Below are 57,671 nucleotides of genomic sequence, written 5' to 3'. Positions count from 1 at the left end.
AATCCACAGCAATGATTCATCATTTTATCGAGATTCCACTTTCTGTCCCGTCCTGCCTGCCTGCACCCGACAGAGCGGCAGGCACTCCTGATTTGTATAAAAATTCAACACCCTCGATAAAAAATCTACACTGCACCCGTGGGACCGTCTCTGCGCGCCCATTTCGACGCTTTACCCCTCACAGCCGCGGGGAGAGCGGGAAGCCGGTTTGGCGAAAGTCATCGAGACGGATCGCGGACGCGATTCTCCGGCCGTTTGTTGTCTAGAAATCGTACACATTGCAGTTCCGTGCCCTGCCTCAGGGCCATGACGGGCGGGCTTGGCCAGTCATGGCACGCAGTTTGCTTATGGTCTGGGTGCTGAAGCATAAGTCAACGAGAGAACCCGACGCTGCCGCGATCATCTTCCGGTGTTCAGTCTCAGCCAAGGATCGGTGAATCTCGACATTCATGTAAGTGCTGTCCGCTCCCGGCGCTCCGGCTGATCGGAGCCTCCGGAAGAAGATGGCCCCCAGCAGGAGCGACCGGTGCAATGCAACGAGGATTTGTTGCGCGAAAACACCATGGAACCGGAATTGTCAGAGCCGAGATGAGCAAGAAGCGCATCCCCAGACCGAAAAGCGGCCGTTCGCAGGATTTTCCCTTGGACGGTGAGAAGCTATGCGTATGGATGAAAGCGGGGGTGGTGAACTTCAAGTTGTGCGACGGCGCCTACAACTGCCTCGCGTGTTCGTTCGACAGGGCCATGCGGGAAGCGTGGCCTCAATACAACGGGCGGAAGGAAACGGACGAATGAGGCCGCCTGCGCTTCGAGAAAAGGACTAAAGATGCAGAGAAGAATCGGCTTTTACGTTTGCCATTGCGGAACGAATATCGCCGGCAAAGTGGCCGTCGACGAGGTTGCCGCTTTCGTCCGGACACTCAAGAATGTTGTGGTCGCGAGAAGCTACAAGTTCATGTGTTCGGATCCCGGTCAGGAAATGATCCAGAAGGACATCCGGGAGCTCAACCTCAACCGCGTGGTGGTGGCATCGTGCTCGCCCCGACTCCACGAAAAGACCTTTCAGTCCGCCTGCGAGCGTGCCAAGCTGAACCCGTATTATTTTCAGATGGCATGTATCCGCGAGCACTGTTCCTGGGTGACCGAAGACCCCGCAAAGGCGACCGAAAAAGCCAAGACTCTCGCCGCCGCCGCAGTCAACCGGGTCAACCATCATGAAAAGCTGTGGGCGCGGGAGGTGAGCGTTCATCCCGACGTCCTCGTCATCGGTGCGGGAATTGCGGGCATCCAGGCCTCGCTCGATATTGCCAAGGCGGACCGTCAAGTGTACCTCGTGGAGAAGGAACCGTCCATCGGGGGGCACATGGTGCAATTCGACAAGACCTTCCCGACCCTCGATTGCGCGGCATGCATTTCCACGCCCAAGACGGTGGCGGTGAGTCAAAGCCCGAAAATCAAGCTGTTCTCCTACAGTGAAGTCGTGGAGGTGAGCGGCTTCGTGGGGAACTATTCGGTCAAGGTGCGGCGCAAGCCGCGGTACGTCATCGAGGAACGGTGCACGGGTTGCGGGTTGTGCGCCGAGGCCTGCCCGGTATCGGTACCCAATGCCTTCGACGAGGCGTTGAGCCTGCGCAAGGCGGTTTACCGCAATTTCCCACAGGCCGTGCCGATCACCTTCGTCATCGACAAAAAGGAGCAGGCTCCGTGCCGAATCGCCTGCCCCGCCGGGATCAATGTGCAGGGGTACATCCAACTCATCGGCAAAGGGAAATACCGGGAAGCGGTGCAATTGATCATGGAGCGGCTGCCGCTCCCGGGAGTGCTGGGCCGGGTGTGTCCACACCCCTGCGAATCCATGTGCCGTCGAGCCGCAGTCGATACCCCGCTTGCCATCAGGGATTTGAAACGATACGCCGCGGATCAGGTGAATCTCGAGGATCTGCCCCTTCCCCATATCGAGGAACGGCCCGAGAAGGCGGCGGTGATCGGTTCCGGACCGGCGGGTCTCAGTGCGGCCTATTTTCTCCGTCTGAAGGGCTACCAGGTGACGATATTCGAAGCTCTCCCCTTGCTGGGAGGCATGCTTCGGGTCGGCATCCCGGATTACAGGCTGCCCCAGGACGTTCTGGACAAGGAGATCGGCTACCTTCTTCGCCTCGGCGTCAAAGCGGAAACGGGGAAAAAGCTGGGGCGTGATTTCTCCCTCGACGATCTTCGGAACGATGGCTACCGGGTTATTTTCCTGGGGATCGGGGCGCACCGGAGCTTGAAGCTCAACGTACCGGGGGAGGACTCGTATCAGGGAGTCGTCGATGCCCTGGAGTTCCTGAGAGAGGTCAACCTCGGCGAAAAGTCGCTGCCGGGTCGCCGGATCGTGATCGTCGGCGGGGGCAACGTGGCCATCGATGCGAGCCGGGTTGCCCTGCGCCTCGGATGCGAGGAGGTGACCATCGTATACCGGCGCACCAGGGAGGAGATGCCGGCTTATGCCGAAGAGATCGATGCCGCTCTCGAGGAAGGAGTCAAGATCAACTACCTCACGGCTCCGGTGGGCATCCGCGGCGAGGCAAACAAGGTGACCGGGTTCGAGGTGATCCGGACCGAACTGGGAGAACCCGATCAGAGCGGCAGAAGACGTCCGGTGCCGGTAAAGGGCTCCGAATTCGTCATCCCCTGCGATGCCGTAATCTCCGCAATCGGGCAGGAACCCGAAGCGGAAACCTGTGGCGCGGGCGATTTGAATCTCAGCCGTCGCGGCACCATCGTGGTCGATCGCAGTTCCATGCAGACCTCCATACCGGATGTGTTTGCCGGCGGCGACGCCGTTGTCGGCCCCGCGACGGTCATCGAGGCGGTTGCGGCGGGTCGCCGTGCCGCCGAAGCCATGCACCGGTATGTGACCGAGGGGATCGAAGGTCTTGCGGGGATCGAACCGGAGAAGACGGGAGCCGACGGCGGTGATTGGCGGGAAATTCCCGAGGGGACCCCGCAGGTACCCAGGGCTTCCTTGCACCACAGGAGTTTCGAGCAAAGCCGTCTCGATTTTGAAGAAGCCGCTATCGGTCTGGCGGACGGCGACATCGCCCGCGAGACCGAACGGTGCCTCAACTGCGGGGTCTGTTCGGAATGCATGGAGTGCGTGCGCGCCTGCGAGCGAAGCGCGATAGACCATGGGGCGGTCGAAGAGATTATCGATCTCAAGGTGGGTTCGATCATCGTTGCCACCGGTTTCGACGTGATGGATCCCTCCCCGCTCAAACAATACGGCTATGGGCGCTTCGATGAGGTCTATACCGGGCTGGAGTTCGAACGGCTCAACAACGCGGTGGGGCCGACCGGAGGGCAAATCCTGATGAAAAACGGCGGCAAGCCCGAAAGCGTGGGAATCATCCACTGCGTGGGCAGCCGGGATGTGAATCATCACGAATATTGCTCCAGGGTTTGTTGCATGTACGCCCTCAAGTACGGTCATCTCATCAAGGAAAAGGCCGGACACGACACCAGGGTCTACAATTTCTATATCGACATGCGTTGCTTCGGGAAGGGTTACGAAGAGTTCTATCGGCGGCTCCAGGAAGAGAAGGTCACCTTCATTCGCGGCAGGCCGGCCGAGATAACCGATCAAGCCGAATCGCCTCTCGAACAGGGCAAACTGGTGATCGTTGCCGAAGATACTCTCAGCGGGCGCATGCTGCGGGTTCCCGTTGATATGGTCATCTTGTGCTCCGCGATGGAAGCGCGGGCGGAAGCCCCGGAAGTGGCCCGCGTCTTCGGAATCAACCAGGGCGGGGACGGTTTCTTCCTGGAAGAGCATCCCAAGCTGGGACCGATGACCACGCCCACGGACGGGGTCTTTCTGGCGGGAGCCTGCCAGGGGCCGAAAGATATTCCAGACACCGTGTCTCACGCCTCGGGGGCGGCGGCCCAGGCACTTGCTCTCAGCACGCGGGGCAAAGTCCAGATTTCGCCCACCGTGTCCTTTATCGACCCGGACATCTGCGCGGGTTGCCAGGGTTGCATCAAGCTCTGCCCGTACTCGGCCATCGAATTCGACGAACGTCGGGGGGTTTCCGTGGTGAACGAGGCATTGTGTAAAGGTTGCGGAAGCTGTGCCGGTTTTTGCCCGAGCGGGGCCGCCCGGGTCAGGCACTTTTCGGCCAAGCAGCTGTTCGCGGAAATCGAAGGGTTGCTCGACAGCGCCGTATGAACCCCGATGACGGGGTCGCTGTCGGCTGCGTTGCATATCAAGGAGGAAGAAAATGGGAGACCGTGAACCGACGATCATCGCCTTCGTGTGTAACTGGTGCACTTACACGGCCGCCGACCTGGCGGGCACTTCGAGGCTGGTTCAGCCTCCGAACGTGCGCATGATCAGAATGATGTGCACCGGGATGATCGATACGAAGTACGTCATCAAGGCCCTTCTCGAAGGCGCCGACGCAGTGCTCATCAGCGGTTGCCACCCGGGCGACTGCCATTACATCAACGGGAATCTGAAGGCCCGGCGCAGGGTCAGGCTCCTGAAGGAGATCCTGCCCCGGTTCGGAATAGACGAGCGCAGGCTCAAGATGACCTGGATCGGGGCAAGCGAGGGCATTGATTTCGCCAACACCGTCAAAGAGCTCGTTGCCGAAATCAAACAGCTGGGTCTCAACGATCTGAGACAAAAGATGATTCTGTGAGCGGTTCAACAGAACAGCACAAGTTGGAGAAAAACGATGGCCAGGGCAGCAAAAATATCGGTGAAGGATCGCAATCCGGTTCTCTCCTTCCAGGAATTTCTGAAAGCGTTGTTGGCGACGGGCCAGGTCGGCGCCGTTCTGGTGCCGCAGCATCTCGCCGCGAAAAGCGCGGTGATGCCGACCCTCGTTACCGATCCCGAAAAGCTCGGAGAAGCGGATCCGTTCGCGCCCGCATTCCCCATGAATGCGGCACGACTGCTCGCGAGGCTCACCCGGAAACCGACGGGCGGATTGGTCGCGGCGGTATTGCGACCCTGTGAAATCCGCGCTTTCGTCGAACTGGTGAAACTCAAGCAGGGAAGCCTCGATGAAGTCCTGCTCATCGGCGCCGACTGCTCGGGAGCGTTTGGAAATACCGATTACGCCGGCTATGCCGGGTCCAGGGGGATCGAATCGACCTTGAAGTTCCACGCGGATTTGCCCGGGCAGGCCGAAGCCGACGGCGTCGGCCTCTCCCCTGCCTGCAAGGCGTGCGAATACCCCGTGGCAGAGAACGCCGACCTGATGGTCTGCACCTTCGGCATGGACGTGTTCGACTCGATGGTGGTCAAGGCCAACACACCGCGGGGGGAAGAAGTCCTGGAGAAAATGAAGCTTCCCGAAGCAACCCTGCCGGCTTCCAGGGACGAAGCCGTCGCCGCAGTGATCGCAGCGCGGACGGCCTACCGCGATCGGATGTTCCAGGAAACGAGCGACGCGACGGCCGATATCGAGAAGCTGATGAGCTATCTGAGCAACTGCGTGAACTGTTACAACTGCCGCGTGGCTTGCCCGGTCTGTTACTGCCGTGAGTGCGTATTCCTGACGGATGTTTTTGACCACGAGCCCGAACAATACCTCCGCTGGGCCAAACGCAAGGGTGTCATCAAGATGCCCACGGACACCGTCTTTTTCCACCTGACGCGGCTGGCGCACATGAGCACCGCCTGCATCGGCTGTGGCCAATGCTCCAACGCCTGCCCCAACAACGTGCCGGTCATGGAGCTGTTCCGGACCGTGGCGCATTACACGCAGCGTGCGTTCCAATACAACGCCGGGGCCGGTATTGAAGACGAGCCTCCCCTTTCGGTGTTTCGCGAGCGGGAATTTCCCGAGGTCACCGGGGGCAAGGAATAAAGAATCGACCACGGCTCCCCTGCCCTGCCGCGGCGGCGATGCGGAGGAGAGAGGGGTTTTCGGCGCGTCGTCCCGTTGGGGGGCGGCTCGCGGTGCAAGGAAGAACTGAAGGCCGGCACGACCGTCGGATGTTGCCGGCTCGGTTTCCTGAATCGGAATATCCATACGGGACAACCCATCGGGGGTTTAGACGATGAATCAAAAAGGCGCTTCGGCCCTGGTGATAGGTGCGGGTATCAGCGGCATCCGATCGGCGTTGGATTTAGCGGAAATGGGGCACCATGTTTTGCTGGTCGACAAGGCCCCGAACCTTGGGGGAACCTTGCGGCAACTCGATCACCAGTTCCCTACGGACCATTGCGGGATGTGCAGGATGCTTCCCATGACGGAACGCGACACCTGTTCCCAGTTCTGTCTCCGCAAGGGGCTGTTCCACGATAACATCGAAATCATGCTCTCAACCGAACTGGCGGCGCTCCAGGGAGAACCGGGCAAGTTCGTCGCCACTCTGAGATACAGGCCTTCGCTGATCGATCCCGAACGCTGCAACGGCTGTGGCGAATGCACTCGAGTGTGTCCGGTGGAGGTCCCCGACGAGTTCAACGCGGGGCTCGCGACGCGCAAGGCGGTCTATCTCCCCGTTCCTCACAATCTGCCCAATTCCTACGTCATAGACACCGACGCCTGCAACCATTGCGGCGCATGTCAGAACGCCTGCCCCACCGGAGCGATCGACCTCAATCTGGAAGCCCGCCGCAGTTTCCGCATCCTGGTCGTCGACGATGAACTGGTGGTGCGCGACTCGATCAAGGAATGGCTCGATGAGGCGGGTTTTGCGGTGGATATGGCGGCATCCGGCGCCGAGGCGGTCGAAATGCTTGGCCGGCAGTCTTACGGGCTCCTGTTTCTGGACGTCAAAATGCCCGGAATGGACGGCGTCGAGGTGCTCAAGATCGCCAAGGAAATGCATCCCGAGCTCCCGGCGGTCATGATGACCGCTTACGCCACGATCGAAACGGCCGTCGAGGCCATGAAGGTGGGAGCCAAAGACTACATCATGAAACCGTTCGACATCGAGGCGCTCACGGAAATGGCCGTACAAACCTACCAGGCCACTCTCGAAGTCCCCGAGCGCCGGGTGGAAGTCGGGGCCGTGATACTGGCCACCGGCGCGGTGCCCGCCGATCCGCGGGCGGGAGCCAACACCTACGAATACGGAACCCTGCCGGACGTGGTGACCAGCGTCGAATTCGAACGGCTCATCAGCGGTACGGGTCCCACCGGCGGACAGCTGCTAAGGCCCAGTGACGGGAAACCGATCCGGAGGATCGCGTGGCTCCAGTGCGTGGGGTCCCGCAACCTGGCGGAAGGCGCTCCCCACTGTTCGTCCGTCTGCTGCATGTTCTCCATCAAGGAAGCCGTCCTGGCCAAGCAGAAGACCGACGGGGCCGTTGAGGCGATGATCTTCTACATGGACATGCGCACCTTCGGGAAGGATTTCCAGCAGTACCGCGATAACGCCGAGCGGGAACACGGCATCGGCTTCGTGAGAAGCCGGGTGCATTCGGTGGAGCCGGGCGGCGATGCGGGCGGAATCAGGATCGCTTTCGCGGACGCCGACGGCGCCATGCACGACGAGCCCTTCGACCTGGCGGTCCTTGCGGTGGGTCAGAAGCCCGGGGGCGGGCTCGAAGAGCTCGCCGCAACGGTCGGAATCGAGCTGAACCAGGCGGGATTCTGCCGGGTTCAGGACTACTCGTCCAACCGTACCGCAAGGGATGGGGTGTTTGTGAGCGGCTCCGCCTCCAGCCCGAAAGACATCTCGGAATCCGTGATCCAGGCGAATTCCGCCTCGCTGAGCGCATCGTTGCTGCTCCATTCCAAGGGGAAGAGTCTCGTCGAGATATCCGAACCGGAGGAGATGTTCCGCGATGTCTCCCGGGAGCCCTCGCGTCTTGCCGTGGCCATTTGCAGCTGCGGGGGCGCCATTGCGGAAAAGGTGGACCCGACGTCGCTGATTGCGGACCTCACACAGGACGGGTACGCGGCTCACGGATTCACCATCGACCGGCTCTGTACACGCGCCGGCTGGGCACAACTGGAAGAAGCGCTCGCAAGCACGGGAGCCAACAGAGTTTTGATCGGAGCCTGCATGCCCTATGTCTACCGGAGAAAGCTCCGCGAGTTGGGCAAGTCGCTCAAGCTCGATCCGGCGTTCATGGAGGTGACGGACATTCACACCCCGGTTCACTCGCAGCCGGAGTCCTCGGAACAGGGCCCTCGCTCCGCCGTTTATGCGGTCCTCAGCATGGCGGCCGCCAAGCTCAAAGGAGCGGAGCCGTTTCCGCGGACCAGGGATGAAGCCGTTCCGGCGGCACTGATCGTCGGTGGAGGGATATCCGGAATGACCGCCGCACTGTCGGTTGCCGATCACGGATACAAGGTCCATCTCATCGAGCGGAATCCCGAGCTCGGAGGAAACCTCCGCCTGCTCAAACGATTCCTGCAGGAACCGCAACCCGAAGCGCTCCTCGAGAAAACCCTGTCAGCCGTGGCCAACCATCCCCACATCACCGTCCATACAGGTACGAGGGTGGTTCACTCGCAGGGGCGACTGGGTCATTTCGTCACCACTGTGGAAACTCAAGACGGGTCGGGAGAATCCATCGAACACGGGGTCGCCATCCTGAGCACCGGGGGCGTGGAATTCAACTCGGAAGCCTATCTCCACGGTCGTAACGATGCGGTGGTGACCCAGATGGAATTCGAAGACCAATTCCACTCGGGGAAGCTGGATGCGAGCGGTCTCGGCACCGTGGTCATGATCCAGTGCGTCGAATCGCGCGAAGGCAGCCGCAACTACTGCAGCCGTGTCTGCTGTCTTTCCGCGTTGAAGAACGCTTTCCAGTTGAAGGAGCGCAACCCGGATACGGCCGTCTATATTCTTTATCGGGACATCATGACCTACGGGCTTTTCGAGGAACACTACACCCGTGCCAGGCGGGAGGGCGTGCTGTTCGTCCGTTACGAAACGGACCGGAAGCCCCGGGTCTCCGATGAAAACGGCCGGTTGAAACTTGTGACCTACGATCCGGTTCTGGGCAGGGAACTCGTTCTGGAACCGGACCTTGTGGTTCTCGGCACGGGAATGGTCCCCAACGACAGCCACGGGCTCGCGGACATCTTCGGCCTCGAGACCGATGAACACGGCTTCCTGCGCGAAGCCGAATACAAATGGCGGCCCGTGGACACCATGAAGAGCGGGGTTTTCCTGTGCGGCACCGCCCATTCGCCGAGGACGGTACCGGAATCCGTGGCCATGGCCGAAGCAGCGGCACAGCGCGCCCTGGGCGTCCTCAGAAGGGGCCGGTTGACTTCCGCCTCGGTCACCGCGTCCGTCCGTCACAGCCTCTGCTCGCTCTGCGAAAGATGCGTGGTCGCGTGTCCGTTCCACGCCAGGTGGTATGACGAGGAAGAAGAACGAATCGTTGTGGATGAATTCGTGTGCCAGGGTTGCGGAGCATGCTCCGCGGCGTGCCCCAACGGCGCGGCCATCCTGCACGGCTTCCAGGACAGGCAGGTGCATGCCGTGCTGGATGCCGCCCTGGACTGATTCATCGCGTTTCTTGCCGATAACCGGCGCGGACCGTGCCCGAGCGAAAGGCTTCCATGGGAGGACTTCCGCGCTCGGTCCGGGCACCATTTGGAGCATTTCCCGACAAGGAGATGGTACACATGAACGAACAAAGCTCGGGCGCAACCACGGCTCATGGCGGCTCCGCCGCCGCTGGTCCGCTGGACCCCATCGCGGAAAAGGTCTCCGCCTGCATGCAGTGCGGCACCTGTACCGGTTCCTGCGCCAATGCATTTGCCATGGATTACACTCCGCGACAGTTGTGGAGGCTCGTGCAACTGGGCGAACAGGATGAAATCTTTCGCAGCACAACCTTTTGGATGTGCTCAAGCTGCTATTACTGCACGTTGCGATGCCCGCGCGGACTGCCCCTGACCGAAACCATCCAGGCACTCAAGCGAATCGCCTTCGCCCGCGGAACCTATCGGAGCAAAACGAGTCCGGTCTTTTACAGCACGTTCGTCGACAACATACGCCGTTACGGGAGAGTCAGGGAGATGGACATGATGACGCGGTTCTTTCTGCGCCTGAAGCATCCGGTCGCCCCGCTGCGTTTCGCCTCGCTCGGCGTGAAGCTTCTGCGCAAGGGAAAGATCAGCCCGCAGATGCCGGCTCTCTTTGCCAAGGGCAAGCTTGACGGTCTGTTTCGAAAAGTTCGCGAACTGGAGTCCGAATCATGAAGTACTTATACTACCCCGGCTGTTCACTGGAAGGAACCGCGTCCGAATACGACGCCTCGGTCAGGGCCGTGATGCATTCACTTGGAGCGGAGCTGGCCGAGATCGAAGACTGGACATGCTGCGGCGCGAGCGCCGGGGATGCGATCAGCTATCTGCTGTCGCTGGCCCTGCCGGCGAGGAACCTCGCCATCGCCGGAAAACAATCCCCCCGGTCGGATGTCCTCGTACCCTGCAACGCCTGTTATCTCAACTTGAAAAGAGTTGACGACCACATGAACCGCAGTACGGATATTCGCGAAAAAATCAACGTGGTCCTGGCGGAAGAGAATCTTCGATACGGGGGAGGAATAAAGGTTCGGCACCTCCTCGACGTGCTGGTCAGAGACTTCGGGCCCGAGTCCATCGCGGCCAACGTGAAGAATAAGCTCTCGGGCATGAGAATCGTCCCGTATTACGGTTGCCAGTTCGCACGGCCCTATTCCGACGCCGACGATCCCCAGTTTCCCGTTTCGATGGAACCCCTCATCCGGGCTCTCGGAGCCGAAGTCTACCCTTGGACGATGGGAGCGAAGTGCTGCGGGGCGGGATTGATGACCACCAAGAGCGAGGTGGCTTTGAAACTCGTGGCGAACTTGCTCAATGGAGCAAGTGAAGCCGATTGCATTCTCACCATCTGCCCGATGTGCCAGATGAATCTGGACAGCCAGCAGAACAAGGCGTCACGTCTGCTCGGCAAAGATATGAGCAAGTCGGTCCTGTACGTCACGCAACTCATGGGGATTGCTTTCGGCCTCTCCGATGAGGAGCTGATGTTGAAGAAGAATCTTGCCGTGACGGCGGGATTTCAAACGAAGCTCCGGTCGGCCTCATCCCGGGCATAGCCTGCCTCGACACATCTTATCCGGGACTCGGCCTCGCGCGGAGGCCGGAGGCCGGATTGCCGCTTTCGGAAACCGCCCTTATGTTTGAGAAAGACAACGACGCCGAATCCGGTTTCATTCAACCTCCGGAGTCGGCGTCGTTCTCCGGAGGGGAACGCCCGACGAAGCGGGTGAGGCGCAAAACGTGAATCGGGGTGGGGAGTTCCGGGGCGGAGGCGTCCATGAAGATCGAAAAAATCCTTTGGCCGACCGATTTTTCCAAGGCTGCATCGGTCGCGGAACCTTATGTCGTTTCACTGAGCCGGAAGTATGACGCTGAAGTGCATCTGCTTCACGTCTCCGAAGACCTGTCCAGGTTCGAACATTACTGGGGGAGCGGACTCGATCCGAAACACGTGAAGGAAATACACGAATTCGGGCTTAAGCTGTCGAGGGAACGCCTGGAGGAATTGTGTTCCAGGAAGCTGACCGGTTGTGCCCGGTATTTCATTCACATTATGCAGGGTGATCCGGCGCAGGAAATCCTGACGGCAATCAGGACCATCGGCGCCGATTTGGTGGTCATGGCCACGCACGGCATGAAGGCCATATTTCCATTTGGGAGCGTTGCGGAGCGGGTGGTGAAGAATTCACCCGTGCCGGTGTTCACCGTAAACCCGAACATCTCCCGTCCATGAGGTCCGGGACTGGCGGGCGCGGGCAAGCTCCGATGGGTTCGGGCGGAGGGTTTTCCGGCCCGAGCGCGGCGAGCGGCAACGCGAAGTCACGGTGACGCCGCGCGGGTGGGCGGTAGCGCGCCTCCGTCGGCCCCGGGGACGAAATACTGTGATTGTCGGGCCAAAATACCTGTTTCACCCGATTCCATTTTTTCCGCTCGAGTTGGAGAATAGTTTGCAAGAGAGTTGGTTTCTCATTTTATCCATGGAGAGCCGGAGGCCCCCTTCCGGCTCTCATTTTTTGCCGGCGCCGGCACCATACCGTCACCGGGGGATCCGTTTCGGAACGCAGGCCGCTTCCTCCAGTCGTCCGCCGCGCCGCATTCCACCAGCCGAAGAGCACGGCTGTGCCGGAGCGGCATTGAAACGCCGGCGCGCCGAACGGGGGCAAACCAACCCGGTCGTGAGCCCACGAAGACCGGCGCCCCCGTGTTCCCGCCGTGCCGGGAAGCGCCTCGCGGGATGCCTGTCGGGGTGCCTTGATTTCTCCCGGAAGCTCATGTATACAAAACAGCGCGGCGTACCCCGCGGTCCTGCCGATTCAGCCTTTTCATGAAACACCCGTGCGCTCATCGCCCCCTGCACAGACGATATGCGGTCGGCTCGCGGACCGCCACGATCAATGTGCGTCCCGGCAAAGACGAGGCCGGGGCCTCCTATCCGGGGACAATACGGCTCCATGACGCGGATTGGGTGAAATGATTCGATTCCTGGGCGTTCACAAGTGGTTCGGTCGGCTCCACGTCCTCAACGACGTGAACCTTCACATTGCACAGGGGAAAGTGGTGGTGGTCTGCGGGCCCTCGGGCTCCGGCAAGTCCACCCTGATCCGGACCATCAACCGTCTCGAACCCATTGACCGCGGACGCCTCATTGTCGACGGCATGGACCTATCGGACTCGAAAACGGATATCCACAGGCTCCGTGCTGAAATCGGATTCGTTTTTCAACAGTTCAACCTGTACCCGCACCTCACCGCCTTGCGCAACATCACCCTGGCGCCGATCAAGATTCGCGGACTGGACAAGAAAGAAGCCCACAATCAGGCCATGGCCTTGCTCGAACGGGTCGGCCTGGCGGAAAAGCACAATTCCTACCCGTCTCAACTCTCCGGGGGGCAGCAGCAGCGGGTGGCAATCGCCCGAGCCCTTGCGATGAAACCCAGGATCATGCTTTTTGACGAGCCGACGTCGGCCCTCGACCCGGAGATGATCGGCGAGGTTCTGACGGTCATGCGGGATCTCGCTCAGACAGGAATGACGATGGTCGTCGTCACTCACGAGATGGGTTTTGCCGGGGAGGTTTCGGACCGAATCGTGTTCATCGACAACGGCGCCGTACTGGAAGAAGCCGAGCCTTCGGAGTTCTTCAGAGCTCCAAAGCATGAGCGGTCCCGGCAGTTCCTGAAACAGGTGCTGTCGCCGATGCACTGAACGCGGTCCGGAGTGGAGCGGAACCGCGGGAAGAGAGCCTCATTTTCCGGAGGCGGATGAGGGGCGGGCGAAGATCTTGTGCCTGTCCCGGTATTTCCACAGGCCAAGGTCCCACGAGTCCCTTCCCTTCCTCCAGAGTTCCCAGCCTCGGTAGACGGAGCCGGGGGTCATTCTCCCCTTCTCGGGCGGATTGTCGTAGGCCAGGTCGAAGATGTACCAACCGTAAGGTTTCGGCAATCGGATCTCCGCAATGGAGTGCATTTCCGGATCGCCGTTATGCTTCCTGACCTTCACGAAACGGGTCTCTCGCCCCAGGCTCTTGCACAGTGCCATGAAAAGGATAACGATATCGGTACAGGAGTCTCTCGAATAGATGTAGCCGTCCTCGAGAATCTGATGAGCGGTTCTTCTCCACATGATTTTACGGATTTGGGGCACAATGGATTCCTCGTAGGGAATGGTGTTGAGAACGGAGCGCATCTTGACCTTCAGCGCGATCAGGTCGTCGAGGGTTTCCAGTTTCATGCCCTCCACAAAGCTCTTGATCAGTTTCGTTGCCTTGAGCTGGGTAACGGCGTTCCGACCGGATTTGTTTTTCATTGTCTTTTCCCTTCGAGGCGGCGGTTTCCCTGCCCTACCCGGTGAATCGTTCAATCGTGCTTGATTTTTTGTTCGAGGCGCTGGGTCAGATAGGAAAGCGGATACGTAATGATAAGGTATAGCGCAGCCAGCGGCAAGTAGGCCTCGAAAGTCTTGTAGGTGGTTGCGTTGATGATTTCCGACGCCTTGGTCAGCTCGCGCACGGAAATCACCGAGAGCAGGGACGAATCCTTGATAACGGAGACGAACTGGCCTGCGACGGGGGGAATGATTCGCCGGAAGGCTTGAGGGAAGACGACGTATCGCATGGTTTCCCAGTCGTTCAAGCCGGTGGACATGGCGGCCTCGATCTGACCCCGGTCGATGGATTCAATCCCGGCTCTCACCATCTCCGTGATATAGGCGCCTGAAAACACGGCCAGAGAGAACATGCCGATGATCACCGGATTGTCGTAATGTACGGCCGCCGCCACACAGAAATAGAAGATATAGATCTGAATCAGCAGAGGCGTGCCTCGAAAGAACTCCACGTACAGCATCGCCGTCTCCCTGGCCAGGACCGACCGGGAAGTCCGCGCGATTCCCCCGAAGACGCCGAGGCAGAAGCCCATCGATGTGGCCCCGACGGCGATAATGAACGTGGTGTAGAAGCCGCGAAAGAAAAGCCACCGGTATTCCCATGGAACCCTCCAGTTCCAGGGATACTCGATCCGGCCGAACAGGAAGACCAGGCAGCCTCCCGTTCCCAGGACGATGAGCACGCGGATGATGAGAGAGTATTTCGTCCGCATCAGCGCAGAATATCGCCAAAGTGCTTCTCGTGAAGCTCGCGGTAGCGTCCGTCCGCCTTTATGGTTTCGAGGAACTGGTTCAGCCAGTTCAGAAAATCGGGGTCTCCCTTGCGGATCGCTATGGCAAAAGGTTCGTAGGTGAACGGCGTCAGCACGGCGTGAGTCGTATCGGGATTTTCCTTGTGATGCTTGCCGATGGACAGTTGATCGTAGAGGAACGCGTCGGCCCTTCCCGTCACCACTTCTCGCACGCATGCCGTCTCTTCCTTGTAACGGTTGACCTGTGCCTCGGGAAACATCTTCGCCGTAACCAGGTCCCCGGTGGTGCCGAGCTTGACGGCGATCACCCGGCCCGGGGCGTTCAACTCCTTGACGTCCTTGACGTCAGGGGCCCTCCTGTTGCTCAACAGGGCACACAACCCCGTCTCGAAGTACGCCTGCGTAAAGCTCACCGTTTTGGCCCTCGTCAGCGTCCTCGTCATCCCGGAGATGATCATGTCCACCTTGCCGCCCTGCAAAGCGGGGATGAGACCGCTGAATTCCATGTCCTTGATTTCCAGTTCCACGCCCAGTTCCTTTGCCGCGAGCCCGGCGATTTCCACGTCGAATCCCAATGGCCGGCCTTTTTCGTCAGCGTATTCAAAGGGGAAGAATTTTACTTCCATTCCGACCATCAGCTTGTTGCGCTTGATCACCTGGTTGAGGACGCTCCCGTCGAAGACTTCGAAGGGCGTCACGGCAAAGGCGATTCCGCAGGTCAGCAGAAGCGCCGGAACCCAAAGTGCGGATAGACATTTTCGGAACATTTTCGTGCCTCCACGACGGTTGATCTCGAATTCGGGAAATCCACGGAAACGGGCGGTAACGGTCGGACATGGAGACCGGCCTCGAAAGGAGCGATCCGAGGTTGGACCGGCCGGCCTTGAGCAATCGACTCGAGCTTCATCCACGCGATTTATCGGAAATATACTACATACGGCGTGTCCATGCCTAGCCCTATCGTGCGTTGGCGTTGCGCGGAACATGCGGTGAATCCGTTCAGGCGAAGCGGCGCGGCGACCGATTTTCATTCAATGGATGACGGAAAACGATCGGCGAGCCGTCTTGTCCCGAAAAAGCCGCTGCCCCGGAAAGGGTATGCGCGGCGCGGAAAATCTTGTATGTTGGGAGGCGGCAGGAACCCAACCAACCTGCAAAAGGAGAACCCGCAATGATTTTACAGACCACGCTTGCCAAGATCGACGCCAACCGGCAGCGCTATGTCGAAGAACTCCTGGGCTTCCTCAAGATTCCCAGCGTCAGCACTTATACCCACCACGCGTCCGACGTCCGCAGGGCGGCCGAATGGGTGGGCAACCACCTGCAAAGAATCGGCTTCGAAACGAGGATCTACCGGACGGAACGTCATCCGGTGGTTTTCGCGCAGCACTGCAACGCTCCCGGGGCCCCCACCCTGCTGGTCTACGGGCACTACGACGTTCAGCCGCCTGAGCCTCTCGACGAGTGGCTTACCCCGCCTTTTTCGCCCTCCATTCGCGACGGCTACGTCTACGCCCGCGGAGCGACCGATGACAAGGGACAGTTCTTCACGTACGTGAAGGCTGTCGAAGCCGTTCTTGCCGTTGCCGGGAATCTTCCGGTCAACGTAAAGTTTTTGGTCGAGGGGGAGGAGGAAATCGGCAGCCCGAGCCTCGGCCGTTTCATGCGCGAGCACAGCCATGAGTTGAAGGCCGACGTGATCACCATCTCCGACTTCTCCCAGTTCAGCCGGGGGGTGCCCGCCATAACCTACGGCCTGAGGGGGTTGTCCTACTTTCAACTCGACCTTCAAGGTCCCCGGTTCGACCTCCATTCGGGCAGCTTCGGCGGCCTCATTCACAATCCCGTCCAGGTCCTGGCCGACATCCTCGCCAGGCTGAAGAGCGCCGACGGGAAGGTGGCCATCCCCGGGTTTTACGACGATGTTCTGGACCTGGAAGAATGGGAAAGAAAGGAGATGGATTCGCTTCACCTGGACGAGTCCGCGTTGAAAGAATACCTGGGGGTTGAAGCGTTGACCGGCGAAAAAGGCTACACGCCGATGGAACGCAAGACCGCCCGCCCGACGTTGGATGTGAACGGTATCTGGGGAGGTTTTTCGGGGGAAGGGGCCAAGACCATCATTCCATCGAAGGCAGGGGCCAAGGTGAGCATGCGCCTCGTTCCGGACCAGGACCCGGCCGTCATCAATGCCCGCTTCGAGGAATTCGTTCGCGCCCTGACCCCCCCAGGGGTCAAGATCGACATCACGGAACTGAACGCCGCGGGTCCGTTGCTGGTAACTCGGGACAACCGTGCGGTTCAGGCCGCCGCCCGGGCGATTGACATCGGTTTCGGCAAGCCGCCGGTGTTCATACGGGAGGGAGGTTCGATCCCCATTGTGAATCTCATGAAAGAAGTCCTGACGACCAGGAACATCCTCATGCTGGGCTGGGGCAGTCCCGATGACGGCGCTCATTCCCCCAACGAACGCTTCCACCTGGATGATTTTCACCGGGGCATCCGCTCCGCCGCGGCCTTGCTGTTTGAAATCGCGGAGAGCCGCAGCACGCGCCCGGAATAACGGAATTCCCGTCGCGCGCCGGTCCGGGTCGGGTACTCTCACCGGACGAAGGCGTCCCGGCTGAGGAGAAGACGAACGGCAACCGGCGGAAACAAAAGGCGGCGCCTCCGGTGGGATCGATTCCCCGCAGAATGGTCAGTTCCTGTTCCGTGGGCGGCTCGGTTTCCTTGACGTTCGATGCGACGTTGAGATCGAACGAGCAGTTCGCCCTCACCTTGTCCACCGTCTGGCCGGGGAAGTACTCGGCCAGGTACATTTCCTTGGTTGCATCATCGAACTTGTAGACGCCCATGGTGCTCACCACGACGGTGGGCCCGCCGCCGATCATGCCCAGTTTCTTGCGGGCGCCCGGGCCGTCGAGGTAACCCGGGGTGGTCAGGTAGTCCACCTTCTCCACGAACTTCTTGGGATCCTGCGGCATGATGGCGAGGACCTTCTTGCCGGAGGTGGCCATGTCGTTGGCGCCGCCGCTGCCGGCAAAGTAGGTGAAGGATTCGGGCTTCGACCAGTCACCGACACCGGTGGAATTGATGTTGCCATACTTGTCGATCTGGGCGCCGCCGATGAAGGCGACGTCGACTTCGCCGCGCTGCAGGGCGGCCATGGTGGCAAGCATCCCGAACGTGGCGTCGCCGTTGCAGAACAGTGCCGGGTCGTCGACCGTTATGGCGAGTCCCGGAGGAGCGGTGGCGCGGATCGAACCGCCCTCGGTGAAAAGGATCATATTCTGAGCGTGCGTGACCATGGCGAAGCCGACGACGACCAGAGGCAGACCGACCCCCGCAAACACGACTTCCCCATCGTTGATTTCCTTGGCGCAGCGAACGACCATCAACTCAGTCAACTTGAAATTACTAGCCATCGTTACCTCCTTTATGCTTGATTTTCGGCTGTCCACTAGGCCTTGATGTGTTCGTCGGTGTACTGCGGCACGCCCTTCCAGACGGCGGGATCGTGATAGCCGTAGTCGACCTTCATCTTCGGCTCGAAACCGAGCACCGGTTTGAGGCGGTCGAGCCCTTGCTGGCCAAACTTCGAAACGTACTTCTTGATGTACGCCGCATGGTCCTCGCAGCCGAAAATCCACTCTTTCATGAAGTGGGGAAGAAGCTCCGCGCTCCGTTCGTACTTGCCCTGGTATTGGGAGAAGCGGATGTCCAGGCCGTAGTAGCCGCGGCAGGCCGACGGATGAGCGCCCCACGGGCAGTGTACGACGGCCAGGGTCTTGAAGTACGGAACCAGAGTCCGGTCCGGATCGCTCCTCACCTCTTCGGGCTCGACGATCTCCTCGGCGGTGACGATAACGCCCCGCTTGGTTCCCATCGTGCCGAACTCGTCGGTGACACCGCGGGTGCCCCAGGTCACCACGTTGCCCAGGCGGTCGACCTTCTGCGCGTGGATGATCGCCACGTCCGCCCTCCAACCACGAACCACCGTGATTTTCGAGCCGGTGAAGGGATCCTCGATGACCTTGGCGTCGGTTTGGTTGTACTTGATGATATCGGTGCCGATGTTGCCGCGGACAGGGATGAAAGGAATGCCTAAAAAGCCGGCGATCAATGCGCTCGTGGCACCGAAATTGGACAGGTCGAAGCGCTTGAGCTGCCCGGACTGGAAAGCACGGCGAATCGCGTAGGGAGCCTTCACATACCAGTTCATGGCCCACGCGATGTGCATTTCACTGACGCACCCGCCGGCTACCAACAGGTCCAGGCCGCCCACGTCCGTGGATGCATTGATGATATGAAGGTTCTTCTTTTTCTGTCTGATGATTTCGTGGGTCAGAGCCATGGGGACGTGGATCTGGAAGCCACCGTAGTAAACAGTATCGCCATCGTTTACGTACTTTGATACTGCCTCCTTGAGCGTCATCCTCTTGTCGCGAACTGCTGCCATTTTACCCTCCTGTGTCATGGGATATGAATGCAACCATTACCAAAAAGTCCAAATGTTGTGGCTCACCTCCTTGCTAGGGTTCTACAAACCCTCTCTTAATCCGTTCGTCGTAGCATTCACGGCACAGATAGTAGACACGCACATTTCCGCACCCGGTACCATAGAGCTGCAGCAAAAACGTACACTTGGGACAACTCTGGAGCATGCAGCGGTCTTCGCATAGAGCAAAATGCTCCTCCGGCAAACCGCATTCGTCGCAACAACGGTCGTTAGAATCCATTTTCCCAACCGCAAACAAGGTGCTCGGGTCCCGCCCCCGGAACGAGCCTGGACTCGCTCCGCGCCCTTGCGGGAGCTGTTTCAGGTGAGTCAGCCCGAATGGGCTCTAGCAGTCGAAACGAATCGGGGACACGCGCCGGAAACCTAGGATATCAACTGGGGTGGATGTCTGTGAACGATGCCGCGCGCGATACATGTCGAGAAAGGGAAACTGCGTCAGGATAAGAGATGAGCGTCCGTCGGAAAATGATCACAATGTGCAAGCCAAGTAACTTCTTGTGATTCCCCGCACGCAATTATTGTTCGTTTGGGCTTTCAATGTCAAGGATTAAATGAACCTTACCGTAATTCGAGTTCACCGGTAACATGGCCTCCCCATTGAATCTGTGTTGGCACGGCCATGATCCGGTCCGCCGCTTCAAAAATAACTATTGAATATCATTATTTTTTTGTCTTTCATAACGAGCGCGCGCCATCTTCTCCCGCTCCCCGGCCGCACGCAATGATCTCGGCCAGGGGGTGTGCGGTCGATGCGCCGGGCAGACTCAAGCGTAGCCCGAAAGGACGCAAAACAGCGCCCGACGCCCTGGTGAGCTGTTCAACGGCTTGTCATCCATTGGGAGTCCAGTTATGGCTCCTGCTTCAACTCGTACAAAATAAGTTTAGTCTTGTCAAAAGCGATCACTAATAGTACACATTCGCGCACGCGCATGACCATCAACGACAAGTATTGATCTGCCGTTCCTAAGAATGGCGGATGTCGGTTTGAAGTCGTGGAGGCGTCACATTGTGAAATCTCGCACTAAAGAATGCGTTGGGGTCCAGGTATAACCGGGGCGGCAGGTGGACACTGGAGGGCAACAACGTAGGCTCCAACGGAGAGGATGACGCAATGAGCAGCAAATCCAAGCGAATCACACTCAAGGAAGCCGCGGAGATCATCCGCGACGGAACCCTCTTGACGTTTTCCGGCTTCACGATCTGGCGGCGGCCGTGCGCGCTGGTCCTCGAACTGATTCGCCAGAAGAGGAGGAACCTCCACCTGGTGGAAGTGAATGGCGGGCCTCACTCCGAATTCCTCATCGGCGCGGGGTGCGTCGACGTTTGGGAATCCTGCTGGATCGGGCATGAACTGTACGGCAAGTACGGTGCCAATCTTTCGCGAAAGGTCAAGAACAAGGAAATCATTTGCGAAGATTACAGCCACGCGGAAATGGGATTCCGGTTCCTGGCCGCCGCGTCCGGCATGCCCTTCCTGCCCACCCAGACCTCACTCGGGACGGATATCCACAATCCCGAGTACGACATGCTGGGCAGGGCCGGGTTACGGAACGGAAAGAACCCCAAGATCGCGAGGAAGAAATACGAGACCATGCAGGACCCGTTCTTCGGGGACGGCGAGCACGTGCTCGTGCCCGCGGCTCGAGTCGACGTCGCCGTGCTTTCCGTTCAGCAGGTCGGGGAGGAGGGCACGGTGCGCATCGGTGGACAATTCTTTACCGATCCGGAGATCTGTCGCGCCGCCGACACCACGATCGTTGTCGCCGAGGAAATCGTTCCCGAGGAGACCTTGCGCCGTGAGCCGCGTTTGAACGACATTCCCGGATTCCAGGTCGACCATATCGTTGAATGCGCGTACGGCGCACACCCGACGGGGATGTTCGGCCACTACGACGTGGACGGCGACTTCATTCGAAATTTCTACATGCAGACCCGCACGCAGGAAGGGTTCGATGAATTTGCCAGGGAGTGGATTTTCGGCACGGATCACGATGCCTACCTGTCCAAGCTCGGCGTCGCCCGGTTGCTCAACCTGCAGGCGAACAGGGCTTTGAACTTCAGCACCCGGGTGAAGAGAGGACACAAGTAAATGGAACGACATGCGTACGCCAAGGCGGGTGAATACACTCTGGCCGACCTGATGACCGTTGCGGCCGGTCGGGAGGTGATGGACAACGAGGTGGTGTTTGCCGGGACGGGCATGCCGATGATCGCGATCATGCTTGCCCAGAAAACGCACGCCCCCAACCTGAAGCTGATCTTCGAAGCGGGCACCTTCGACGGTCGCCCGATCGTCACTCCGACCTCGGTGGGCGATCCTCGCTGCGAAGGAGGAGCATCCCGGGCTTCCGGCCTGTGCGAAGCCTTTGCCATCGCCCAGCGCGGCTATGTGGACCTCGGGTTCCTGGGCGGCTCGGAAGTGGACGAATATGGAAATGTCAACACCACGGTCATCGGCGATTACCTCAATCCCGACCTCCGCCTGACCGGGAGCGGCGGCGATCCCGACATCAATTCGTTCGCCAGGCGGACGGTTTTCATCATGGTCCACGAAGCACGCCGCTTCACCAGAAACGTGAGCTACATCACCAGCCCGGGGTGGCGGGTGAAGAAGTGGCCTTCCGGCGAATGGGTTCACCGCAGGGAACTTTATGGGCGTGCTTTTCGCGGTGGTCCTTCCGCCGTGATCAGCACGGCGGGTGTGTTCCGTTTCGACGATGTGACCGGCAGGATGTACCTGGACAGCTATCATCCGGGCAAAACCCCCGAGGAGATCCGAGGGCTTTGCCAGTTCGACCTGGATGTTTCCAGGACTTCCGGAGAAACCGCGCCGCCCACCTATGAGGAGCTGCACATCATCCATGAAGTCCTCGACCGTGAGGAGATCTTCCTGCCGAAACCCAGGAAGGTCTGACGCTATTTTCTTTACTTCGCGTTCCCTGCTGAGGCAAAATATAGCTTCTGGATGAACGCCATGCCCGGAACCACAAGACCTTGCCGACCGGCAGGGTTTTGTGGTTCTTGAGGGTACGGGAACGGCGATTCTTTCCGCCGCGAATCGGGCATCGGGTGCCGTGAAGTTTCACGGTGCCCGGGGAGTGGGCGATGAAACCCCGAAAGAAACGGATTCTGATCGTTATGGACGGCTCCGAACAGGCCTTCGAGGCAGTCAATTACATCAGCAAGGCGGTCACCCTTTGGCAATCCGAACTGGTGCTCCTTCACGTCATGGACATCGTTCCCGATACCTTCTGGGACTGGGAAAAAGAGCCTCTGGGCCCTCAATACGTCGCCTTTCTCCGTGACTGGGAGAGCCGGAAAGAAGAAGAAGTGCGCACATTCATGGACCGGGCGCGCCAGGTTCTGCTCGACGACGGCCTCTCCGAAGACGCGGTGACCGTCAGCGTCGCCAGGCGCACGGAGGGCATCGCCCGCGACATTCTCAACGAAGCGCAGCGGGGATACGATGCCGTGGCTTTCGGCCGCAGGGGCCGCGGGGCGATCGAAGATGCCGTCCTCGGCAGCGTGGCCAACAAGATACTGCTCAACCTCGCCGATGTGCCCGTGTGCCTGGTCGGCGGCAGGCCGAAGCTCGGCAAGGTTCTCGTCGGTCTGGACAGCTCCCCGTGGGGTCTTAAAGTCGCCGATTTCGTCGGCACGATGCTGGCCTCCAAGAATCCTGTCATTACGCTGGCCAATGTGTTGAGGCTCCCCTACGAGGGGATCGAGCGAAGCATCACGGACGAACAGGTCCAGCGGCTCCTGGAGAAATCCCAGAAAGGCATCAAGTCCACATTCCGCAAGGCCGCCAAGTCCCTGACGGCTGCCGGAGCCGACGCCGACCGGATCTTCACAAAGGTGATCAGCGGCGGGAGCCGGGCCATCGCCCTCCTCGACGAAGCCAAGCATGGACGCTACGGGACCATCGTGGTCGGCAGAAGGGGCATGTCCAACGTGGCGGATTTCAAAATGGGCCGTGTGGTCACCAAGCTCATCCAGGTGTCCAGGGAATTTGCCGTCTGGATCGTCAACTGACGGGGGAGGATGGACATGCCCGACCCCGCGGCCACGCCGTGCCCGGCCCCGCAAGCGCCCGGGTTCATGGCCGGCTCGGCGCCCCCCTGCCCTTCCCGAGCCCGGGCTCGACGATGCCGTGTTTCACCGCGGGCGACCCCGCCGGACGGCTCTGTGCTCATGGGAGTTCACTCTTGATGTTTTCCTGAAAACATGGTATCAGGTTTTGTTCGTCAACCTTGTCAAATGGTGGGTGTAGCTCAATGGTTAGAGCACTGGGTTGTGGCCCCAGAGGCTGCCGGTTCGAGTCCGGTCACTCACCCCATTGAAGGGCGATATCAGAAGCCGATCTGCAGAAATTGCGGATCGGCGTTTTCATTTCTTCCTGCCCTGCCGTTCAAGGGTCCGGCCGGGAACCCCCGTACGCACCCATCGCCCGACTCGCCTTCCCTCCCCCGATTCCTTGTTGCCCAATCACGAACGCCAATTCGCCCGCTTTTTGGCCTTCTCGAGGCCGATTGCTCAGTCGTTGATATATTTGTTCCTGATCCTCAGCTTTTTATTGGATTATTAATATTCGGCCAAGAACTCCTGTTCCTTCCTGTTTCCGATCAACCCCTAAGCCCGCACCCCATCAGCCTACGGAAGCTCTCCAGCGTGCCTTCGGGTTGAGCCTTGAAAGGTTATCCGCTCGACTGCCGTTTCTATTTCTGTTGCGCGGCAAAGGTCCGCCGTCGATGCACTGATAAAGGCTGCCGCCGTTATTGATTCTTTCTGCTTGATAAGTTGTTTGGACCAACAGGCATGCCGCGCGGACTCATCTAATCCGGCGAGCCAAGCGTTCATGGAATAGTTATTGTTTTGGATAAGTTACTGTGATACAAAAGAATCCTCGACATGCGGGCCGCTGGGTCCGCCATGGTCACTTCCCAGCACAGGAGGCCGCGTCATGAAGAGATTCTCCGTTTGTCTGAGTTTCTTAATTCCGTTCATCGGGTTGTATCTGAGTCTTGTTCCGGCGGAAGCCGGCAGGTTTGTGGACAGTGGTGACGGTACGGTGTCGGACGTTTATGACGACCTGATGTTCCAGAAGATCCCCGGAAAGGCGGAAGGAGCAACGACATGGGAGGAGTATCGGCAGTACTGCGAAGACCTCGAATTGGGCGGTCACAACGATTGGAGAATCCCCAGAATCGACGAGATTCAAAACATCATGAGGTTCACCGGCCCGGGGAAGGTCCATCCGTTTTTCGGTAACGTTTTTGATTACGGGTATTATTATTACGGGAGCAGCACTCTCTATGCCCCTGCCAGCCCTTACGAATCCATGTGGCTCCTCAGACACATGGGCTATTTCGAACATGACTCCGGCTATGGATGTACCCCCTTGTGCCCCGAGGAGGAGTGTTGTTGGCCCCTCTTCCTCTGTGTGAGAGGAGGTCCCAACTGGTCCCTGGATCCTTCGAGCCGCCTTGTATCCCACTCGGCCAATACGGTGAGGGACACTTACTTCAAATACATCTGGCAACGCTCGGATGACGGCATTGAACGGACTTTGGACGAGGCGCTGCAGTACTGCCGGGACCTGGTGCTGGACGGCTACGACGACTGGCGCCTGCCGGACATGCATGAATTGGTCACCATCGTCGACTACACGTCTCATGACCCGGCGCTGCCGGCTATACTCGAGGGAGGCGCCCACTGCTATTCCTCGTCGTCCGCTCCACATGATACAAAGTACGCGTGGTGTATGTACTTCGGGAATGGCTCTCCACACCAATGCGACAAGACCGCCCATTCGCGGGTGCGTTGCGTCCGATGGGCCCCCAGACCCATTGCGGATTTTTCCGCCGACCCCGCGACCGGGTATTATCCTCTGCGTGTGAACTTCAAGGATGAGACCTCCGGGAACACGACATCGCTCAATTGGGATTTCGGCGACGGTTCCGGCAGCACCGCGACGAACCCTTCACACACCTATCGGGAGCCCGGCGTGTATCCCGTGAAACTGACGGCTGCCCGCGGTGAGTTCACCGACACGAAGACCAAGCATTACACCGTCTTGAATCATGCTCCGTCGGTTTCCATCACGACGCCCGTGAACCAGGCCTTCTTTCTTGCACCCGCCGACATCTCCATAATAGCCGACGCCAATGACGCGGACGATTATGTGAAACATGTGAAATTCTATTCCGGCACGACACTGATCAAGACGGACTACGAAGCCCCTTACAGGGCACTCTACAGAAACGTTCCGTCGGGCAAATACATTCTCACGGCGGTGGCTACGGACAAGTACAATGCCAAAACAACCTCGGCACGGATTACAGTGCACGTCCGGGCCACTTGCGATCTTTCACTGCTGATGACGGGTTACCCCTCTCGCGTCCACCTTGGCGATGTGATCACGTATTCAATGACCGTCCACAACGCAGGCCCCGACGATGCAACGAATGTAACGCTCACGGATACGCTGCCTTCAGGGCTGCGTTTTATCTCCGTCATCCCAAGCCAGGGCACCTGCACCAAGTCCGGGAGAACGATATCCTGTTCGCTTGGAGACCTCCCTCATGACGGGGTCACCACGGTGGAGCTGGTCGTGAAACCCACGGCCGCGGGCAAAGTATCCAACAGGGCGAACGTGAAGGCAACCCAGGCCGATCCGGACATGACGAACAACAGAAAGACCGTTGCCACTTCCGTTGTCCCTTAGCCGAAGGTAAGGCCGGGGTTGTCCCTCGATTGCCCGGTCGTTCGAAGGATTTTTTCGGCAAGACGGCAATCTTGCCCCAAAAAGGAGAACCCCCCGTCCTGCATAGGAGGGAGGGTCCGTTGGCCCTGCGGCATCCACGGCCCTCATGGATGCATCCGGGAATGGACGGCTGCAAGTGCAAGGTGAAGGCTACCTGAGCACGGTCACCGTGCAGGGGGCATTGGCGACGACCTTGGTCGCGGTCGTTCCGATGAGGTATTTCTCGAGACCCGTCTTGCCCGTGCTGCCCAGCAGAATGTGATCGAACCTGCCTTCCCTCGCCACCTCCAGAATGACATTGGCCGGGACAAGCCCCTTTTCCATGACGGTCGTCACCTTGATTCCCTTTTCATCAAAAAGGGCTTTGGCCTTCTCGAGAGCAGTGCGGGAATCGGCATCCAGAGCTTCCTGGACATTGAGAGGCACATCCTCAACCTCACTCCTGAGGAAATACCCGACCGACAGCAAAGTGACGTCGGCGCCTTCCTTTTCGGCCATTTCGAGTGATTTCCGCACGGCCTTCATTGCTCTTTCCGATCCGTCCGTCGCCACCAGCACTTTCATAAGTCCCTCCTTTCGTGTTCGGTCAACGGCGCTGATCCATATTTCCGGAGATACATCGATCGTCTTCGGAGTCAGCTCCGGATTCACGGCGCCTGAGTTTGTGGGGCCGCGAAGAACGCCGAAGCCGGGGCGGAGACCAACCCTTCGAAGACGCTCCCAACAGTATCTCCCGGCATCGATGATGGTCGAGCTTGAGAAGGAGTCGTTGACTGAAGAGGCGAGATTGGAAGTTCGGCGGTCGCATTCTCATCTATACGATAGGTATCCGCGGTCCGCTCTTCAATGACGATGGACCGACCCAGCGGGAACTTCCCGCGATCCTTCGATTCGGGATGCTTCGGATGTTCCCCGGATACTGACCATGCGCAAATGTCGACCGATGCTCCGGCAGTTTGAAAACCAGCTTGCGTTTCTGCATCCTATTATAATTATTAAGATAATTTTCCAGCCTGTCAACCTTGCCTCGAAATTTCCCGTCGGGGTTGACTGTGTTTTTCAAAATTGTTAACTTCTCTGAAATCGTAAAGGGGAGTAGCAACCGGCCGCCCGTCGGCCGGCCCGCATTCCGTCACGACGGTGGCAGTCCCACCCGGGAGCGGATCCAGGCAACACCTCTTGGAATTGCAAGACCTTTACTCACAGCATTGGGGATCATGCCGCGGGTAAAGGTTTTTTTTTCCCCGGCGACAACACGCAAGGAGGCAACATGATCGACATGGGTTGGCTGGGCCAAATCGCGTTTTCCTGGGAATTTCTCGTGGCGGTGATGAGCATCGTTCTCATCGATCTCGTTCTGGCCGGCGACAACGCCGTGGTCATTGCCATGGCGGTGAAGAACCTGCACGGCCGGGAGCGCCGGATGGGAATCATCCTGGGCTCCGGCGGCGCGGTCATCATCCGGGTGATCTGCACCTTTCTGGTGGCACAGCTTCTCAACATGTCTTTCGTCAAGCTGATCGGCGGCGCGGTGATCATCTGGATTGCCGTCAAGCTGCTCACCGAAGGCACAAAGGAAGAATGCCACGACAAGGAGTGCAGCAGTGTCTTGCAGGCACTCTGGATCATCATCGTGGCGGATCTCAGCATGGGCATCGACAACATGCTCGCCGTCGGCGCCGCGAGCCACGGCAACCTGTTCCTGCTGCTCTTCGGGCTGCTCCTTTCCATCCCGATGGTGGTGTTCCTGAGCACCTGGCTTTCCACGCTCATGGACCGCTACCCGGTCATCCTCTGGGTCGGCGCGGCAGTGCTCGGCAAGGTCGGCGGCGAAATGATGATCACCGACCCATGGGTGCACGGGCTGCTCAATCCGCCCAAGTGGACCGAGTATGCGGCCATGGGTTTTTTCGTCGTCTTCGTGTGTGCATTGAGCAAATGGCTGATCGACAGGCGAAAGCGTCAGGCCGATCCGGAGCCCGTCAAAGTTGTTCCAGCGACGATTACCCCTTCGGATCCTGGAGCCGCCTCATCGGGCAGGTGGTGAGAGCAGGGTTGCCCGTCGGCTCATTTTTCCTTTTCATCGTTGCCACACAATGGACGGGGCGTCTATTGCGGTTCCGGCGGAACGTGGCCCCTGCTGCAATGAGGCTGGTCCTCGCAGTGGATGACCGCTCCAACCGGTCGACCTTCTTCGCCTGGTTTGGCCCTGCGGGCGTTGCATGCCGTGGGAGCATCAAACGCACCATGAGAACCACAACACAGGCGAAGCGAACATGGTCCGGAAGACCGTGCTCGCGAGGCCTGGCTCGCCGGTTTTATCAGGACCATTAGAAAACAAGGAGAAGACCATGACAAAGGGAAAGATTCGCCACCGAAGCCTTCGGGCTCCATTTTGGGCCGTTATGGCACTGATCCTCCTGTCGCCCGCGGCGGCGTTTTGCGATGATCAGGTCTGGACTACCGTGGCATCCGCGGGAACCGTGGACGAAAGGGACCTCGGCAGGGTCTCCTTCAACGGCCCACTCGCGACGGTAAAGTCCGCCGCGCCATCCAGCGTGGTCATCCGCTACAATGTGGTCGCCCTGGATGATCTGTCCGACGACGACGACTGTCTCAGAATGTCGATGCGTTTCCGCGACAACGGCGCTGCATCGCGGGTCGTGGTGCGGCTCAAGCGATTCAACCTGAGGTCCGGAATGACTTCGACTTTGTTGACAATGGACAGCGACAGATATAACTCAAACGCCGGTTTCCAGAACCGGACGGTTGGCAGATGCGCATCGACGCTGGATTTCGAGGCCAATGCGTACTTCATCGAAGCCGAATTGACCAGATCGGCAGCCGCCGGCGCCCCGGCCCTCGCCGCAATCAAAATCTATTCCACTGATGATTAGGTCCGCGAAATGTCGTTCAGTGACGGGGCATTCTGATATTGCAGCAGGGCAAACCTCCCGGCACGGATTCCGCGCGCTCGAAAGCATCCGTGTCGGAGGGGCACCCCAAAATGCATGTGACAAGAATGACTTGCACCTACAACTCCGTCGATTCAACCGGCAGAGATCAGCATGGGCACATGGCCCGGAGAGATGAAAACCTCCCCTGCCCCGCTTTGACACTTACACCAGCATTATAGCAAAAGTTGTATAATCTTGAACGCACCTCGGTATTACAGGGACCAATTATCTCGTTTACTTTCAACAATGAGATATAACTATTTGCTCATATTGGATTTTGTATTTTGAATCCATTTGAAAGTCTGAATCAATCCATCCTCAAATGTCGTCGTGGGAACCCATCCTGTTCGATTGCGGATTTTGTCGAATGATAATGTTATGTTTGAAACGTCATGTGTTCGTTTAGCAACAAATTCAATGTTGGGGCGTTTTCCACATATGTTTGAGATATTGTCTATTATACTAAGCAAACTTCTACCAATTCCACTGGATATGTTATATATGGATTTGTCAAACCCGGATTCAATGAGTGAAACGACCGCTCCGGCCAGATCTTCAACATAAAGGTAGTCCTTGGTCCCTTTCCCATCGCCCCAGATTGAAATTGTCTCATCGTCGAGGATCTTCCGAAAAAAAATCGGAATCACGCCTTGTTCACCCATGTAATTCTGGCGCGGACCAAATGGATTGGATGGACGAACGATTATATATTCAAGCCCATACAGATAACTGAACATGTACAGGTACTTCTCCATCATCAACTTGGCCACCCCGTAAGGGGAAATCGGCTTTGCTCTGGCCTCCTCGAACACCGGCAGAGATTCCGGGTTCCCATAGACGGCGCCTCCGGATGAGAAGTATACGATCTTTCCAATGGCCTTGTGCTTGAAGCAGTTGATCATGTTCACAAATGCCCCGACACTGGCCAGGACTTCTTCCTCGGGATGATTCAGCGAAGTGGACGGAACGGTGCTGTGCGCGAGATGGATGAGGATGTCACAGCCCTCGACGGCTTCGCGCAGGGTGAACAGGTCCGCGAAGCTTCCCGTGACATACTCCACTCCGGGAACCGCTTTGCGAAAAATCTCGGGATTTCGATCGAGAACGCGGACGGAATAGCCTTTGCGCAACAGTTCATCGATCAAATGCGATCCGATGAACCCATTCCCCCCCACCAACAGCACGCGTGATGCTTCCTGTCTCATGCTTTGAACACCTTCGTAACGATATGCTCCAAGTCGAAAACCCGAACCTCAACGAATTTTGCGTTCAAGATGAGTGCGTTGGGCGGGAGGGCATACAGCCCTCCCCTTGCTACGTCTGACGCGCACATCGGTCCGCGGCGGCGAGGTTTATCCCCATGAGTCAACCTCCCGACGGGCAGGCGATGTGTCATCTTGAACGCACCTCGGTATCAAACACACTCCGGACTGATCGTCAACGAATTCCTCCACCGACCTCGCGGGAGCATCCCGACTTGAAGTGCGGCCGGGACGCGCCGGAGGTGCATGGAATCATGCCGGGCATCCCGGTGAAAAAAGCACGAGGGGGGACAAGGGGGCCGCATCGGGCAGTTGCAGGACGTCTTCCCGGCGCACGCATCGGAGCGGGAGATGAAACTCATGAGCCGGAGACCCCGAATCCTCCTTACGAATGCGACTCGCTCCAAGACCACGGATCGTTCATTTTCTTTCCGCATGGGGAGGTGACTGGTGCCAGAGGTGATTTCAACGCCGTTGGACCCGGTTGGAATCGCGGTGTAGAAGCTGGGATGAATGGCCTCGTTTTGTCTTCCACCAACTCCCGTAATGCCACTCCTCCTCACTCCCGATCCGTTCAAGCGTAACGTTCGAGAAGTGAGGCGGATGCAACGTGCTTTCGCGCACGGTCGCACACGCTCGGAGCCCGGATGCCGCCCCGGAATCGGCTTCCCCTCGGCCTCCAACGGCGACAGGCAACCGTACGGTGCCGGATCGGGCATGGTTGTCTCCCGATCTATTTCATAATATGCTCACACCCGAAACAAAAACTGTCCTTATATACCGGATTCCTGGCAACTATTCCCGGGTTTATAACGAACCTGCGGATTTCTTGATAGACTTCGTTGTTCCACACTTCGGAGACGCTCGTCTCAAAGACATTGCCGACGACACCCTGGTGCTCCGAGGGAATGTACTGGAGTCCCTTTCGATAGATGCAGCAGGGGATCACGTCGCCGTTATATTTGATGACCATTCCCAGGTAAGGCCAGAAGCAGGATGGGATGCCTTTCTGACGCAGGGGAGTGTAAATTCTTCCATTATCGGGACCGGTTTCGGTCATGCTGTCTTTCCCGATGATCTCCGAAACCTGGTCAACGCCGCACTTGGCGACCACCTCACGGATCTTCGGAATTTCGTGAAGATTGTGCGGAAACTTTACGATTTGAACCTCGATGTTGGGATACCTGAGGTGATTCTCCCGTTTGAACCGGCCAAGGCGTTCCAGGTTATCGAGAACGACCCGCAGTCTGCCGCCGACCCTTGTCAATCCGTATGTCTCCTGGGTAGCCCCGTCCACGCAGACGGTCAAGTGCGTGAGGCCGCTGCGAGCGATGCTCGCGATTCTCTCATCGGAAAAATCGAAGCTGAAGTTCGAAGAGAGATGAACATTGAGACCCGCATCGCGAGCGATGCGGCACATTTGGTCGACATCGGGATGAATAAAGGGTTCGCCGAGATAATACATGGAGACGGCCAGTGTCTGGCCGCTCTTCTGAACTTCCGCGATGATCTTGGAAAACCGGCCCAGGTCCATCCGCTGGTCGGAGGTGAGTCGCAAATCGCTGCCCTTGGAGTGGATACACGCGCTGCAGTGAAGATTGCAGAGCGGTGAGAGATCGATCTTCAACACCATAGGCCATGAGGAAAGACGTTTGTTCCTGAACAAATAATTGAAACCGGCGAGACCCACATTCTTCAGCCTGCGTTTGTCCAGGTTTTCAAACAGCCACCCTCGTCTGCGGACAGTATATTTCGTCCACACCAGGAACTTATTTTCGGTCATGTTCAGGACTCCGACGATGACAGCATGGAGTGCCGTCCTAGAAGAAATGATATTCCGAGAGAATTCATCATGCCTCGGCGCTGGTCAGTCCGGCAGGTCTTCCGCGCAACTCGCGGTTCCATTTGATGATATCCGGCGAGCCGGCAGGAAAAATGCGTGCCTGAAGGTGTCGTCGGGCCAGGGAGCGCATCTTGATCGGTCAGCGTCATTTCGCGAACCGCCCCTCCCTGGACTTCCTCCAGAAGCGGATTCGGCACCCGCCGGCTCCGGGCAACATGTATGTGTGTCGCAGTCTCAAGCTCCCTCTGCCCTCGCAGGAAATAGCTCCATCAAGTCTTGCCCGATTGAGCCTGGAAATAATACACGCGCGCGATAAGGGTGTCAAGGATAGGCTCTTCAAGCGATAAGGGCATATTTCTCCCTCATTTGACCCGCGCCTGAACCACTTCGCACGTATGCGTTCGATCTCTGCATTTTGGCCGGTGCGCAATCCCGCTCATGTTTTATAATGGTATCGAGGGCTCGGTGAATCCCGTTTCACTTGGAGGCGCCCCCCCGTCGGACGGGACCGGTTATCGCTTCCTTTTTCCAGGAAAGGTGGTTTTCGTCGAATATGGTATCCTTTTCTCTGCAAAGCAACTGGCCTCCCACCGGTGACCAACCCGAAGCGATCGACAGGCTCGTGACGGCCATCGAAAAGGGCGTGAGGGAACAGACCCTGCTCGGTGTCACCGGTTCGGGAAAGACCTTTACGATGGCGCACGTCATTCAGAGAGTGCGCAAACCCTCCCTGGTGGTCGCTCCGAACAAGACGCTGGCCGCTCAACTCTACGGGGAATTCAAGGCGTTTTTCCCGGACAACGCCGTCGAGTATTTCGTCTCCTATTATGACTACTACCAGCCGGAAGCCTACGTGCCGCAGACCGACACCTATATTGCCAAGGATTCCTCCATCAACGAGACGATCGACAAAATGCGTCATTCGGCCACGCGGTCTCTGCTGGAACGCAGGGACGTCATCATCGTGGCCAGCGTTTCCTGCATCTACGGCCTGGGATCGCCGGAGACCTACCAGGACATGCAGCTGCAGCTGAAAACCAACCTGCGGATTTCGCGTGAACAGGTGCTGCGCAAGCTCGTTGAGATCCAGTACGAACGCAGCGACGACGACTTTCATCGGGGAACGTTTCGGGCCAGAGGCGACGTGGTCGAAGTTTTCCCCGCCTATGAAGAAGACCGCGCGCTGCGGATCGAGTTTTTCGGCGACGAGGTTGACAGCATCAAGGAAATCGATCCCCTGACCGGCAAAACCGTTCGTTTTCTGCAGCGTGCGGACATCTACCCCGGGACTCACTATGTCACGAGCCGCGACAACCTGGAGAGAGCCGTAAAGGCCATACAGTTCGAACTGTCCGAACGACTCGAGGAGTTTCACAGGGAAGGCAAACTGGTGGAGGCCCAGCGGCTGGAGGAGCGCACGCGGCTCGATCTGGAGATGCTGCTCGAGCTCGGTTACTGCAACGGCATCGAGAACTACTCGAGGCACCTCGACGGACGAAAGGCGGGATCGGCCCCCGCGACGCTTGTCGACTACTTCCCGGACGATTGGCTCCTGTTCATCGATGAAAGCCACATTTCCGTTCCCCAGATTCGAGGCATGTACCGGGGAGATCGCGCCCGAAAGGAGACCCTGGTCCGTTACGGGTTCCGCCTGCCTTCGGCCCTGGACAACCGCCCCCTCTCCTTCCATGAATTCGAAAAGAAGCTGCGACAGGCAGTCTACGTGTCGGCCACTCCGGGTCCCTACGAACTGATGAAGGCCGGTTCTCACGTGGTCGAACAGATCATCCGGCCGACCGGCCTGGTCGACCCCCGCATCGAGGTGCGACCGGCGGATCACCAGGTGGATGACCTGGTCGGGCAGATCCGCAGGCAGGTGGCCGCCGGCCGCCGGGTTCTGGTGACCACCCTGACCAAGCGCATGGCCGAGGATCTCACGGAATACCTCGTGGAGCTCAATATCAGGGTCCGGTACATGCATTCCGACATCAATACCGTGGAACGCATCGAATTGGTGCGGGACCTCAGGCTTGGGGAATACGACGTACTGGTCGGCATCAATCTTCTTCGGGAAGGGCTGGACATTCCCGAGGTTTCCCTGGTGGCGATCCTCGATGCGGACAACGAAGGGTTTCTCCGGTCGGAACGTTCGCTCATTCAGACCTGCGGGAGAGCGGCGCGCAACGTGAACGGCAGCGTGATTCTTTACGCGAACCACGTCACCGACTCCATGCGCAGGGCGATCGAGGAGACCGAAAGGCGACGCAGGATCCAGCTCGAATACAACCTGGCCCACGGAATCACGCCCCGCACGGTCGAAAAGGACATCACCGACATCCTTGCCGACTACAGGGATCGGGACGCCCCCGCCCCGCCGGATTTTGCATCGGAAGCCCGGGCCGAATTCGAAAGTGCTCCCGCGGGCTCCCCCGACGAACGCATCCGCCAACTCGAAAAGGCGATGAAAGAAGCCGCCGCGGAACTGGAATTCGAACGGGCGGCGCACCTGCGCGATCGCATCAAGTTCCTGCGCCGACAGCAATTGCTGGTGCAGTGACGGGTTAATTCGCGGTCATGCATCGTCATGCGGCAGAGGCGTCAACAAAGGATCGGCCCGAAGTTTTCCTCGTATCTCGAACAAAAAGCATTCCAGTCGAGGAGGTGCTCCTGCGTACCGTAGTGCTCCACGGCATGGGATGCGGCCACGACCCCCATCTGACAGCAGACGTCCCAGGGCATCCGCAGGGCATGGCCTTTGAGCAGCCCTCCCCTGAAGGCATCGCCGGCTCCCGTGGGGTCGAGGACGTTCTTGACGGAAACCGCGGGAACGAGGGTCTTTTCCCCTTTCAAATCCAGGACGACGCCCTCAGGCCCCCGGGTGGTGATCACGACCTCGACCTGGTCGTACAGATCGTTCAGGGACCACTTCGCAATCTGTAGAAAAAGCGACAGCTCGTAGTCGTTGGACGTGAAGCACAGCGCTCCCGAAACAGCCTGCCGGATTTCGTCGCGGGTCCAGATGTTCAGGCTCTGGCCGGGATCGAAAAAAAACGCCACGCCGGCCTGCCGGGCTTTGTCGGCGAAAGACATCATGTCCGTCTTGTTGCCGGGGCCGATGAACACCACCGCGTTCGACGACCCCGAGTTCAACGGCGGCAGATCGGCTTCGAAGGCCATCGCACCGGGATTGAACGCAGTGATTTGATTGTCGTCGAGATCGGTCGTGATGTAGGCGCCCGCCGTCAGCACATCGGGGATCCTCTTGATCCAGCCGGTGGGGAGCCTGTTTTGATTCAGCCATTGTTCGTAGCGGTCAAAATCCTTTCCGGAAGTCGCCACGATATATGGACTCTCGCCAAGCGCCGCCAGCGTGTAGGCGATGTTGCCCGCCGTGCCCCCGAATTTCTCCACCAGCCCGTTGATGTTGAAACAGACGTTCAAGACATGGATCTTGTCCGGCAAAATGTGATCGGCAAAGTGGCCCGGAAAATCCATGATCCTGTCGTATGCCAATGAACCGGATATAAAAATATCCATTAACTCTTCCCTCCTAATGTTGTAGGATGATTTTGCCGATTAGTGTTTAACCTCTATACTAAAAATGGCAATCAGGGGTAAAGCTAAAAGAGGAAGGGGACGATGAAGGCTAAAAACGTTAGGTGGTTTTTCCGTGTTTTTGTCGTTTGTGCGCTCGTCCATCTGGGAGTGAGCACTGCGCCGGCATGGGGTGGGATCATGCGGATTACCATGACCGACGGCACGTCCGTGGACGTTCCTTATTATTGGGAATTCAAGAACGAAATCAAATTCGACATTGCCGGCGGCGTTGCTGGAGTCCCCAAGTCACAGGTGGCCTCCATCCAGGAGATTCTGGAAGCAAAGGAGTTCGATCCCGAAGTGCTTTTCATGGCGCCGGAAGACGCATCCAAGACCGACCAGAAAGTTCTGCTGAAGCAACTCCTCGAGACCAGTCTCCCGGCGGCGAAATGCGAGGAGAATCCCCCGGAGGAAAACATGAGGCTCCTCAGGGAGTCGGCCGCCGAATCGAAAAAAGCCTCTCGCCAGGGCAAAGGAGAACTGGTTCACGGACAACGGTACACCGTCGAGAAGAACTTTTCCACGGTGTGCAACGAACCCGGCGGAACCATGCTGGTCGTGCAGAACATCGTGAGCAGCCGGGTGGATTTGAAAGACCGCGCCTTCACCCTCACACTCTTCGACTCCGAGGGGAAAGTCCTGGAGAAGAAGCCCTGCGAGCTGCATGAGCTCAAGGTCGATCGGGACACGCTCAAGCAGCTCAACATGAAGGGACGGCTCTACCTGGTCAAGGCGAGCGTCAAACCCGATACGAAGATCAAGCGTTACGAAATCACCTCGGCGAAGCGCTAGCACCCGTTCCGTTCGGCGGGGCGGAGCGTTGCCAGGGTTGCGCCCCACCCGCCGCCAGGACCGTCGGCTTCCCGGAAAGACAAAACCAGGGGGTGTCTTCGGAGGATGGATTGAACCATCGCCCGAAGCGCCCCCGTTCCTTTTCCGTGAATGATCCTTACTTGTTCGAACCCTTTTTCCCGTGCCGCTTCGAGGTAGTCGTCCAGGAGGTCCCGGATGTCGGCGGGTCTGTAGGTGTGCAAATCAATGGAATCCTCAACGGGAACCACCACCGGGGATTCCAAGTCCGGTTCCATTCCGGCATGCCGCCGCCCGGCTCCATCCCGGCTCCCGACAGTCCCCGCCTTCACGTCTTCGCGCCCGGCAAGGCAGTCCAGTATCAAGCCGACGCAGACGTCTGCGCCGTCCAGACGCATGGAAACCGTGCGCGGCGGCATCCCTTCGATCTGTTCCACGGCGGATTCCCACGCGCCCCGGCAGAAGTCCTCGGAGCTGAGATAAACCGTGTTCAGGTGTCGCTTCATCTCCCGGACAAGAATGTCGTATTCAGGGAACGGGCCCCGGTCGGTGTAGATCATCGGCGTCCCGGTGGCCAGGCAGTCCGATACGACCCCGTACCCGGGTTTGGTGATCACCGCGTCCATTGCCCCCACGACATCGACGTATGAAAGTTCCAGGCCGTCGATGGACCGCCCGTTGGCAAAATCGAAGCGGAGCGGTCGCTTGAAAAAGAAAAGCGCGTTGTTCATTCTTTCCAGACGGCGCAGGGCGGACTCATCCAGGTGCAGCTCGGAAAAGGAAATCAGGTAGGCTTTCCGGTTTTTCTCGCAGCCAAGGATCGCCCTGCTTTCGCGCCTCGTGCGGGAGGGCTTTCGGGCGACCAGGGGCACGTCCGTGATCCGGGGACAGGATGAGCAGTCCCCGTGCATGGGGAGGCGAAGCAGCAGGTCGCACAAGCGGTAGCCGCCCCTGCACCACTCGATCAACGGGTCCCAGCGCTCGTCCGTGTCTCTGTACGATGCGTATATCCAGTCCCAGGTGAAATTCCCCATTCCAATGCCGGGAATGCCGGCATGATCGGCCGCATAAAACGGAATGAACGCAATATCGGAGACCATGACATCGGCTCCGAGCTCCAGAAGAAACCTTTTCTCCTCGTCCACCAGGCGGTCGTGCGACCGCCGCAGCTTCTCGAGCGTCGTTCGAGTGGCGTCCAGATCGAAACGCAGGCTGTCTTTTTGAACCATGCCGATATCGAGTCGTTTTCGCCTCACGGAAGGCAACATCCCGAGATGCTGCTCGATGAGAAAATCGGGAAGATCCGACACGATGGTGAGCCGCACTTCGGGAACCCGCGACATGAAGCGGCGGATCACTTCCAGGGAGCGCACGGCGTGTCCGAACCCATGTGGCGTTATGTACCATGCTATGGTAGGATGATCGTAGTTTTCGCTCATGAGCCGAATTCTCCCGTGTTTGCTGTTCGAGGGTCCTGCCGCTGTCCGGATGTGATGCAAGCTTCATTTCGGCGCATCGAATACTACACGCAATCACCGGCTCCAGGCAATGATCCGATTCGCTCTCAACGGATCGCGCCCAGTCCGAAAGCAACTGTGGCCAACAATCTCAAAATGGTGTAAACCATTAACGACTTTAGAAATTCATGCCGGTTCTCAGGGCGCGATTCCATCGGGAGACACTGCATGAAATCGATGAAGGTCACGTTTCAGCCGGAAGGGACAGCCACTCATGCCGAAATTGGTGAAAGGCTGATCGATGTTGCCTCGTATGCGGGAATAGATGTCAACAATCTGTGCGGCGGTCGGGGCGTCTGCGGGAAATGCCGCGTGAGAGTGCTTCACGGCAGGGTGACGGCGACCGGCAAGTCCATTCATTTCCTGGACCGGAACGAGCTGGAGTCGGGCTTCGTTCTGGCCTGCCAGGCGTCCACGACCGGCGAAGACGTCGAGATATACATTCCTCCGGAATCGCGAATCGAGGAAGGCCAGATCCTCACCGTCGATCACATCGAAGAAATCGTGCGCTACGAAGTGCCCGCCCCCCTGGAACGTGGGCTCGACGGCCTTCCGGCGACTTCCTTTCTTCGGCCGGTTTGTCAGAAATACTACCTGGAGCTTGCGCGACCGTCGCTTTCCGATAACCTCTCCGACCTGGACCGCATCTATCGCGAGCTGCGCAAGAAAATGCCGGACATTTACATCGAGGCGCATTTCGCCTGCCTTTCCGGACTTGCCGCGCTCTTGCGCGAAAGCGACTGGAAGGTGACCGCCACGGTTCATCTGAGGAACGCGCGGTTCGGACAAATCCGAATGATCGAGAAGGGGAACACCGCCGACGTCAACTACGGGATCGCCGTGGACGTCGGGACCACGACCATCGTCGCGCAGTTGGTGGACCTCAACACAGGGGTCCCCGCGGCGGTGGAAGCCAGCTACAATCGTCAGGCGAGTTATGGCGAGGACGTCCTATCGCGGATGATTTTCGCCTGTGATTTCGGTGGACTGCAACCGTTGAACGAAGCCGTGGTTTCGACCATCAACTCCCTGGTGGATGCTCTTGCGGCCATGGTCGGCATCGAGGCGAACGATATCCACTGCCTCATGGCGGCCGGGAACCCCACCATGACTCACCTGCTGCTGGGGTTGTATCCCGGCCATATTCGCGTGGAACCTTACATTCCCACGGCCAACCGTTTCCCCCAGTATCAGACGGCCGAAATCGGCTTGCGTGTCAATCCCGCCGGCCTGCTTCACATCATGCCCGGGGTGAGCGGTTACGTGGGGGGCGACATCACGGCGGGGGTGCTCGCCTGCGGCATGAACGAACGATCGGATATCATTCTCCTTATCGACGTCGGCACCAACGGAGAGATTGTTGTCGGCAACAAGGAATGGCTCGCATGCTGTTCGTCCTCCGCCGGTCCGGCATTCGAGGGCGGGGGTATCAAGTGCGGCATGAGGGCCACCCGGGGAGCCATCGACAAAATCAGCCTGCAAGGGGGAGCAGTGCAGTACCACTGGATCGGCAACGGAAAGCCGCGGGGGGTCTGCGGTTCCGGATTGATCGACGCCGTGGCCGAGCTTCTGCTCGAGGGGATCATCGACCAGAGGGGCAAGTTCGTCGACCTGGATCATGAGCGGATACGCGTGACCGACGAGATACCCGAATTCATCCTCGCACCCGAGGGAGAAACGGAGAATGGCTCCCCCGTGGTTATCACCGAAGCGGACATAGGCAATCTCATCAAGAGCAAGGGTGCGATTCTCGCGGCGGTACGGGTGCTTCTCGAAAATGTGAGCCTGTCCTTCGACGACCTGGCCTACATCTATGTGGCAGGGGGGTTCGGCGCCTATCTCGATGTCAGGAAGGCGATTCTTATCGGTCTCCTGCCCGAAATTCCACGGGAACGGGTCCGATTCATCGGCAACAGCTCCCTCGCGGGAGCACGCCTGGCAATGTTGACCGCGGCGAATTTTCACAAAGCCGAGAGCATCTCGAGCAGAATGACGTACTTTGAGTTGTCGGTACACCCGGCATTCATGAACGAGTTTGTTGCCGCGCTCTTCTTGCCCCATACGCAGATAGAGCTGTTCCCCTCGGTACGCGAAGCACTTGCCGAGCGGCGCACACGCAACGCCGCCCACAGGTCGCGCTGAGTCGATCCGGCATCGTTGATGCCGCGCATTGTCCTGCATTGGAACCGACAGGAGTCACCGGTTGGTGAGTTCACACACCGTATTCTTCGACATCGGCAACACCCTGGCCACCGGCCTTGAAATCTCGGCCCGCCGCTTGCTTGCCGCTCATCTCGGTCTTTCCGAAAAGGAGACGAGGCGGGCCGGACGGCTGCTGATGACCTGCCCGGCAACCGATCCGGCGAGCCTGGCGGCCGCCGTCGGCGAGTGCCTTCCCAACCGCGAAATCGCCGGCATCGAGGCTGCGGTGGCCGCGATCTGGGAAGAACAATTCCATTGTATACGCCCGGTTCCCGGAGCGTCGGCTCTGCTCGAAGCTCTGAAGGCGGAAGGCTGCCGCCTCGGGATCGTTTCCAACACATGGCACCCCGCTTTCATCGGCTTCCGCCGGGCATGCCCCTCGGTTCTCGACCTTTTCGACAGCGTCACGCTCAGCTACCGCGAGGGGTGCAAGAAACCGTCCGCCGACATCTACCGCAAGGCTCTGGAATCCGTCCGGGCCGACCCCCTCGATTGCTGGATGGTCGGCGATTCATACGAACTGGACGTGGAGCCGGCGCAACGGGCGGGAATGAAAACCGTCTGGGTGCTCCGCCGCCCGGAAAGAGAACCGGGCGCGCTGGCGCAAATCATCAACGGCTGTAAGGAAAAACCCGATCTTGTCGTCACCGGCCTGGACGACCTGATGGATTTCCACAGGAAAAAGGTTTTTGCGACATGAAACTGCTGGTATTGCTTATCCTGGTGCTGTTTGTGGCCGTTCCTCTGATGTTTTCTTTTCTGACCTACGCTTTCTTCTGGTACGAGACCGCCAACGGCCCACACCACGCCCGCCTGCGGGAGATTTCGCGCGGAAGAATCGGCCGTTTGCTTCTCAAGGGGATCGCATCGAGTTGCGCCGGCGCTGTTCTCGTTATCCTCTTTTATCCGTTGGGGCATATGCAAAGATTCCGCACCGCGGCGCCCGACCCGGAATGTCCGTTCCCGCCCGTAATACTCGTGCACGGGCTTTATCACAATTCCAGCGCATGGATACTGTACCGGCTGTGGCTGCACAGGGCGGGCTTCAGGAATGTCTTTGTTCTGGACTACAACAGCTTTCGCTGTTCCTTTCACGACATCCTGGAGCGGCTCGACAGGCTGGCGCGGGACTTGGCGAGCCGCTTTGAGGGAAAGCCGATCGTGATGGTCGGACACAGTCTCGGGGGGCTTGTTTGCCGGGCCTATTCCGAGCGTTGCGATGAAGTGTCCATCGGGGCCGTCGTGACCATCGGCACTCCGCATCATGGATCGAAACTGGCCGTCCTGGGAATCGGCCGGCTGGCGCAGAGTCTGGCTTACCGGGGACCGCTGATTGCGGAGCTTGAAAGAGAACCCGGCCGTCGCGCGATACCGGCACTCGCCATCTATTCACCACTCGACAATATGGTTCTTCCCAACGAAGCCCTGCACCCGAGCGGCTCTCACTGGGAAAGCCGGGAGTGCCCCCCGATGAGTCATGTGGCGATGCTTTTTCACTCGGGTTCGGCCCGTGTCGTCATCGATCATTTGATGAGGGCTTGCGTTGAACGGTGAGATGATAATATTGACTGGCGGGAATGAATCAAGCCCCTGCGTCCGACCGGCGCAGGTAACGGCGTGATACGGATTTACATAATAAATAGATTCCCGGGTGAGTCTGTTTTCATGCTTCGCGGGTGTCGCAGGGGGCATGGATAATTGCGTTCAAAATGATACTCTAAAAGCGTGGGGAACGTATCCCCCCCCCCTCGCCGCTTCGCGGCTCCGTGTGGCGCTGCGGCGGCGGCCTTCGGCCAGTCGCCGACAGCGCCGAGCACTCGGCCTCACGCGCTTGCGCGTGTGGCCGAAACTTGGGGGGTGCGGGGGAATCATTCCCCCGCTCATTTGTGCTTGAAAGAACCATCTTGAATACAACTTCGTATGAAACATTCGCCGCCCCCGCGAAGCGTGAAAAGCGGCGTGCTTCCGGGCGATGACATTCAAAATGAGCGCGCCCCGTTGAAGGACCGGGGAGGATATCCACCTACCTGACGGCCGAGCGCAAAACCTCTTCAACCGCTTGGCAAGTCCCTTCCATGTGCTGTTCGTCAAGAGTCGAATGCACCTTGAACATCAGGCTCGTCTCCGCGAGCTGCCTTGCCGCCTCGAACCGTTCGGCGGGGCGCAGGCCGTCGCATTCGAAGGCTTTTTCCAGGTAGATCTCGCCGCAACTGCCGCTCATGCACGGCACCCCTCGAGCATCGACGGCGGCAACGATCCTGTCCCTGCTCCATCCCTCCTTCAAGGCCGCGGGGTCAACGAAGCAGTAATATTTGTAATAGGCGTGGAAGATGTCTTCACCAGGCACCGTGATCCTCAGACCGGGCACTTCCCTGAAGCGTTCGTTCAAAAAGGCCGCATGGCGCCTTCGAATCTCCACCCACCGCGGAACCTTCCTGAGCTGGACGCGGCCGATGGCGGCCTGCATTTCGGTCATGCGCCAGTTGGTGCCGAACGACTCGACTAGCCACCGAAAACCCGGGGGGTGTTCGCGACAGTAGACGGTCTCGTGGTTTTTCCCGTGATCCTTGAAGGCCCAGGCCTTGCCCCAGACCTCGCGATCGTTGGTCGTCAGCATTCCGCCTTCCCCGCCCGTGGTCATTATCTTGTCCTGGCAAAAGGAGAAGGCGGCCGCGTGTCCGAGGCATCCCACCGGGCGTCCCTTGTACCTGGCGCCCACTGCCTGGGCACAATCCTCGACGACAAAAATACCCCTTTCCCGGGCAAGCTCCAGAATGGAATCCATGTCACACGGCCAACCCGCCAGATGAACCACGATAATCGCCCTGGTGGCCGGAGTCAAAGCCCTGCGGATGGTGTCGGCCGTGATGTTCTGGCTGACCGGGCTGACGTCCGCCATGACCGGCCGTGCCCCCCGCATGACCACGCAACTCGCGGAGGCGACGAAGGTCCTGCAGGTCACCACCACATCGTCGCCGGGGCCGATCCCCAACCCGACCAGCGCCGCTTCAAGCGCCACCGTTCCATTTGCCAGGGCTATCGCGTGACGGACGCCGACAAAATCCGCGAATTCCTTTTCGAACTCCCGCCCCTCTTCACCGGTCCAGTAGTTCACCTTGCCCGAACGGAGCACAGCGTCCGCCGCAGCGATTTCGTCCTCTTCAAATGAGGGCCATGGTGTGAAAGGCTTGACAGATGACTTCGTATTCATGCGACGTTTCCCCATGCCGTCCATCGGTTGTTCCATGCACCATCCCCGATTTCGGCCTCAGCCGAAAAGCGTGGCCAGGATGTATCGGATGTCTTGCGTAAAACTGTAATTGCGCACGTACAGCTTGTTCAATCTCACTTTTTCGGGGTAGATCACTTCCCGGTTGTACTCTTCCGGATCGGCCTGTCCGGCGAGCTCCCTTTCCTCGTCTCGGAAACGCAGCGTGGCCGGCCCCGTGATTCCAGGTCGCACGGACAGAATGATCCGGTCATCCCCCTCGAGGCAATCGGCGAAACCGGGCACGTCCGGCCGGGGACCGACGAAGCTCATATGGCCGACCAGTACGTTGAACAGTTGGGGCAGCTCATCGACTTTCATCTTGCGCAACAAGCCGCCTATTCTGGTTATTCTCGGATCGTGGGTCGTCGTCACCACCGTGTCGTGTCCGCAGATCGGGCGCATGGTCCGGATCTTGATCAACGGGAACGGCCTGCCGTGTTTCCCGATGCGGGTCTGAACGAAGAATCCATTCATTCCCGTATCGATTGACGCGATCACGTAGCTCAACAGGATGACCCAGCTGAGCGCGGTAAGTCCGACAGCCGATACCACGACATCGAACGTTCGTTTCAAGAACCTGTCGAAAGCGGATATGCTCAAGTAACGTTGCATCCCCTCGCTGATTGTCCGATTTGCGGATTGCCGCATCCATCAGGAATTCCCTCACGGAGCGTACCGGCACTCGACCCGGAACACGATTCCCGGGCCGATGTTTTCAGAGGTAGCCGAATCGCTCCAGGGTGCCCTGCATCAAATTTTCCACCGAGAGCATCCGGTCACTCTTCATCTCTCGCCTTCCTTTGCCGACGCTGTCGGTCTTCACGGGAGCAACCCATCGTTCAATGGGACCGCTGACTTTTTCAAGGCCGAGAAACGCGATGATCTTCGTCAACTCCGCAGCCGGGTCGGATACAAAGCGCTCATAGCGGACCCTGTGAATCCTTGACGGTTCGATGGAGCCGAGCTCGTCTTCGGCCTTCTCGACACACCTCATCCACTGCAGGGCGCACACCTCTTCCAGGGAATGGTTCTTCAAGGCATCATCCAAGTTCCGAAAACGGGGCCCCCAGAATGCAAGCCGCTTTTCTCCCGAGGAAAGCATGTAGATCCGATTCCACAAGTAGCGGGACGCGTAGTAGGGAACGTCTGAAACCGGCACAAAACGCGCTTTCGCCATCACATACGGCAGGTCCAGGCGCGCCGTCCAGCGTTTCTGGGCGGAACTGACCACATCCCTGCCGTCCCTGAGGATGTGGATGAATTTCGCGTCAGGCAGGACGGCGTTGACGAACGCAACGCGGAGGGAATTGGCGCAGGTCTTTTCCACCACATGCGTGAAGCCCCGGGAAACGGCCAATTTTTGGAATGCTCTCCTGATAAAGGCCTTCACCTCGGGCCTGGCATGTTCGATGGAGAATTCGTCATTTGGCCATCGGACGTTTCCATGTCGCCAGATGTAATTGATTTCGTCACACGGCCAGGTTCCGAGCCCGGGCACCCGCGCGAGCGTGTCGCGCAAAATGTTGGTGCCCGACCTTCCGGCACCGATAATAACAACTGGAACGAAAGGTTCCTTCTTCATGGCGGAATATCCCCGATCACCGATGTCCGGTTCGAACCGAATTCTCCCCGGAACGCAGGATTCTCTGAAATCCCCCCGCGGGAACGACGCACATCCCCGTCCCTTATCCCCCGGCACGGTCCGTTCTTCCATGCACGAACGAGGAACGGGGCGCCCCCGCGACGAGACGGTTTCCCATCGATTGCAGGCCGTTTCGCCCGCTTTTCGAATCATCTCCGGAACAGCCGTCTTCCCGATGCGCCCAATCGAGCTGCAAATCGCCGCGCCTTGAAGGAGCCGGTCGCTTGGAAGCGGCAAACAGCACCTCCCGATACTTCTTCAAGGAATTTTGAAGGCTGTACCGGGTGAGCGACAGTTCCGCGGCCCTTCTCCCCTGTTCATCCACCAGCGACCGATCCTCATAGTACCCCAGGACGGCTTTCTCCATTCCGAGCGGATCATGCGGAGAAACGACCGCGCCTATGCGTTCTTCCGCGATCATCCGGGCGATTTCCCCGTTGCCGCTGCCCTGGTAAATGATCGGCCTTCCGACGGCCAGAGCGCTGTAGGCTTTGGACGGCACCACCAGCCCCTCGAAACCCGGCCTCAGACAGATGAAATGAACGTCTCCCAGGCAGAGGCTGTCCGCAAGTTGCTCCGCGGGCTGCAACGGCAGCAGCAGTACATTGTCGAGGCCGTGCCCGGCAATGCCCTTCTCTATCTCGGCACAACGAGAGCCCTCGCCGATGAATACGAACTTCAGATCGTTCACCGTCTTCAGACGGCGGGCCGCTTCCAGCACGTCGTCGAAGAAGTGGGATACTCCGAGGTTCCCTGAATACAACACAACGAACTGCTTTCCCAGTCCCTCCGAGACCCGCAAGGTGCTCGTCGTCCCGGGCGCCGCGCAGACGCTCTCCGCATTCGTCCAGTTCGGGATCACGTGGATCCGGTCGGCTTCGACACCCGCGTCCTTGACAAGTTCTCTCATGCAGCGACCGATGACCACCACCGCCGCGGCATTTCTCCATGTCAACCGCATCAACCGCCTCAGAATACGGAAAGCCGGGCTGTTCTCTTTCAGTAGGCCGTCCCGCACGTACACATCCGGGTAAACGTCCATCACCACGCAACAATACGGTTGTCGGCGGATGAGTTTCAAAACCAACCCCCAGCAGGAAAACATCGGAGGCTGGCTCAAAAACACGTTCAGGTCGGTCCCGCGGCTCAAAAGCGTATAAACCACGGCACTCAGCGCGTAGCTCAAAATGATCCCGACGCGCGATATCGCGCCCCGCTGAACCTTGAACACGGATGGAAGCCGGGTGATGCGTATTCCGGGATGGTTCAGAGCTTCTTCGAGCCCGCTTCGAGCGGTGCGATTCTCTGCCCCGCTCATGCATATTTCCACCTGTGCTCCCTCGCGGGCCAGGTACGGTCCCAAGTCCCGGTAGTACGACGTTACCGGTTCATGGGTGTTGAAAAATCGAAGCCTCAACTTGCTTCACCCCCTTGTCGCAGGAATGACGTGATTTCAGGAAAGTCAGGCCGGCCGCCGGAATGGCCGTGGGGCACAAGGTGCAGGGGTCCGCGGAGCCGCACCGAAACCGCCGTCATCCGTCCTCGCCGCACACGGCCGCGACGACCTGGTCGAAATGCACTTCCTGAGTGAAGTTCCGCGCGAAATGCGCCAGCGCATTGGCGCTGAGCTGCCGGTAACCGTCCGGGTCACGCGCAAGGCCCGCGACCCTGTCCGCGATCTGCTCGGGAGCGCCGGGATCGACGAAGGCGCCGTTGTAGCCGTCTATTACCTCTTCGGGGATTCCCCTGTATGGCGTGGCAATCACCGGAGTCCCGAAAGCGAGGGCCTCGATGATGACGATCGGCTGTCCCTCCCACGGATACCTCGTGGGCAGGACAAAAGCATGAGATTCCACATGGAGTCTCGTCTTCAATTCTCCTCCGACGACACCATGGAATTCCACGACATCGCTCAGGCCCCAACGGTCGACGAGATCATGGAACCGCCTGCCGGCCTCTTCGCCGCTCAAGTCCGCGCCGTCCACCGCGGTCTTGATGAACGCCCCGCAAAAATCACACCGGATGGGCAGGGAGTACTTCTCCCTGAGGATGCGACATGCCGCCAGCAGGTCCAGGTAGCCTTTTGATTCGATCATGTTGGCCAGATAGAGCAGCCGAAACGGGGCACCGTCCGGCAACAACTTGGGACCGGATGTTCCGGGAAGCAGGTCGTCCGGCAATCCATTGGGAACCACACGGATCTTTCTGTCGATTTCCGGAACGAAATCCAACTGCTCACGCAACAGTTTCCCCTCGACCATGATGACCGTAGCCTGCGCCAGCGTGCGGCGAATCAGTTTCCTCAGAATCGCCGGTTGCTCGGAATAGAACATCCCGTATCCGCCGCCGTAGAGCCGCAGAACGATCCTTCTTCCCATGAGGCGGCTCGGCCAGATGAGCGACGCATCCCGGATGAATCCCATCAGAGATGAGCCGATGGTGAGATAGACCGTGCGACAGCCCCTCAGCTTACGAAGAAACGAGGCGATGAGGCCTAAGGTATGGATTGCTCGCGTCACGCTGAACGATCCCGCTCGCGCGACACCGCCCTTGACGGTGTTGACGATCTCGTGCTTGAGGCCTTTCTTCCGGAAGGCCGATATGGCGTGTTCGAATCCCACTCGAGACCCGGTCACCGTATGAGCGGGATCCAGCCTCGGGCCAACCAGCAGAACTCCTCCATCAGACGCATTCGGCATTCCGAAACCTCACCGGACAAACGTATACCATGAAACCGCTCGGCTCCATGGCTGGCATTCAGCCGCTCGCCCCCTTTGGAATCCCCGGGAACGGCGCTTGTGGGTGAATTATCACGACTGGCCGCTAATCTCAAGGACGATCAATTCGTCGCCGAGGCCCAACGAGGAAAACTTATTGCCCCGGGTTTTGGGAGGAGAGTCCGCATTTTGGCCGCGGCGGCGCGATCTCGTGATCGGTTTCTTTCCGGACGCACTTGTCGGCGCTTTCTCACACCAGCCCGGACTGCCCTGCGCAAAGGCCCGGTCCGTTCTGATGCGAACCCGCCCGCGGAACGAGCTGACTGCGCGGAGTCCTTGCTGTTGGCCGGCGCAACTCAGGGGCGCCTTACGACAATCTTTGAAGTGGCAATCAATGCTTCCATGTGCTATTAGAAACGGGTTATTTTTGATCGGGACGGTTGCCCTCAGGATTGCAGTGCGAGCTTTGTGCACTCGGTATTTTGGGATTCTCTCCGGGCGCGGGCGGCACCAGGACGAGCGCACGTTCCTCAGGACGCGTACGAATGATTCTTTTCGTACAGGAGATGATTCCCCGAGGAGTTCTTTCATGGAAAACACTCCAAGACAGTCCAGCGAGAAAGTGATAACCCTTCTCGACCTTCTGGTTATCACAGCCAAGCGCAAACGGCTCATTCTCGTAGGCACCTTCAGCTTCTTCGCCTTCTTGATGGCACTGTGTTTCTATATGGACCCGATCTTCACGGGAACGGCCAAAGTCGTGGTGCCTCAGAACACCAGTTCTTCCACTGCCATTCTCTCCCAGATTGCCGGCTCAACCGGCGCGGCGGGGCTGATCAGCGGAGCCTTGGGGCTGGGGTCTTCGGCGGACATGTACGTCGGCCTGCTGAAATCGAGAACCGTGATCGACGCCGTGATCCAGAAATACGGCATATATGCGCTGTACAAGGATGACCGTATCCTCGGGAGCGTGCGACCTTACGATATGGACTCGTGTCGCGAGTCCTTCATGGGGGCTTTGAAGCCCGAACTGGACGCCGAATCGGCAATCATCACCATCGGCATCGAGGACAAGGACCGCCAGAGGGCCAGGGACATGGCCAACAGCCTGGTGGATGAGCTCCTGAAAATCAGCCAGTCCATATCGGCCGCGTCGGCTCAACAGAAACGACTCTACTATGACCTGCAGTTGAAAAAAGCGCACGAAGCGCTCGTCGGGGCTGAAGAGAGCCTGAAGATGTTCCAGGAGTCCACCGGCGTCATCCAGATCGATGAGCAGGCCAGAGCGACTTTGAGCGGTATCGCGACGATCCAGGCTCAGATCGCGGCCAAGGAAATCCAGCTGAAGGTGATGCGGTCCTACGCCGCTTCGAGCAATCCCGACCTGATACGCGCTACCGCCGAACTGGAAGGTCTTAAGGAGCAACTGAAGAAGCTTGAGGAGAAAGAAAGCTCGCCGTCGGGAGGTTCCATTATCCCCACAGGCTCCGTGCCTTCCCTGGGGGCGGATTACCTGCGCAAAGTGAGGGACTTCAAGTACCAGGAGACCGTTTATCTTTTGCTGCTCAAGATGTATGAGTCCGCGAGACTCGATGAGGCCAATGACTCCTCGATCGTTCAGGTCGTCGACCGGGCCGTGCTCCCGGAAAAGAAGACCCGACCGAAGCCGGTGATCATCGGAGTGGCCGGAATACTCATCGGGTTCATCCTGTCGGTTTTCGCCGCCTTTCTCCTTGAATACCTCGACCAGAAGTCCGTCTCCCCCGAGTCGAAGGAGAGCTACTCAAAGCTCGTTCAGTATCTCAGGAGGCTTTAGCGCTCACTTGCATTAGTTAACGTCGTATTGTCCTATGCTCTCCATGAGAACAACGACCATAGAACTCAGCCAAGAAGAAAGGCGAATCCTCCAGTCTTGGGTGAAAAACGCCAAGACGGAGCAGAGAATGGTCCTTAGAGCCAGGATCATCCTCATGGCCGCAGAAGGGGGCAAGACTAAAGACATCGCCCAAGCCCTCACGCTCCTAAACGCCACTGTGAGCAAATGGCGAACCCGATTCACTCAGAGAAGAATCGAGGGGTTGCGGGACGAAGCCCAGAGCGGAAAGCCCCCGACCTACGACTCGGAAACGGAGAAGAGAGTGCTTGCTCTTCTCGATGAACTTCCCCCCCGAGGCTATGCCACCTGGAACGGACGATTGGTATCCGGGGCTTTGGGCGACGTCTCCGACGATCAGGTCTGGAGAATCCTTAGAAGGCACGGGATCTGCCTTGCGAGAAGAAAGAGTGGGGGCATCTCCAAGGACCCGAACTTCTCGGCCAAGGCCGCAGACGTGGTTGCGCTCTAGCTTGATCCTCCGGAGAACGCCCTTGTTCTTTCTGTTGATGAAAAGCCCCGCATCCAGGCCCTTGAGAGGGATCAAGGCTATCTCAAGCTTCCGAACGGAAAATCCCTCTACGGCTACTCCCACGGCTACAAGCGCCATGGGACCACCACACTTTTTGCCGCCCTCAACATCGCCACCGGACAGGTAAAAGCTGGCCACTACAGCCGGAGACGAAGGAGGGAGTTTCTCCGATTCATGAACATGGTCGTGGAGGATCATTCGGGAAAGGAGATCCACGTGGTTCTCGATAACCTCAACACCCATAAGCCCAAAAACGACCAGTGGCTCAAAAGGCACCCCAACGTTCACTTCCACTTCACCCCGACGGGAACCTCATGGCTAAACCAGGTCGAGTGTTGGTTTAGCACACTTACGCGCAGCGCCCTTTGGCCAGACCGTGGGGGATACTATCCGCTCGTCAACGCGCCTGCTCGTTTCACGTCCCCTCAGCAGGACCTTTCGAGATATCCGGGATGGACGGAGGCGTTGAGTTTTAGAGCATAGGCGGAATCGGGACTTTGTTGGGTGAATGTTTGTTTTTGATGCACCATACGACGGGTAGTCTCACAAATGATTTTCGACGGGACTGGAGTATGTCATGCCTAAGGAAAAACTAGATATTTACTTCGAGGCGTGTGGTTTATCGAATAGCAAGTCTCAAAAAGGAGAATACGTCAGGGATGTGCTCGAATACTGCAAACACATGCCGGAAGACCCGAAAGCCAAATTATTGATTAAGAAATTAAATCAAGCGGTCAAGGTTCCAGGATTTCGCTTCTTTGAACTGGCAAAGTCGGAGAACCAGACTGTGGCTCTACTGCCGAAAGTTGGGCGGCTGCGGTATCTCAGTGAAGACATCATTGAACTCTGGTCCAGAGCCCACTCAGAACTTGTAGACCATGCATGCGAGCATCTGGACACGATAGGAGAGGATAGACTGAGGTGGCTGAAGGAACAGGTCATCATGGATGAGTGTCATGATGAACTGAAGGAAATTGTTAACGACTTTGTTGCAAGGAACCCGGAGACAGACCTATCCAAAGCGCTGCAGGCCTTCTATTTCATCGTACTCTTCGAGGATGTGCTCTGCGAGGAGTACGATGAGTCTGATAAAAACGATGAGGTATTGATGGGAGAGAAAAAGGAGATTGTGGCTGAATCAGGGAGAGATGACCACGCACAGGTGTCTCCAGTGGAGATCAGAGGGGCACCTGTTATGTCTGAATTCTGGCAAGACCTGTTCCAGAAATTAGAGAGTGTGCCTGACGAGTCGGAGGACTGGGATTACTTGCCGGTTTTCATCGATCATCTTCATGAATTGAAGGAGAGAAAGAGCAAAGACCGGGCAGTCGCAGAGGTGCGGCAGAAAATTGATGATCTACTAAACCAGATGAGGAGTCTGCTGAGCCATTATTTGGATCAGACCTGCTTTCTTGGGTTGCACTCCTGGTCCTCTGGTACGCTGGGCGACAGTGAACTTAGGACAGTCTCTGTCCAACTGGAATCAGCGCAAGAAAAGATCCAGCGCAGCCAAATTCTGCAAGGAGAAATACTGGCAAACCCCTTCAACTACCAGGCGGCCGTCGACCTTGCAGAAATCAGTCGCCAGATCACTTCAGAGTTCAGTGAATTGGCCCGGTTCTTTAGGCCCGATTCCGGAGTGCAACCTGAGGGTTTCACGCCGGTGGAGCCGCCGACTGAACTCGAAGTCGCCGACCCCATAAAGGCGGCCGGAGCTGGACCAGATGGAATGCCCTCTCCCGCAATGGAAGATTCTGCCTGTAGAGATATCTCCGAATGGGATAAGCCGTGTGAGGGTGGAGTGGTTGCTCAGGAAGAAGGCCCCAGTCCGCTCTTGTATCTCAGAGTTGACGAAGAGATTGAGTCAGATGTTTATGAATTCACTGACCAAAAGGCTGCCGCAGATACCGTTCAAAGGGATCTCGTTGAGGAAAGCGCAGCAGACGAGAGCCAGGTCCAGGAACCCTTAGAAGAACTACAGTTGGGCGATGCCCCAGGTTTGGGATTTGAGGTAGTTCAGCCTGAACCTGAACAACCTCAAGAGGAACCCGAAGAGCCTACGCCAACTCTTGATGACACAGAGCCAGCTGAAAAATCTGCGGAGGACATCCCGGCCATTGCAGAATCGGCCAAAGTGGATTGGAATGAATTCATCGCTAACCTCCTCATTGAAGATGACATCCCGGGAGCCTATTGGGTATCGAAATCCATGGAGGCGTGCGGTGAGCGGGGGATTCCATCCTGGCTCGTGGAATCCTTGGTCGGCTCCCGCCTCCTCCGCTGGGATAATGACTTTTATGGCACTGAACTGGGTGAGCTCTCCAAGAAGTTTGTCCCGGACGGCAGCGAAATCCATAGAATGCTGGGGCTGGCGGCAGCGCTGAAGCCTTCCGTGATCTCTCCTTCCAGCGGAATGGGGAGCTGGCTCGCTGAGCCGGCGTCTTTGCACGAGGCTCACGAGGCTGTTGTCGCGTTGCGCAACTTTGCGCAGCGCAGGTGCCCGCTGAGGTCCGAGGACCTTTCCGGTGCCGAGGAAAAGGAAGTCCGAAAGCGGAAGCTCGACAGCATCGTGAGAGAGGCTCAGGAGTTTCTGAGTGAGAGACCAAGGAGAAAACTCATCCGAACCACTACGAACAAGGTTTGGACTGCCTTCGTGGGCACTGACGGGCCAATCCGGCAGATGTTGCTCCCAGTCTCGAACGATTCACGGCGTGAAGCGGAGATTGTTGCTGCCCTCGTTGCGGAATGGCGAAACAGAGAACACCTTGAGGAAGAGGTCGAAAGGGCTCTCGGCAAGCATATCAGGAACACCCGGAATATCGGCACTTCACCGAGAGAGCAGATCTATGACAACGTAGTAGATGCCATCGACATTGGCGAAAAGTGGCTCAATGCGGTCCGACGTGAAGAGATAATTGAGGGTAGAGGGCAGTGGCTCCAGGCGCAGGTGAGGCGGCTCAGGGATGGAATCGGCGGGGGCATTCGCAACGTGCTGGGAGCGCTCAGAGACCAGAGCAGAGAATCGCAGTCCCTGGAGCGTCGTGCGGCAGCCATGGTCCTGGGGCGTGCCTTTGTCGAGATCGCCCAGATTCTGAACATCCAGATCGACCCTGAGTGGCCCCAGCTTTTCAGAAACAGCGTTGAAGGTTGGGTCTCAGGCGGCGGCAGTATTAAGGATATACTTGGAAGAAGACTTATTTTCCTACCTGAGCTCCCCATCAAAGATGATCTCTCGCTCAATGCCGAAGCAACCGTGAAGGTGAGGCATGCTGTCTGGAACTCTCATAAAGAAGGTCGCACACTCGCTGACGCACTGATTGGCTGGTTTAAAGCAAGAGATTTTCGCTTCGTTGAGATATGCATCGATCATATCCCTGCGGATGGCAAGGAGAACGGGTTTAGACACCGATACCGCGAACTTCTTGACGGGGCTAGACTAGCCCTCCAAGAAAAGGTGGATACCGCCCTTGAGTCGGTTGAGCAGGCACTTGTCGACGGGATTCTTCTCGACGAGGATCGATCTGAGATGCTTGACTGTATCCGTCACATACAGCCTCTGAAAGAATACAACATATCTGGAAGAGACGCAGAACTTAAGGGAGCGATCCACGACCGGCTGTCGATTGCCAGAAAGGCCAGACTCGAGCATTTGAAATCCACCTGGGAGGACCTGAGCAGCAAGCTCATATCGATCATCACCGATCCGGAAAAGTCTGACAGTGTCAAGACCTTCATCAAATCGGCATTTCAAAACGGCGAGATAAGGGTACTGGGTGAAACCCTGTCGCATCTCTGGGAGATTGTGGAAGTCGGGAAGGAATTGGACTCGTCCCTCTTCAAAAGCAGAAGAAAGATCGAATGCGAAACGCTCAGAGACTTCTTTGTCAAGTACTCCGAGATCGAAAACTTCATGTTCCGCAACAACGGTCTACAAAGTGTTATCCAGACGATCAGGGAGAAAGAACCAGTCGCTGGTATGAGCTATGCCGGTCTCATGAACGACCGCCTTGAAAGCGCCTTGAGCGGGGTCAAGGCTTTCCTCGAGCTCAAGAAGAGCCGTCACGATCATGGCAGGTCGCTTCAGAACATCCGAGAAGTGCTTTCCTTTCTGGGTTACAAACCCTACAAGGGAGAAACGTCTCGGATTGACATCAAGGAAAAGTCTCAAGATCTTCTTTTCCTCAGGGCGTCGGTGACGGCGACGAACCTTGCCCGACCTATCCCCGAGTTTGGGAGTCTCGTCGAAGGCGCGCTCAATGTCCTCGTCCTTTGGGAACGCCCCGTGGCTGAGACCATCACCTCCCTGGTGCAACAATCAAGGGTCGACCGCCACGGTCTCGTGGTGCTTTACCTGGGACGGATGAATCAGGCCGAGCGATGGGACAGTCTGAGACTTTGCCGTGCCGATAACGTCACTCTTGCCGTTCTAGACGAAGTGTTGCTTGTCTACCTCACCAAGGAACGCGGCGAGCGCTTGGGGACATTCCTGCGATGCGCGCTGCCTTTTACCGCCATTGACCCTTACAAGCCTTTCGTGCAGGGCGATGTGCCCCTCGAGATGTTTTATGGGCGCAAGCGCATGGCAGATGACCTGCAAGAATACAGCACCTGCCTGGTATACGGGGGGAGGCAACTCGGGAAATCCGCTCTGCTGAGGCACGTCCAAAGAAGTTTTCACCACCCGTCACTGGAGCGTTACGCTCTCTACCTCGAGATCAGAAATATCGGTGCTGCCGGTTCCAGAGATGCCAACAGGTATCAGGATGAGGTCTGGGAGCGGATTCGGGAGGGACTCAAGAGCATCGGTCTCTTGAAGCAGAGCATACACACCTTCAAGGCAGAGACCCTCAGGAAACACATCATCGAATGCCTTGAGGAGGTTCCCGGACGCCGCATACTCGTCCTTTTCGACGAGGCCGACAATTTCCTAGACGCCGATTCCAGCTTGAGCGCGTTTCCTGTGCTCCAGGAGCTCAAAAGCCTGATGTCGGATACGAAACGCCACTTCAAGGTGGTTTTTGCAGGCCTGCAGAATGTGCAACGGTTCCAGGGTATTCCCAACCAACCTCTTGCCCAGTTTGGCGTTCCGCTCAAAGTTGGTCCCCTGGATCCCTCGGATGCGACCCGGCTCGTCTGGGAGCCCATGGAGTTTTTAGGAATCGAGCTGGATGAAACCACTGTTTTAAGGATTCTCTCGTACACAAACTACCACGCCGGGCTGATTCAGTTCTTCTGCAAGAAGCTCATCAAGCGGATAGGCAAGAAGCAGCAGGACAGGAAGGTACAGCTGCCCATAAAGATCAGACGTGAAGACGTGGAAGCGGTTTACCGGGACCAGGCGGTACAGGATGAGATTCGGCAGCGACTTGACCTCACGCTTGAACTGGACACTCGATACCAAGCCATAACCTGGGCATTGATAATCGAGCAAAAGAATGATCGGGACAGCTACTCTCGATCATTTTCGGCAAAAGAAGTCCTGGACCTAGTGAAAGTATATTGGGCGGCCGGCTTTGCAGAGACTGAAATCGACGACATGAACAGCAAGCTGGATGAAATGTGCGGTCTTGGTGTTTTGGTTCGCTCTTCGGATGGTTGCTACCGCCTTCGCAGTCCCAATATGGTAACGCTAATGGGGACCAATATTGAGAGCCGGCTCGAGGAGTTGAGTACAAGAGAGCCGGAGGAAAAATTTCGACCGGATTCACACCACACGTTCCTTGATCCAGGACCTCATTACAGCCCCCTCACGTATTCTCAGGAGCGTGACCTCTCTTCTCCCGACTTTGGCGTGAGCATCCTCTTTACCTCACCTGCTCTTGGCCTGGATTTGATTGCCAACGCACTCTCCAGGCTTGTCCCAAAGGGGTATCTCGAAGAGGGGCTGGGCATCTCCCAGGAGATTCCCTCGCGCATCAAGAGTCCAGAAACCTTGAGCGATTATCTTTCGACCCTGCTCAAGCCATCTCAAAAGGCCGAGCAGTTCATTTTTCAATTCAGACCACAGTGTGGCGCAGAGGCTTTAAAAGCTTTGGTCGGAGGATGTCTGGAGTTCTGTGTAAAGCATCGACAGAGAACCAGCCGGCGCTGGTGTAAAATCATATTCGTGTTCGATCCCGCTACGGCAGAGAACTGGTTTGCTATGAATTCGGAAGAACGAGATGAACTGGAAACAAGATGCGACGCAGTTGTGTCGCCAAAACTTTGGAGTGAGGATGGCATTCGCAACCGCCTCGAACAATTGGACAAGCTGTCATCGCCTGAAGTCTCACGTGAGATTATCAGAGCAACCGGAGGATGGCCCATTCTTGTGGACCACCTCTTCCAGACCTCTGCAAAAGAAAACAACCTCGCCATTCCAGCAGCAGAAATGATGAAGGAGCTTTCGGGGGTGGGTTCTACTCTGCGAGGTGACTTTCTCAATAGGATCTCCATTGGAACCCTTCCAGGAGTGCTCGAAGTCCTCAAAGTTTTCCACGAGATTGGCACGATCGCCGAATCCGATCTGTCAGACCTGCACCTCCTTCTCGATGCTGAAGGTGACAGGGGGCGTGCGAGAGAAGATACCCTGAGAGCGGTAGATTATCTCAAACGAATGCGAATCCTTCATTCTGCGGCAGATGGGACTGTACTGGACAGGGTAGTCAAGAATCTGCATTGGATTGCGCAATGACGCTGGTGCTGACTTCGATGTTCAGACTGCCCAGCGTGGTGCGGTTTACGGATATTGCAATGTCGCACCTATTGGATGGGCTGACCAGTATCGTGCTGGTTCCCAGGACCATCCCCATGGGACAGTTCGGTCAGGAGCTTCGATCCAGATTCATCCTGAGAGGCATCGACTTTCTGGAGATTGACATCTCACGGTTTGCAGCTACAGCCCCTGTCACATGCTTCTGCCAAGAGTTAGGAATCAAATGGCGGGATCCTTTAGCCCCGAGAATCTTGGCGCACTTGCCCGAAGCCTGTGACTTCCCCGAAATTCTCCCCGAAGTGGTTTGGCTGACTGGTTTTGAGGAAACTGCACCCCAGACAGCTCAGGCATGGATTGACGCGGCATTTGTCTGGTCAGGAAACAGCAAAGTCCTACGGGATCGAGGCATCCGGGTCCCCGCTGTATGTGTGACCATGCCATGGAAAGCAGAACTCCGCATACCCAGATCGGATATTTTTTTTAAGGTGTTTCACTGGTGGGGTATCCCCTCCGTGCTCGAGATGCGCCTGCTTTGCCAGAATGAAACCAGCGTCGAAAATGAATTTGAGATATGGCAAGAGTACCTGGTTCCCCGCCTGTGTGTGGGGGACCCTCTCTTGATGCCTGCTCTGCTTGAAACGAGAAGTCTGGAAGAGAGGGAAATAGGACCCATACTTCAGGAGATAGCAATTGGGAGAGGTTGGAGGAAAGAGTCGCTGGACTCCCTAGGGATCGAGGAGACCTTTTCGCTGAACGACACCAAACTCAACAGAATGCCCGAACTTTCAGGACAAGTATTGTCACTCTGGGGTGAAGGCGTACTCAATTGGACTCCCG

General features: G+C 58.0%; 40 protein-coding genes, 1 tRNA gene and 2 pseudogenes (1 of these 43 running past the window's edge). 27 read left to right on the top strand and 16 right to left on the bottom strand.

Translation table 11 applies throughout. The features are described from left to right. The first annotated feature begins 531 nt into the window (after positions 1-531). The 9 genes from SFUM_RS04280 (at position 532) to SFUM_RS04240 (ending at position 13,202) form a co-directional block, all read left to right on the top strand. Complete coding sequence (locus SFUM_RS04280) at positions 532-795, top strand: hypothetical protein (protein ID WP_011697695.1); 264 nt, start codon at positions 532-534, stop codon at positions 793-795. A 31-nt stretch (positions 796-826) separates the two neighbouring features. Further along, the gene (locus tag SFUM_RS04275; RefSeq protein ID WP_011697694.1) at positions 827-4,207 is read left to right on the top strand and encodes an FAD-dependent oxidoreductase; all 3,381 of its coding nucleotides are present in this window, start codon (positions 827-829) and stop codon (positions 4,205-4,207) included. Positions 4,208-4,259: 52 nt separating this feature from the next. Beyond that, positions 4,260-4,682: a hydrogenase iron-sulfur subunit gene (locus SFUM_RS04270; protein WP_011697693.1), complete on the top strand. Its 423-nt coding sequence runs from the start codon at positions 4,260-4,262 to the stop codon at positions 4,680-4,682. Positions 4,683-4,718: 36 nt separating this feature from the next. Further along, a complete protein-coding gene (locus SFUM_RS04265; RefSeq protein WP_011697692.1) occupies positions 4,719-5,858 on the top strand; it encodes a Coenzyme F420 hydrogenase/dehydrogenase, beta subunit C-terminal domain in 1,140 nt (379 codons plus the stop codon). A 193-nt stretch (positions 5,859-6,051) separates the two neighbouring features. Next, the gene (locus SFUM_RS04260; RefSeq protein WP_011697691.1) at positions 6,052-9,471 is read left to right on the top strand and encodes a response regulator; all 3,420 of its coding nucleotides are present in this window, start codon (positions 6,052-6,054) and stop codon (positions 9,469-9,471) included. A gap of 122 nt (positions 9,472-9,593) precedes the next feature. Then, positions 9,594-10,172 carry a 4Fe-4S dicluster domain-containing protein gene (locus SFUM_RS04255; RefSeq protein WP_011697690.1) on the top strand — a complete coding sequence of 193 codons (579 nt, stop codon included), beginning with the start codon at positions 9,594-9,596 and terminating at the stop codon, positions 10,170-10,172. Then, positions 10,169-11,053, top strand: coding sequence for a CoB--CoM heterodisulfide reductase iron-sulfur subunit B family protein (locus SFUM_RS04250; protein ID WP_011697689.1), 885 nt, complete (start codon positions 10,169-10,171; stop codon positions 11,051-11,053). Before SFUM_RS04255 ends, SFUM_RS04250 begins: the two co-directional genes overlap by 4 nt. A 221-nt stretch (positions 11,054-11,274) precedes the next feature. Beyond that, the gene (locus SFUM_RS04245; RefSeq protein ID WP_011697688.1) at positions 11,275-11,730 is read left to right on the top strand and encodes a universal stress protein; all 456 of its coding nucleotides are present in this window, start codon (positions 11,275-11,277) and stop codon (positions 11,728-11,730) included. Between the two features lie 737 nt (positions 11,731-12,467). Beyond that, entirely contained in the window at positions 12,468-13,202 is a 735-nt protein-coding gene (locus SFUM_RS04240) for an amino acid ABC transporter ATP-binding protein (protein ID WP_011697687.1), read from the top strand. A gap of 39 nt (positions 13,203-13,241) precedes the next feature. On the opposite strand, the gene SFUM_RS04235 is transcribed toward SFUM_RS04240, so the two are convergent. The 3 genes from SFUM_RS04235 to SFUM_RS04225 are packed head-to-tail and all read right to left on the bottom strand — an operon-like array spanning position 13,242 to position 15,399. Beyond that, positions 13,242-13,802 carry a transglutaminase domain-containing protein gene (locus tag SFUM_RS04235; protein ID WP_011697686.1) on the bottom strand — a complete coding sequence of 187 codons (561 nt, stop codon included), beginning with the start codon at positions 13,800-13,802 and terminating at the stop codon, positions 13,242-13,244. A gap of 50 nt (positions 13,803-13,852) precedes the next feature. Next, a complete protein-coding gene (locus SFUM_RS04230) occupies positions 13,853-14,593 on the bottom strand; it encodes an amino acid ABC transporter permease (protein ID WP_011697685.1) in 741 nt (246 codons plus the stop codon). Next, positions 14,593-15,399, bottom strand: coding sequence for a transporter substrate-binding domain-containing protein (locus SFUM_RS04225; protein WP_011697684.1), 807 nt, complete (start codon positions 15,397-15,399; stop codon positions 14,593-14,595). The genes SFUM_RS04230 and SFUM_RS04225 overlap by 1 nt, the downstream gene beginning before the upstream one ends. Positions 15,400-15,803: 404 nt before the next feature. Between SFUM_RS04225 and SFUM_RS04220 the strand changes: the two genes are divergently transcribed. Next, positions 15,804-17,195 carry a dipeptidase gene (locus SFUM_RS04220; RefSeq protein ID WP_011697683.1) on the top strand — a complete coding sequence of 464 codons (1,392 nt, stop codon included), beginning with the start codon at positions 15,804-15,806 and terminating at the stop codon, positions 17,193-17,195. A 217-nt stretch (positions 17,196-17,412) separates the two neighbouring features. Here SFUM_RS04220 and SFUM_RS23710 read toward each other — a convergent pair. The 3 genes and pseudogenes from SFUM_RS23710 to SFUM_RS22850 all read right to left on the bottom strand — a co-directional run. After that, positions 17,413-18,027, bottom strand: a pseudogene (locus SFUM_RS23710) (CoA-transferase subunit beta); the annotation flags it as partial. A 65-nt stretch (positions 18,028-18,092) separates the two neighbouring features. After that, positions 18,093-19,091, bottom strand: coding sequence for a CoA transferase subunit A (locus tag SFUM_RS04215; protein WP_011697682.1), 999 nt, complete (start codon positions 19,089-19,091; stop codon positions 18,093-18,095). Between the two features lie 73 nt (positions 19,092-19,164). Further along, positions 19,165-19,371 carry a hypothetical protein gene (locus SFUM_RS22850; protein ID WP_150109427.1) on the bottom strand — a complete coding sequence of 69 codons (207 nt, stop codon included), beginning with the start codon at positions 19,369-19,371 and terminating at the stop codon, positions 19,165-19,167. 891 nt (positions 19,372-20,262) lie between these two features. Between SFUM_RS22850 and SFUM_RS04210 the strand changes: the two genes are divergently transcribed. From SFUM_RS04210 to SFUM_RS04190, 5 genes are all read left to right on the top strand, one after another. Continuing rightward, entirely contained in the window at positions 20,263-21,240 is a 978-nt protein-coding gene (locus SFUM_RS04210) for a CoA transferase subunit A (protein WP_011697681.1), read from the top strand. Further along, complete coding sequence (locus tag SFUM_RS04205) at positions 21,241-22,065, top strand: CoA-transferase subunit beta (RefSeq protein ID WP_011697680.1); 825 nt, start codon at positions 21,241-21,243, stop codon at positions 22,063-22,065. Positions 22,066-22,256: 191 nt separating this feature from the next. Beyond that, complete coding sequence (locus tag SFUM_RS21385) at positions 22,257-23,186, top strand: universal stress protein (protein WP_011697679.1); 930 nt, start codon at positions 22,257-22,259, stop codon at positions 23,184-23,186. Between the two features lie 228 nt (positions 23,187-23,414). Further along, positions 23,415-23,490 (top strand) — tRNA-His (locus SFUM_RS04195). A 624-nt stretch (positions 23,491-24,114) separates the two neighbouring features. Continuing rightward, positions 24,115-25,878 carry an Lcl domain-containing protein gene (locus SFUM_RS04190; RefSeq protein ID WP_011697678.1) on the top strand — a complete coding sequence of 588 codons (1,764 nt, stop codon included), beginning with the start codon at positions 24,115-24,117 and terminating at the stop codon, positions 25,876-25,878. Positions 25,879-26,067: 189 nt separating this feature from the next. Here the strand turns inward: SFUM_RS04190 and SFUM_RS04185 are convergent, their stop codons facing one another. Continuing rightward, entirely contained in the window at positions 26,068-26,481 is a 414-nt protein-coding gene (locus SFUM_RS04185) for a universal stress protein (protein ID WP_011697677.1), read from the bottom strand. Between the two features lie 706 nt (positions 26,482-27,187). Between SFUM_RS04185 and SFUM_RS04180 the strand changes: the two genes are divergently transcribed. Next, positions 27,188-27,964, top strand: coding sequence for a TerC family protein (locus SFUM_RS04180; RefSeq protein WP_011697676.1), 777 nt, complete (start codon positions 27,188-27,190; stop codon positions 27,962-27,964). Between the two features lie 304 nt (positions 27,965-28,268). Beyond that, positions 28,269-28,814: a hypothetical protein gene (locus SFUM_RS04175; protein WP_011697675.1), complete on the top strand. Its 546-nt coding sequence runs from the start codon at positions 28,269-28,271 to the stop codon at positions 28,812-28,814. Positions 28,815-29,131: 317 nt separating this feature from the next. On the opposite strand, the gene SFUM_RS04170 is transcribed toward SFUM_RS04175, so the two are convergent. Both SFUM_RS04170 and SFUM_RS04165 read right to left on the bottom strand, forming a co-directional pair. Continuing rightward, the gene (locus SFUM_RS04170; RefSeq protein WP_011697674.1) at positions 29,132-30,079 is read right to left on the bottom strand and encodes an NAD-dependent epimerase/dehydratase family protein; all 948 of its coding nucleotides are present in this window, start codon (positions 30,077-30,079) and stop codon (positions 29,132-29,134) included. Between the two features lie 790 nt (positions 30,080-30,869). Continuing rightward, positions 30,870-31,919 carry a radical SAM/SPASM domain-containing protein gene (locus SFUM_RS04165; protein WP_011697673.1) on the bottom strand — a complete coding sequence of 350 codons (1,050 nt, stop codon included), beginning with the start codon at positions 31,917-31,919 and terminating at the stop codon, positions 30,870-30,872. A gap of 613 nt (positions 31,920-32,532) precedes the next feature. On the opposite strand from SFUM_RS04165, the gene uvrB reads away from it, so the two are divergent. After that, positions 32,533-34,536, top strand: coding sequence for an excinuclease ABC subunit UvrB (gene uvrB / locus SFUM_RS04155; RefSeq protein ID WP_041439808.1), 2,004 nt, complete (start codon positions 32,533-32,535; stop codon positions 34,534-34,536). A gap of 41 nt (positions 34,537-34,577) precedes the next feature. Here uvrB and SFUM_RS04150 read toward each other — a convergent pair whose 3' ends face one another. Beyond that, positions 34,578-35,516 carry a carbohydrate kinase family protein gene (locus SFUM_RS04150; RefSeq protein WP_011697671.1) on the bottom strand — a complete coding sequence of 313 codons (939 nt, stop codon included), beginning with the start codon at positions 35,514-35,516 and terminating at the stop codon, positions 34,578-34,580. Positions 35,517-35,618: 102 nt separating this feature from the next. On the opposite strand from SFUM_RS04150, the gene SFUM_RS04145 reads away from it, so the two are divergent. After that, complete coding sequence (locus SFUM_RS04145; RefSeq protein WP_011697670.1) at positions 35,619-36,368, top strand: hypothetical protein; 750 nt, start codon at positions 35,619-35,621, stop codon at positions 36,366-36,368. On the opposite strand, the gene SFUM_RS23460 is transcribed toward SFUM_RS04145, so the two are convergent. Then, positions 36,365-37,825, bottom strand: coding sequence for a Smr/MutS family protein (locus SFUM_RS23460; RefSeq protein WP_011697669.1), 1,461 nt, complete (start codon positions 37,823-37,825; stop codon positions 36,365-36,367). The genes SFUM_RS04145 and SFUM_RS23460 overlap by 4 nt on opposite strands. 246 nt (positions 37,826-38,071) lie before the next feature. Between SFUM_RS23460 and SFUM_RS04135 the strand changes: the two genes are divergently transcribed. The 3 genes from SFUM_RS04135 (at position 38,072) to SFUM_RS04125 (ending at position 41,659) form a co-directional block, all read left to right on the top strand. Next, positions 38,072-40,045: an ASKHA domain-containing protein gene (locus SFUM_RS04135; protein ID WP_011697668.1), complete on the top strand. Its 1,974-nt coding sequence runs from the start codon at positions 38,072-38,074 to the stop codon at positions 40,043-40,045. 64 nt (positions 40,046-40,109) lie between these two features. After that, positions 40,110-40,805 (top strand): HAD family hydrolase, encoded by a 696-nt coding sequence (locus tag SFUM_RS04130; protein WP_011697667.1) that lies wholly within the window; start codon positions 40,110-40,112, stop codon positions 40,803-40,805. Then, on the top strand, positions 40,802-41,659 hold the full coding sequence (locus SFUM_RS04125) for an esterase/lipase family protein (protein ID WP_011697666.1): 858 nt from the start codon (positions 40,802-40,804) through the stop codon (positions 41,657-41,659). Before SFUM_RS04130 ends, SFUM_RS04125 begins: the two co-directional genes overlap by 4 nt. A gap of 469 nt (positions 41,660-42,128) precedes the next feature. Here SFUM_RS04125 and SFUM_RS04120 read toward each other — a convergent pair whose 3' ends face one another. The 5 genes from SFUM_RS04120 to SFUM_RS04100 form a co-directional block, all read right to left on the bottom strand. Continuing rightward, a complete protein-coding gene (locus SFUM_RS04120) occupies positions 42,129-43,316 on the bottom strand; it encodes a DegT/DnrJ/EryC1/StrS family aminotransferase (RefSeq protein ID WP_041441669.1) in 1,188 nt (395 codons plus the stop codon). A gap of 57 nt (positions 43,317-43,373) precedes the next feature. Further along, the gene (locus SFUM_RS04115; protein WP_150109426.1) at positions 43,374-43,988 is read right to left on the bottom strand and encodes a sugar transferase; all 615 of its coding nucleotides are present in this window, start codon (positions 43,986-43,988) and stop codon (positions 43,374-43,376) included. 103 nt (positions 43,989-44,091) lie between these two features. After that, positions 44,092-44,958 (bottom strand): sulfotransferase family protein, encoded by an 867-nt coding sequence (locus SFUM_RS04110; protein ID WP_011697663.1) that lies wholly within the window; start codon positions 44,956-44,958, stop codon positions 44,092-44,094. Positions 44,959-45,061: 103 nt separating this feature from the next. After that, positions 45,062-46,435, bottom strand: coding sequence for a glycosyltransferase family 4 protein (locus SFUM_RS04105; protein WP_011697662.1), 1,374 nt, complete (start codon positions 46,433-46,435; stop codon positions 45,062-45,064). 115 nt (positions 46,436-46,550) lie between these two features. Further along, complete coding sequence (locus tag SFUM_RS04100) at positions 46,551-47,717, bottom strand: glycosyltransferase family 4 protein (RefSeq protein WP_011697661.1); 1,167 nt, start codon at positions 47,715-47,717, stop codon at positions 46,551-46,553. A 607-nt stretch (positions 47,718-48,324) separates the two neighbouring features. Between SFUM_RS04100 and SFUM_RS04095 the strand changes: the two genes are divergently transcribed. The 5 genes and pseudogenes from SFUM_RS04095 to SFUM_RS04080 all read left to right on the top strand — a co-directional run. Beyond that, positions 48,325-49,551, top strand: a complete 1,227-nt coding sequence (locus SFUM_RS04095) for a GumC family protein (protein ID WP_011697660.1) — start codon at positions 48,325-48,327, stop codon at positions 49,549-49,551. A 127-nt stretch (positions 49,552-49,678) separates the two neighbouring features. After that, a complete protein-coding gene (locus SFUM_RS21380) occupies positions 49,679-50,080 on the top strand; it encodes a helix-turn-helix domain-containing protein (protein WP_011697659.1) in 402 nt (133 codons plus the stop codon). An 18-nt stretch (positions 50,081-50,098) separates the two neighbouring features. Then, positions 50,099-50,623 (top strand): annotated as a pseudogene (locus tag SFUM_RS24085) (IS630 family transposase); the annotation flags it as partial. A 94-nt stretch (positions 50,624-50,717) separates the two neighbouring features. Next, on the top strand, positions 50,718-56,813 hold the full coding sequence (locus tag SFUM_RS04085; RefSeq protein WP_011697657.1) for an ATP-binding protein: 6,096 nt from the start codon (positions 50,718-50,720) through the stop codon (positions 56,811-56,813). Then, positions 56,810-57,671: the 5' portion of a hypothetical protein gene (locus tag SFUM_RS04080; RefSeq protein WP_041439800.1), read on the top strand. Its footprint extends 431 nt past the window's final position; the window shows 862 of its 1,293 coding nt (coding positions 1-862); its start codon is at positions 56,810-56,812; the stop codon falls past the right edge of the window. The genes SFUM_RS04085 and SFUM_RS04080 overlap by 4 nt, the downstream gene beginning before the upstream one ends.

Origin of the sequence: Syntrophobacter fumaroxidans MPOB, from assembly GCF_000014965.1 — a bacterium.
GTDB lineage: Bacteria > Desulfobacterota > Syntrophobacteria > Syntrophobacterales > Syntrophobacteraceae > Syntrophobacter > Syntrophobacter fumaroxidans.
This window is presented reverse-complemented; position numbering and strand designations above follow the sequence as displayed.

Coding starts and splice junctions, on each gene's coding strand:
- SFUM_RS21380 (WP_011697659.1), top strand. CDS start 49,679: ATGGTCCTTAGAGCCAGGATCATCCTCATGGCCGCAGAAGGGGGCAAG.
- SFUM_RS04215 (WP_011697682.1), bottom strand. CDS start 19,091: ATGGCAGCAGTTCGCGACAAGAGGATGACGCTCAAGGAGGCAGTATCA.
- SFUM_RS04185 (WP_011697677.1), bottom strand. CDS start 26,481: ATGAAAGTGCTGGTGGCGACGGACGGATCGGAAAGAGCAATGAAGGCC.
- SFUM_RS04220 (WP_011697683.1), top strand. CDS start 15,804: ATGATTTTACAGACCACGCTTGCCAAGATCGACGCCAACCGGCAGCGC.
- SFUM_RS04165 (WP_011697673.1), bottom strand. CDS start 31,919: ATGACCGAAAATAAGTTCCTGGTGTGGACGAAATATACTGTCCGCAGA.
- SFUM_RS04110 (WP_011697663.1), bottom strand. CDS start 44,958: ATGAAGAAGGAACCTTTCGTTCCAGTTGTTATTATCGGTGCCGGAAGG.
- SFUM_RS04275 (WP_011697694.1), top strand. CDS start 827: ATGCAGAGAAGAATCGGCTTTTACGTTTGCCATTGCGGAACGAATATC.
- SFUM_RS04100 (WP_011697661.1), bottom strand. CDS start 47,717: ATGCCGAATGCGTCTGATGGAGGAGTTCTGCTGGTTGGCCCGAGGCTG.
- SFUM_RS04255 (WP_011697690.1), top strand. CDS start 9,594: ATGAACGAACAAAGCTCGGGCGCAACCACGGCTCATGGCGGCTCCGCC.
- SFUM_RS04280 (WP_011697695.1), top strand. CDS start 532: ATGCAACGAGGATTTGTTGCGCGAAAACACCATGGAACCGGAATTGTC.
- SFUM_RS04270 (WP_011697693.1), top strand. CDS start 4,260: ATGGGAGACCGTGAACCGACGATCATCGCCTTCGTGTGTAACTGGTGC.
- SFUM_RS04235 (WP_011697686.1), bottom strand. CDS start 13,802: ATGAAAAACAAATCCGGTCGGAACGCCGTTACCCAGCTCAAGGCAACG.
- SFUM_RS04230 (WP_011697685.1), bottom strand. CDS start 14,593: ATGCGGACGAAATACTCTCTCATCATCCGCGTGCTCATCGTCCTGGGA.
- SFUM_RS04125 (WP_011697666.1), top strand. CDS start 40,802: ATGAAACTGCTGGTATTGCTTATCCTGGTGCTGTTTGTGGCCGTTCCT.
- SFUM_RS04265 (WP_011697692.1), top strand. CDS start 4,719: ATGGCCAGGGCAGCAAAAATATCGGTGAAGGATCGCAATCCGGTTCTC.
- SFUM_RS04175 (WP_011697675.1), top strand. CDS start 28,269: ATGACAAAGGGAAAGATTCGCCACCGAAGCCTTCGGGCTCCATTTTGG.
- SFUM_RS04115 (WP_150109426.1), bottom strand. CDS start 43,988: ATGCAACGTTACTTGAGCATATCCGCTTTCGACAGGTTCTTGAAACGA.
- SFUM_RS22850 (WP_150109427.1), bottom strand. CDS start 19,371: ATGGATTCTAACGACCGTTGTTGCGACGAATGCGGTTTGCCGGAGGAG.
- SFUM_RS23460 (WP_011697669.1), bottom strand. CDS start 37,825: ATGAGCGAAAACTACGATCATCCTACCATAGCATGGTACATAACGCCA.
- SFUM_RS04085 (WP_011697657.1), top strand. CDS start 50,718: ATGCCTAAGGAAAAACTAGATATTTACTTCGAGGCGTGTGGTTTATCG.
- SFUM_RS04250 (WP_011697689.1), top strand. CDS start 10,169: ATGAAGTACTTATACTACCCCGGCTGTTCACTGGAAGGAACCGCGTCC.
- SFUM_RS04225 (WP_011697684.1), bottom strand. CDS start 15,399: ATGTTCCGAAAATGTCTATCCGCACTTTGGGTTCCGGCGCTTCTGCTG.
- SFUM_RS04240 (WP_011697687.1), top strand. CDS start 12,468: ATGATTCGATTCCTGGGCGTTCACAAGTGGTTCGGTCGGCTCCACGTC.
- SFUM_RS04205 (WP_011697680.1), top strand. CDS start 21,241: ATGGAACGACATGCGTACGCCAAGGCGGGTGAATACACTCTGGCCGAC.
- uvrB (WP_041439808.1), top strand. CDS start 32,533: ATGGTATCCTTTTCTCTGCAAAGCAACTGGCCTCCCACCGGTGACCAA.
- SFUM_RS04190 (WP_011697678.1), top strand. CDS start 24,115: ATGAAGAGATTCTCCGTTTGTCTGAGTTTCTTAATTCCGTTCATCGGG.
- SFUM_RS04210 (WP_011697681.1), top strand. CDS start 20,263: ATGAGCAGCAAATCCAAGCGAATCACACTCAAGGAAGCCGCGGAGATC.
- SFUM_RS04120 (WP_041441669.1), bottom strand. CDS start 43,316: ATGAATACGAAGTCATCTGTCAAGCCTTTCACACCATGGCCCTCATTT.
- SFUM_RS04245 (WP_011697688.1), top strand. CDS start 11,275: ATGAAGATCGAAAAAATCCTTTGGCCGACCGATTTTTCCAAGGCTGCA.
- SFUM_RS04135 (WP_011697668.1), top strand. CDS start 38,072: ATGAAATCGATGAAGGTCACGTTTCAGCCGGAAGGGACAGCCACTCAT.
- SFUM_RS04180 (WP_011697676.1), top strand. CDS start 27,188: ATGATCGACATGGGTTGGCTGGGCCAAATCGCGTTTTCCTGGGAATTT.
- SFUM_RS04095 (WP_011697660.1), top strand. CDS start 48,325: ATGGAAAACACTCCAAGACAGTCCAGCGAGAAAGTGATAACCCTTCTC.
- SFUM_RS04150 (WP_011697671.1), bottom strand. CDS start 35,516: ATGGATATTTTTATATCCGGTTCATTGGCATACGACAGGATCATGGAT.
- SFUM_RS04260 (WP_011697691.1), top strand. CDS start 6,052: ATGAATCAAAAAGGCGCTTCGGCCCTGGTGATAGGTGCGGGTATCAGC.
- SFUM_RS04145 (WP_011697670.1), top strand. CDS start 35,619: ATGAAGGCTAAAAACGTTAGGTGGTTTTTCCGTGTTTTTGTCGTTTGT.
- SFUM_RS04170 (WP_011697674.1), bottom strand. CDS start 30,079: ATGAGACAGGAAGCATCACGCGTGCTGTTGGTGGGGGGGAATGGGTTC.
- SFUM_RS21385 (WP_011697679.1), top strand. CDS start 22,257: ATGAAACCCCGAAAGAAACGGATTCTGATCGTTATGGACGGCTCCGAA.